Origin of the sequence: Subtercola frigoramans (assembly GCF_016907385.1) — a bacterium.
GTDB lineage: Bacteria > Actinomycetota > Actinomycetes > Actinomycetales > Microbacteriaceae > Subtercola > Subtercola frigoramans.
In genome coordinates this window covers 398,975-455,163 of the sequence record NZ_JAFBBU010000001.1, presented here as the reverse complement: position 1 = coordinate 455,163, position 56,189 = coordinate 398,975, and the positions used below count along the sequence as shown (strand labels likewise).

The 56,189-nt window shown below is 64.1% G+C and carries 54 protein-coding genes (1 of these 54 cut by a window edge); 19 read left to right on the top strand and 35 right to left on the bottom strand.

Going from position 1 to position 56,189, the window contains the following annotated elements:
* Both JOE66_RS02195 and JOE66_RS02190 read left to right on the top strand, forming a co-directional pair.
* Positions 1–774, top strand: partial view of a phosphotransferase gene (locus JOE66_RS02195; protein WP_205106513.1) — the 3' portion only. The gene continues 237 nt to the left of window position 1, outside the view; 774 of the gene's 1,011 nt are visible here — the last part of the coding sequence; its start codon lies beyond the left edge, outside the window; it ends in the stop codon at positions 772–774.
* A 61-nt stretch (positions 775–835) separates the two neighbouring features.
* A complete protein-coding gene (locus JOE66_RS02190) occupies positions 836–1,567 on the top strand; it encodes an HAD family hydrolase (protein ID WP_205106512.1) in 732 nt (243 codons plus the stop codon).
* 75 nt (positions 1,568–1,642) lie between these two features.
* On the opposite strand, the gene JOE66_RS02185 is transcribed toward JOE66_RS02190, so the two are convergent.
* From JOE66_RS02185 to JOE66_RS02175, 3 genes are read right to left on the bottom strand one after another with little or no spacing between them, the layout of a single operon-like run.
* Positions 1,643–2,002: a cupin domain-containing protein gene (locus tag JOE66_RS02185; protein WP_205106511.1), complete on the bottom strand. Its 360-nt coding sequence runs from the start codon at positions 2,000–2,002 to the stop codon at positions 1,643–1,645.
* Positions 1,999–3,432 carry an NAD(P)/FAD-dependent oxidoreductase gene (locus JOE66_RS02180; protein WP_205106510.1) on the bottom strand — a complete coding sequence of 478 codons (1,434 nt, stop codon included), beginning with the start codon at positions 3,430–3,432 and terminating at the stop codon, positions 1,999–2,001. Before JOE66_RS02180 ends, JOE66_RS02185 begins: the two co-directional genes overlap by 4 nt.
* A 46-nt stretch (positions 3,433–3,478) precedes the next feature.
* The gene (locus tag JOE66_RS02175) at positions 3,479–4,960 is read right to left on the bottom strand and encodes a flavin monoamine oxidase family protein (protein WP_205106509.1); all 1,482 of its coding nucleotides are present in this window, start codon (positions 4,958–4,960) and stop codon (positions 3,479–3,481) included.
* Positions 4,961–5,150: 190 nt separating this feature from the next.
* Here JOE66_RS02175 and JOE66_RS02170 point away from each other — a divergent pair, with 190 nt between their 5' ends.
* A complete protein-coding gene (locus JOE66_RS02170) occupies positions 5,151–5,612 on the top strand; it encodes an SRPBCC family protein (protein WP_205106508.1) in 462 nt (153 codons plus the stop codon).
* Positions 5,613–5,657: 45 nt separating this feature from the next.
* Here JOE66_RS02170 and JOE66_RS02165 read toward each other — a convergent pair whose 3' ends face one another.
* Entirely contained in the window at positions 5,658–5,858 is a 201-nt protein-coding gene (locus JOE66_RS02165) for a hypothetical protein (protein WP_205106507.1), read from the bottom strand.
* Between the two features lie 24 nt (positions 5,859–5,882).
* A complete protein-coding gene (locus JOE66_RS02160; RefSeq protein WP_205106506.1) occupies positions 5,883–6,149 on the bottom strand; it encodes a hypothetical protein in 267 nt (88 codons plus the stop codon).
* 155 nt (positions 6,150–6,304) lie between these two features.
* Between JOE66_RS02160 and JOE66_RS02155 the strand changes: the two genes are divergently transcribed.
* The 3 genes from JOE66_RS02155 (at position 6,305) to JOE66_RS02145 (ending at position 8,295) form a co-directional block, all read left to right on the top strand.
* Complete coding sequence (locus JOE66_RS02155; RefSeq protein ID WP_205106505.1) at positions 6,305–7,507, top strand: Acg family FMN-binding oxidoreductase; 1,203 nt, start codon at positions 6,305–6,307, stop codon at positions 7,505–7,507.
* Between the two features lie 74 nt (positions 7,508–7,581).
* Positions 7,582–7,797 (top strand): three-helix bundle dimerization domain-containing protein, encoded by a 216-nt coding sequence (locus JOE66_RS02150; RefSeq protein ID WP_205106504.1) that lies wholly within the window; start codon positions 7,582–7,584, stop codon positions 7,795–7,797.
* A 138-nt stretch (positions 7,798–7,935) separates the two neighbouring features.
* Positions 7,936–8,295 carry a putative quinol monooxygenase gene (locus JOE66_RS02145; RefSeq protein ID WP_205106503.1) on the top strand — a complete coding sequence of 120 codons (360 nt, stop codon included), beginning with the start codon at positions 7,936–7,938 and terminating at the stop codon, positions 8,293–8,295.
* Positions 8,296–8,456: 161 nt separating this feature from the next.
* On the opposite strand, the gene JOE66_RS02140 is transcribed toward JOE66_RS02145, so the two are convergent.
* A complete protein-coding gene (locus JOE66_RS02140; protein WP_205106502.1) occupies positions 8,457–9,038 on the bottom strand; it encodes a TetR/AcrR family transcriptional regulator in 582 nt (193 codons plus the stop codon).
* Positions 9,039–9,123: 85 nt separating this feature from the next.
* On the opposite strand from JOE66_RS02140, the gene JOE66_RS17035 reads away from it, so the two are divergent.
* Positions 9,124–9,441, top strand: coding sequence for a putative antibiotic biosynthesis monooxygenase (locus JOE66_RS17035; protein WP_239518192.1), 318 nt, complete (start codon positions 9,124–9,126; stop codon positions 9,439–9,441).
* A 43-nt stretch (positions 9,442–9,484) separates the two neighbouring features.
* Positions 9,485–10,585: an NAD(P)-dependent alcohol dehydrogenase gene (locus JOE66_RS02130; RefSeq protein ID WP_205106501.1), complete on the top strand. Its 1,101-nt coding sequence runs from the start codon at positions 9,485–9,487 to the stop codon at positions 10,583–10,585.
* A gap of 111 nt (positions 10,586–10,696) precedes the next feature.
* Here the strand turns inward: JOE66_RS02130 and JOE66_RS02125 are convergent, their stop codons facing one another.
* The 7 genes from JOE66_RS02125 to JOE66_RS02095 all read right to left on the bottom strand — a co-directional run bounded on the left by JOE66_RS02125 (position 10,697) and on the right by JOE66_RS02095 (position 17,465).
* A complete protein-coding gene (locus JOE66_RS02125) occupies positions 10,697–11,734 on the bottom strand; it encodes an LLM class flavin-dependent oxidoreductase (protein WP_205106500.1) in 1,038 nt (345 codons plus the stop codon).
* Positions 11,731–12,387 carry an alpha/beta hydrolase gene (locus JOE66_RS02120; protein WP_205106499.1) on the bottom strand — a complete coding sequence of 219 codons (657 nt, stop codon included), beginning with the start codon at positions 12,385–12,387 and terminating at the stop codon, positions 11,731–11,733. The genes JOE66_RS02125 and JOE66_RS02120 overlap by 4 nt, the downstream gene beginning before the upstream one ends.
* Complete coding sequence (locus tag JOE66_RS02115; protein ID WP_205106498.1) at positions 12,384–13,292, bottom strand: VOC family protein; 909 nt, start codon at positions 13,290–13,292, stop codon at positions 12,384–12,386. Before JOE66_RS02115 ends, JOE66_RS02120 begins: the two co-directional genes overlap by 4 nt.
* 70 nt (positions 13,293–13,362) lie before the next feature.
* The gene (locus JOE66_RS02110; protein WP_205106497.1) at positions 13,363–13,938 is read right to left on the bottom strand and encodes an NADPH-dependent F420 reductase; all 576 of its coding nucleotides are present in this window, start codon (positions 13,936–13,938) and stop codon (positions 13,363–13,365) included.
* 210 nt (positions 13,939–14,148) lie between these two features.
* Positions 14,149–15,177, bottom strand: a complete 1,029-nt coding sequence (locus tag JOE66_RS02105) for an LLM class flavin-dependent oxidoreductase (RefSeq protein ID WP_205106496.1) — start codon at positions 15,175–15,177, stop codon at positions 14,149–14,151.
* 236 nt (positions 15,178–15,413) lie between these two features.
* Positions 15,414–16,475: an ABC transporter substrate-binding protein gene (locus tag JOE66_RS02100; protein ID WP_205106495.1), complete on the bottom strand. Its 1,062-nt coding sequence runs from the start codon at positions 16,473–16,475 to the stop codon at positions 15,414–15,416.
* A 75-nt stretch (positions 16,476–16,550) separates the two neighbouring features.
* Positions 16,551–17,465: an Lrp/AsnC family transcriptional regulator gene (locus JOE66_RS02095; RefSeq protein WP_205106494.1), complete on the bottom strand. Its 915-nt coding sequence runs from the start codon at positions 17,463–17,465 to the stop codon at positions 16,551–16,553.
* A gap of 125 nt (positions 17,466–17,590) precedes the next feature.
* Between JOE66_RS02095 and JOE66_RS02090 the strand changes: the two genes are divergently transcribed.
* The 3 genes from JOE66_RS02090 to JOE66_RS02080 are packed head-to-tail and all read left to right on the top strand — an operon-like array spanning position 17,591 to position 20,618.
* Entirely contained in the window at positions 17,591–18,451 is an 861-nt protein-coding gene (locus JOE66_RS02090) for an ABC transporter permease (RefSeq protein ID WP_205106493.1), read from the top strand.
* Complete coding sequence (locus JOE66_RS02085) at positions 18,448–19,230, top strand: ABC transporter ATP-binding protein (RefSeq protein ID WP_205106492.1); 783 nt, start codon at positions 18,448–18,450, stop codon at positions 19,228–19,230. The genes JOE66_RS02090 and JOE66_RS02085 overlap by 4 nt, the downstream gene beginning before the upstream one ends.
* Entirely contained in the window at positions 19,227–20,618 is a 1,392-nt protein-coding gene (locus JOE66_RS02080; protein ID WP_205106491.1) for an NtaA/DmoA family FMN-dependent monooxygenase, read from the top strand. Before JOE66_RS02085 ends, JOE66_RS02080 begins: the two co-directional genes overlap by 4 nt.
* 73 nt (positions 20,619–20,691) lie before the next feature.
* Here the strand turns inward: JOE66_RS02080 and JOE66_RS02075 are convergent, their stop codons facing one another.
* Both JOE66_RS02075 and JOE66_RS02070 read right to left on the bottom strand, forming a co-directional pair.
* Positions 20,692–21,150 carry a nucleoside deaminase gene (locus JOE66_RS02075; RefSeq protein ID WP_205106490.1) on the bottom strand — a complete coding sequence of 153 codons (459 nt, stop codon included), beginning with the start codon at positions 21,148–21,150 and terminating at the stop codon, positions 20,692–20,694.
* Entirely contained in the window at positions 21,147–22,502 is a 1,356-nt protein-coding gene (locus JOE66_RS02070; RefSeq protein WP_205106489.1) for an NtaA/DmoA family FMN-dependent monooxygenase, read from the bottom strand. The genes JOE66_RS02075 and JOE66_RS02070 overlap by 4 nt, the downstream gene beginning before the upstream one ends.
* A gap of 202 nt (positions 22,503–22,704) precedes the next feature.
* Between JOE66_RS02070 and JOE66_RS02065 the strand changes: the two genes are divergently transcribed.
* Entirely contained in the window at positions 22,705–23,622 is a 918-nt protein-coding gene (locus JOE66_RS02065; RefSeq protein WP_205106488.1) for an Lrp/AsnC family transcriptional regulator, read from the top strand.
* Positions 23,623–23,631: 9 nt separating this feature from the next.
* On the opposite strand, the gene JOE66_RS02060 is transcribed toward JOE66_RS02065, so the two are convergent.
* Positions 23,632–24,279: a helix-turn-helix transcriptional regulator gene (locus JOE66_RS02060; RefSeq protein ID WP_205106487.1), complete on the bottom strand. Its 648-nt coding sequence runs from the start codon at positions 24,277–24,279 to the stop codon at positions 23,632–23,634.
* Positions 24,280–24,444: 165 nt separating this feature from the next.
* Here JOE66_RS02060 and JOE66_RS02055 point away from each other — a divergent pair, with 165 nt between their 5' ends.
* A complete protein-coding gene (locus tag JOE66_RS02055) occupies positions 24,445–25,608 on the top strand; it encodes an ABC transporter substrate-binding protein (RefSeq protein WP_205106486.1) in 1,164 nt (387 codons plus the stop codon).
* Positions 25,609–25,656: 48 nt separating this feature from the next.
* On the top strand, positions 25,657–27,030 hold the full coding sequence (locus JOE66_RS02050; protein ID WP_205106485.1) for an NtaA/DmoA family FMN-dependent monooxygenase: 1,374 nt from the start codon (positions 25,657–25,659) through the stop codon (positions 27,028–27,030).
* 4 nt (positions 27,031–27,034) lie between these two features.
* Here JOE66_RS02050 and JOE66_RS02045 read toward each other — a convergent pair whose 3' ends face one another.
* The 4 genes from JOE66_RS02045 to JOE66_RS02030 form a co-directional block, all read right to left on the bottom strand.
* On the bottom strand, positions 27,035–27,637 hold the full coding sequence (locus JOE66_RS02045; protein ID WP_205106484.1) for a cysteine hydrolase family protein: 603 nt from the start codon (positions 27,635–27,637) through the stop codon (positions 27,035–27,037).
* A 62-nt stretch (positions 27,638–27,699) separates the two neighbouring features.
* Positions 27,700–28,623, bottom strand: a complete 924-nt coding sequence (locus JOE66_RS02040) for an ABC transporter substrate-binding protein (protein WP_205106483.1) — start codon at positions 28,621–28,623, stop codon at positions 27,700–27,702.
* A gap of 23 nt (positions 28,624–28,646) precedes the next feature.
* Entirely contained in the window at positions 28,647–29,630 is a 984-nt protein-coding gene (locus tag JOE66_RS02035) for a zinc-binding alcohol dehydrogenase family protein (RefSeq protein WP_205106482.1), read from the bottom strand.
* Positions 29,627–30,124, bottom strand: coding sequence for a MarR family winged helix-turn-helix transcriptional regulator (locus tag JOE66_RS02030; protein WP_205106481.1), 498 nt, complete (start codon positions 30,122–30,124; stop codon positions 29,627–29,629). Before JOE66_RS02030 ends, JOE66_RS02035 begins: the two co-directional genes overlap by 4 nt.
* Positions 30,125–30,367: 243 nt before the next feature.
* On the opposite strand from JOE66_RS02030, the gene JOE66_RS02025 reads away from it, so the two are divergent.
* The gene (locus JOE66_RS02025) at positions 30,368–30,865 is read left to right on the top strand and encodes a DUF6069 family protein (protein WP_205106480.1); all 498 of its coding nucleotides are present in this window, start codon (positions 30,368–30,370) and stop codon (positions 30,863–30,865) included.
* Between the two features lie 239 nt (positions 30,866–31,104).
* The gene (locus JOE66_RS02020; RefSeq protein ID WP_205106479.1) at positions 31,105–32,472 is read left to right on the top strand and encodes an FAD-binding oxidoreductase; all 1,368 of its coding nucleotides are present in this window, start codon (positions 31,105–31,107) and stop codon (positions 32,470–32,472) included.
* Here the strand turns inward: JOE66_RS02020 and JOE66_RS02015 are convergent.
* Both JOE66_RS02015 and JOE66_RS02010 read right to left on the bottom strand, forming a co-directional pair.
* Positions 32,465–33,169: a helix-turn-helix domain-containing protein gene (locus JOE66_RS02015; protein ID WP_205106478.1), complete on the bottom strand. Its 705-nt coding sequence runs from the start codon at positions 33,167–33,169 to the stop codon at positions 32,465–32,467. The genes JOE66_RS02020 and JOE66_RS02015 overlap by 8 nt on opposite strands.
* A gap of 1 nt (position 33,170) precedes the next feature.
* Positions 33,171–34,682 (bottom strand): APC family permease, encoded by a 1,512-nt coding sequence (locus JOE66_RS02010; RefSeq protein WP_205106477.1) that lies wholly within the window; start codon positions 34,680–34,682, stop codon positions 33,171–33,173.
* 189 nt (positions 34,683–34,871) lie between these two features.
* Here JOE66_RS02010 and JOE66_RS02005 point away from each other — a divergent pair, with 189 nt between their 5' ends.
* Complete coding sequence (locus JOE66_RS02005) at positions 34,872–36,347, top strand: APC family permease (RefSeq protein WP_205106476.1); 1,476 nt, start codon at positions 34,872–34,874, stop codon at positions 36,345–36,347.
* 237 nt (positions 36,348–36,584) lie between these two features.
* Positions 36,585–38,582, top strand: a complete 1,998-nt coding sequence (locus JOE66_RS02000) for a primary-amine oxidase (RefSeq protein WP_205106475.1) — start codon at positions 36,585–36,587, stop codon at positions 38,580–38,582.
* 71 nt (positions 38,583–38,653) lie between these two features.
* On the opposite strand, the gene fgd is transcribed toward JOE66_RS02000, so the two are convergent.
* Positions 38,654–39,673, bottom strand: a complete 1,020-nt coding sequence (gene fgd, locus JOE66_RS01995) for a glucose-6-phosphate dehydrogenase (coenzyme-F420) (RefSeq protein WP_205106474.1) — start codon at positions 39,671–39,673, stop codon at positions 38,654–38,656.
* A 153-nt stretch (positions 39,674–39,826) separates the two neighbouring features.
* Between fgd and JOE66_RS01990 the strand changes: the two genes are divergently transcribed.
* Positions 39,827–40,888 carry an LLM class F420-dependent oxidoreductase gene (locus tag JOE66_RS01990; protein WP_205106473.1) on the top strand — a complete coding sequence of 354 codons (1,062 nt, stop codon included), beginning with the start codon at positions 39,827–39,829 and terminating at the stop codon, positions 40,886–40,888.
* 23 nt (positions 40,889–40,911) lie between these two features.
* Here the strand turns inward: JOE66_RS01990 and JOE66_RS01985 are convergent, their stop codons facing one another.
* The 12 genes from JOE66_RS01985 to JOE66_RS01930 form a co-directional block, all read right to left on the bottom strand.
* Positions 40,912–41,532: an SRPBCC family protein gene (locus JOE66_RS01985; protein ID WP_239518191.1), complete on the bottom strand. Its 621-nt coding sequence runs from the start codon at positions 41,530–41,532 to the stop codon at positions 40,912–40,914.
* A gap of 115 nt (positions 41,533–41,647) precedes the next feature.
* Positions 41,648–42,385: an ABC transporter ATP-binding protein gene (locus JOE66_RS01980; RefSeq protein ID WP_205106472.1), complete on the bottom strand. Its 738-nt coding sequence runs from the start codon at positions 42,383–42,385 to the stop codon at positions 41,648–41,650.
* Positions 42,382–45,081, bottom strand: coding sequence for a branched-chain amino acid ABC transporter permease/ATP-binding protein (locus JOE66_RS01975; RefSeq protein WP_205106471.1), 2,700 nt, complete (start codon positions 45,079–45,081; stop codon positions 42,382–42,384). Before JOE66_RS01975 ends, JOE66_RS01980 begins: the two co-directional genes overlap by 4 nt.
* A 25-nt stretch (positions 45,082–45,106) precedes the next feature.
* The gene (locus tag JOE66_RS01970) at positions 45,107–46,360 is read right to left on the bottom strand and encodes an ABC transporter substrate-binding protein (RefSeq protein ID WP_205106470.1); all 1,254 of its coding nucleotides are present in this window, start codon (positions 46,358–46,360) and stop codon (positions 45,107–45,109) included.
* Positions 46,344–47,561 carry a zinc-binding dehydrogenase gene (locus JOE66_RS01965; RefSeq protein WP_205106469.1) on the bottom strand — a complete coding sequence of 406 codons (1,218 nt, stop codon included), beginning with the start codon at positions 47,559–47,561 and terminating at the stop codon, positions 46,344–46,346. Before JOE66_RS01965 ends, JOE66_RS01970 begins: the two co-directional genes overlap by 17 nt.
* A 41-nt stretch (positions 47,562–47,602) precedes the next feature.
* Positions 47,603–48,346: a GntR family transcriptional regulator gene (locus JOE66_RS01960; protein WP_205106468.1), complete on the bottom strand. Its 744-nt coding sequence runs from the start codon at positions 48,344–48,346 to the stop codon at positions 47,603–47,605.
* Positions 48,347–48,509: 163 nt separating this feature from the next.
* A complete protein-coding gene (locus JOE66_RS01955; protein ID WP_205106467.1) occupies positions 48,510–49,454 on the bottom strand; it encodes an alpha/beta hydrolase in 945 nt (314 codons plus the stop codon).
* A gap of 17 nt (positions 49,455–49,471) precedes the next feature.
* Positions 49,472–50,338, bottom strand: a complete 867-nt coding sequence (locus JOE66_RS01950; protein WP_205106466.1) for an ATP-binding cassette domain-containing protein — start codon at positions 50,336–50,338, stop codon at positions 49,472–49,474.
* Complete coding sequence (locus JOE66_RS01945; RefSeq protein WP_205106465.1) at positions 50,335–52,071, bottom strand: dipeptide/oligopeptide/nickel ABC transporter permease/ATP-binding protein; 1,737 nt, start codon at positions 52,069–52,071, stop codon at positions 50,335–50,337. The genes JOE66_RS01950 and JOE66_RS01945 overlap by 4 nt, the downstream gene beginning before the upstream one ends.
* Positions 52,068–53,009 carry an ABC transporter permease gene (locus tag JOE66_RS01940; protein WP_205106464.1) on the bottom strand — a complete coding sequence of 314 codons (942 nt, stop codon included), beginning with the start codon at positions 53,007–53,009 and terminating at the stop codon, positions 52,068–52,070. Before JOE66_RS01940 ends, JOE66_RS01945 begins: the two co-directional genes overlap by 4 nt.
* An 83-nt stretch (positions 53,010–53,092) precedes the next feature.
* Positions 53,093–54,637: an ABC transporter substrate-binding protein gene (locus tag JOE66_RS01935; protein WP_205106463.1), complete on the bottom strand. Its 1,545-nt coding sequence runs from the start codon at positions 54,635–54,637 to the stop codon at positions 53,093–53,095.
* 139 nt (positions 54,638–54,776) lie between these two features.
* A complete protein-coding gene (locus tag JOE66_RS01930; RefSeq protein ID WP_205106462.1) occupies positions 54,777–55,949 on the bottom strand; it encodes a serine hydrolase domain-containing protein in 1,173 nt (390 codons plus the stop codon).
* Positions 55,950–56,189: the final 240 nt, after the last annotated feature.

The window sequence follows — 56,189 nt, the reverse complement described above, 5'->3', positions numbered from 1 at the left end:
AGCGATGAGTTCGAGAGCCTGCACCGGCTTCGCGGCTACGACCTGGTCGGCTCGCCGCACCACGTGATCCGGCCGCTCGGTGTCGACCCCGAGACGAACGGCGTTCTGGCGGTCGAGTACTACGAGGGTGAACAGTTCAGCACGGCCATCCGTCGCTGCACCGAGTACGGAGACGACGCCCATCTCTACTGGCGGCTGAAGGCCCTCGCGTTCTTTCTCGCGACGCAGCACAACAAGACAGCGAACGGGCAGGAGGTCGACTTCGGTTCCGACAGCAGATACCTCGACGGGCTCGTCGGGCGACTTCGAAAGCGCAACAAGATCGGGCAGTGGGACGCCGACGAACTGCTGTGGCTGCGCGACCTGTGGGCCGAGCGCCCTCGCATGTGGCAGGACCAGCAGGTCTGGCTGCATGGCGATGCGACGCCGGCGAACTTTCTCTTCGGTCATGGCCTCGACGTTGCGGCGATCGACCTCGAACGCATGGGGCGCGGCGACCGCATGTTCGACGTCGGTCGGGTTGCGGGTGAGCTGCAGCACGCCTTCATGTCGGCCACAGGAGATGCGAGGCGAGCCGAGCCCTTCATCGGTCACTTCCTCTGGGAGTACTCCAGCCATTTCCCCGACCGCGGCGCGGCCTTTGCGTCGATCACCTCCCGGGCTCCCTTCTACATGGGGCTGAACCTGCTCCGCATATCCCGCAACGACTATGTCGGGGCTGACTACCGGCGGCGGTTGATACGTCAGGCGAAACGGCTGCTGCGCGCAAGCTAAGGCTTTCGCTGCACGCTAGATTGGGTCGACACGCTCAGGGATGATGGGATGCAGGCTGGCGATGGACATCAGGGCTGTAGCGTTCGACGTCAACGGAACGCTGGTGAACATCCGCACCGACGAGCACCTCGACGAAGCGTTCCGCACCATCGGCCACCTGCTCACCTACCAGGGGATCGACCTGCGGAGGCATGAGGTCCGCGACCTCTACTTCACGATCCTGAAGCGGCAGCAGCGCGGCAGCGCCGAGAAGTATCCCGAATTCGACTCCGTCGGTGTGTGGCGCACACTCGTGGAGGAGACGGCGACCGACTACACCCGGAGCCTGCCTCCGGAGAAGCTGGCGCAGCTGCCCGGGCTACTCGCGGAGACGTACCGGGGCGCGACCCGGCAGAGGCTCAAGCTGTACCCGCACGTGCGCAAGGTGCTGCAGGGCATCCATGGCCGCCTGCCGATGGCCATCGTCACCGACGGGCAGTCGAGCTATGCGCGCGGCGAGCTGCACAAGGTCGGAATCGCGAGCTATTTCAGCCCGATCGTGGTGTCGGGTGACCACGGGTACCGCAAGCCTGACCCGCGATTGTTCCAGCTCGCGCTCGACGGCATGGGGGTCGCGGCCGAGCACACGCTCTACGTGGGCAACGACATGCACCGGGACGTCTACGGGGCGCAGAAGGCCGGCATGAAGACCGTGATGTTCACCTCGGACCAGGGCACGAAGAGCTATCGCCACTGTGTGCCCGACCACACGGTCCACGACCATCGCGAGCTGCTGAGGCTGCTCGGCCTCTAGCAGCGCGCCCTCGGGTGCGGGCAAACGGCCCGAAACTCGTCGCCGCGGGGACGTTTGGCCGCACCCGACAAACGGTCAGAGCGTCGTCACGACATAGAACTTGCGCAGCGGCTGGTGCACGGTCCAGACTGTGCGGTCGCCGGCACGCAACGTCACGAACGAGCCCGCCGTGATCTCGACAGATGGATGATCGTTGATGACGAGGCTCGCACGCCCGGCGAGGATGAGGCACACCTCGTCGACCTCCACATCGCGGGCGGCACCTTCGCTCATCTCCCAGATTCCCGCCTCGACCGGGCCGTCAGACTCGAAGAGCGGCAGAGTGCGCGTCGAGGGATGGCCCGCGACCACGTCACCATCGTCGATCGGTTCCCAGGGGGCGTCCGCAGTGCTCGTCTCCCGCACGCGGTTGACGTCTTCGTTGCTTGCAGTCATGAGTCGAATCCCAGCCCGAGGGCATCGAGCGAACGCAGCAGCATATTGCGGCGGCCCTCGCGGTGATCGGCGCGGTCGAGCGACCAGCGCGTGAGGTTGATGCCGATCGAGGCGGCAGGCTCAGGCGGGAAGGGCAGCGGGCGCTCCCGCACCATGCGCAGCTCGGTGCGCTCGGTCTGCTCTCCAAGGAGTAGGTCGAGCATCACGTCGGCCGCGAACCGGCTCGCGCCGACGCCGAGCCCGGTGAACCCCGAGGCGTAGGCGACGCGGCCCGCGCGGGCCTTTCCAAAGAAGGCGCAGAAGCGGGTCGAGGTGTCGATCGGGCCCGCCCACGCGTTGGTGAACCGGATGCCCGCCAGCTGTGGGAACGTGGTCAACAGGTGGCTCGCGAGCGTCGAGAAGCTCGCAGGGCGCTCTTCGTACGAGGGGCGCACTGTGCCGCCGCCGTAGTAGACCGCGTCGTACCCACCGAACAGGATGCGGTTGTCGCGGCTCAGCCGGTAGTAGTGGAACTGGTTGGCCAGATCGGCGATGCCCTGACGGTTCGACCAGCCGATCGACGCCAGCTGCGCGTCGCTCAGGGGTTCGGTCATCAGCACATAGTCGTAGACCGGAACGGTCATGCCGCGGTTGCGCTTCAGCAGCGAAGGGAAGACATTCGTCGCGAGGATGGCGTGGTCGGCTCGCACCACTCCCCCGCCCGCCGTGCGCATGAGTACACCGCTCCCGTGGTTCTCCAGGCCGGTGACCCTCGACTTCTCGAAGATCCGGCCGCCGAGTTCGGTGACAACGCGGGCGAGTTCGGCCGCGAGCTTCGCGGGGTGAACGAGAGCCGTCGACCGCTTGTCCCACGCCCCGGCGAGGTACGTCGGCGAGGCAACCTGGGACTGCACAGCAGCGGAGTCGAGAAAGGCGTCGCCCGGGACCAGGTCACGGATCCACTCGGGCTGGTGCGGCTCGACCGCCACAGTGAGCGTGCCCGTGCGCTCGAAGTCGCACTTCATGCCGTACCGTTCGACCGTGCGCTCGATGTCGTCGAGGTTCTTTTCGCCGATGCGCCGCAGGGCATCCATCTCTTCGGGCCAGCGATTCTCGCCGTTCTCGTCACCGTGCGTGATGCTGGCTTCGCAGAACCCGCCGTTGCGGCCAGACGCCGCCCACGCCACACGGCCTGCTTCGAGAACGACGACCCGGGCATCCGGTTCACGTTCGAGCGCACGCAGCGCCGACCACAGGCCGGTGTAGCCGCCGCCGACGATCACGAGATCGGCGTCGATCGTGCCGCTGAGAGTCTCGTAGCGGTCGCGCGATGCGGCGATGTCGTCGAGCCAGAAAGCACTGCGCCGAACCCCGGCCAGGGCGTGTTCGATGGCGAGCTCGCTCGGGCGCTGCCGCTCGAAGACGGTGTCGTGTGCCTTCGGCGGGGTCATCGCGGCACGACGATTCGAGAGCGGGCCTGGTCGCCGCCGCCGTCGGTCATTCGGCTCGCGCTCCAGAATTCGACTCAGAAATCGACCCAGGCCCCGACGCAGCTTCCGGCACAGCATCCAGCGCAGCATCCAATTCAGAGCCCGCCAGGCTGGCAATCGTCTCAGCGGCAAGGCGCCGCCCCACGCGAATCGCGCCGTCGACGTGCTGGTAGCCCTCAGCGGCGAGGTCACTCGAGCCGAACCGCAGCGGCCCGACCGGCACGAGCTGTAGTGCGCCGTAGCGGGTAAGCCCGCCGAGATCGAAGCTCGCAGCGTACGCCCCCTGCGTCCACTCCTCGGCCGCCCAGTCACTCTCGAAGTAGACCACGGGATCGAGAGCCTTCGGGCCGTAGTACGCAGCGAGTGACTCCAGAATGCGCTGCCTGCGTTCTGCGGCCGGCAGCGAGAACACTGAATCGGCCTTCTCATCGGAGACGAACCCCACCAGCGTGCCCTGCGTCTCGCCGTTATTGGTGTTGTCGTACGCCTCGTGCACCACCTGGTACGGGCTGAAGGCCGTCGCCGAGAGCCCGTCTTCGCGCCAGAACGGCGTCTCGTAGGTGGCATGCACCTTGATCACGAGGCCGAGCGACTGGTGCTGCTGCATCTGTTGGCGAAGGCGCGGCAGGTTCGGTGCATACTCGATGCGGTTGTAGAGGTTCGGCGGCACCGCGACGATCACTCGTCGCGCAGTGACCGTCAGCTCGTCGGTGGTCACCTCGACCAGCTCACCCGGCACCGCGTCAGCCTCGAGCGCTGCAGCCGACCACTGAATACGCCGCACCGGATGCCCGAGCCGCACATCGTTCGCATCGAGCTGTTCCGCGAGCCTCAGCGGAACCTGCTGAAGCCCCCCGACCACGCGCCTGTCGAGAATGAAGTCGGCGTCGACCAGGTGGCTGAAGCTGCCCGCGCTGGCCGCCATGAGCAGCGCCTGCAGCAGCGAGAAGGTGTGCGCGGGCTTCGTGAGCATGGCATCGGCAATGAAGAGAGAGATGTTCTCGCGCGCCTCGGCGTCGTCGCTCTGCTGGCCGAGCCAGGTCGCGAACGAGATCTGGTCGAATTCGGATGCCCGGGGGTGCGCCCACGGAGCCGCGGGGTCGGTCTCGGCCACGAGCTCATCGAGCACCCCGACCATCCGTGTCATTTCGGCTTGAGTGTAGGCATCAGCCGGAAAGATGTCGCCGGTGAAACGCTTGGCCACGCCGTCTGCGCCGATGTAGACGCTCTCACCGTCGCGGTACCGCGCGTAGGTCTCGAGCCCGAGTTCGTCGAGCGTCTCGAGCAGTACGGTCTGGTCGGGCGAGACCCACTGCCCGCCGATCTCGTAGAGCTGGCCGTCGATATGGTCGGTCCAGAGCCGCCCACCGACGCGGTCGCGTGCCTCGAGCACGATGACGGAGAACCCTGCGCGCTGCAGTTCCACCGCCGCCGTCAGTCCCGTCGCTCCCGCTCCGATGACGACGACGTCTCGCTCCAGCGACTCCATGACAACTCTTTCCGTAGCAATTCGACCGTTATGAGGAGAAGATCGTCCCCCACAACACAGTATGGCGCCCCTTTTCGTCGGTTGAGTGTAATTTTGCACTCGCGGGTGCGGGCAAACGGCCCAAAAATCGGGATCTCGGGGACGTATGTCCGCACCCAGCAAAAGTGTGAATGCTGCGATAATGCTCGGCATGACTGAATACGGCATTGTCGAGCGATCCATCGTCATCGACGCTCCCGCTGACCGGATCCTGCCGCACCTCACCAGCTTCCACAGCTGGGTGGCTTGGTCTCCATGGGAAGGCACCGACCCGGAGCTGAAGCGAACGTACGCCGGCACTGACGGCACTGTGGGCGCCTCCTACGAGTGGGACGGCAATCGCAAAGCCGGCGCGGGCACGATGACCGCAACATCCATCGCCCCCGACTCGTTCGACGTGGCGCTCTCCTTCACGCGGCCATTCAGATCACAGAGCCTCGTGCACTTCGCACTCGACCCCACGGGCGCGTCGACGAAAGTCGTCTGGACGCTGAAGAGCCCGAAGACCGCAATGTCGCGCATCTTCGGACTGGTCATGAACATGGACAAGTTGATCGGCAACGACCTCGACAAGGGCCTCGCTCAACTGAAGCGCGTCGTCGAATCGGCCTGAAGCGGTTGAAGCAGGCTCGTGCCGTTCCGCTGAAGCCCGGCTGCGTCAGGCCGTGGCGTACAGGCCGCCGAGCGCGTGTTCGACCGAGTCGAACCTGCCGACCTGGCGGCCGTGGTCGTCGAACAGGTCGAAGTCAGGCCCATTACGGATGATCGAGCCGGCCGATTCGTCGGTGATGCGGTGTTTGATCATCCATCGCCCCTGGCCTGCGTGAACGAGGTAGAAGAACTCTGAAAATGCCAGCATCGCGCTCCCTGCTGCAGACAATAACTAGGTGACGACCCGGCGCAGGGCGTCGCGCCAGTCAGGCGCGTGCACGTTGCGGCCTGCGTCGACAGGGGCGGCGACCCACTCTGCGCCGCGGGAGTGGAGGAAGTGGGTGACCCGGGGGCGAGCCTTCTCCACTCGGAAGAGGTACCACGAATCTTCGCGATAGTTGCGGAGAGCATATTCGCCGTGGTTGGTCCAGAATGCCACCTGCTCGTCGACTCGAGCGGGCAGATCGACATCGGAGAGCGTCGGGTTTCCGTTCAGCACAGCCAAAACGCTATTCAGCGAACGAAAACGGCAGGTAACGAACACATGCACAGACGGTGACGCTCGCAGCAGTCGGGACCTTCGGCTCTGTCACGTGTACCCCATTCGGGGTGTACTGGGTGTAGCGCAACACCCGACGCACCAGGAAAGTTCTCATGAAGAACGCCCACAGAGCACGCAGGATCACGCTCATCACTGTCGGATCGATCGTGGGTGTCGCGCTGCTGAGCCTGGGTGCGGTTCTCACTGTCGGCGGCATCTTCGTACCCGCGAACTATCTGCAACCGTGGTCGACGAGTTACGCCGACCAGTTCAGCGACCCGCGCATGAAGGTGGTCTCCCAGGCCGTTCTCGCACCGAGTGGCCACAATATGCAGCCGTGGACGATCACCCTCGACCAGGGCGACCCGAACGTGTTGTACCTGTACACCGATCCGACGCGCCTCACACCGGCCGTCGACCCGCTTTCGCGTCAGACCTTGGTGTCGGAGGGCACGTTCCTGGAATACCTGCGAGTCTCAGCTGCGAATCTCGGGTATTCGGCGACGTTCGGCCTCTTTCCCCAGGGGGAGTACGACGAAGCCGACCTCGCCGCCTCGATGAGCGCGAAACCCGTGGCGAAGATCACCTTGGCGAAGGACTCCACAGTGAGCACGACCGAGTACGCGTCACTCTTCCTGTCTGACACGAATCGCTCGCCCTATGAGGACACCGCTCTCACGACCGCACAGATCGACACCCTCACTGGACTAGCCGACAACTCCGGCGCTTCACTCCAGATCTTCACCGACCAGAAGGACGTGACCACGTTCGACGACTTCGGAGTGCAGGGCACGCTCATCGAAACTCAGTACGAAGCGGCAACGAAGGAGAGTGACGCGCTGTTCTATTCGACGGAGGGCGCCAAGAACACTGCGCGCTCGGGGTTCGCTGTTGAGGGCCAAGGCACGACCGGATTCATGAAGTACCTTCTGCAGGGGCTGATCACGATCATCCCCTCGATCAACGACGACGCGGCCGGGGCGAAGAACGCGATTGCGATGACGGCGGCAGGTGTTGCGCACACGCCGGCGTTCGGCATGATCAGCACCCCAACGAACACGCGCGCCGAGCAGGTGCAGGCGGGCATCCTGTACGCCGAATTCTCGCTTCGTGCACGCACCCTCCGGCTCGTGATGCAGCCCCTCAGCCAGGTGCTGCAGGAGTACCCGACGATGGCAGAACCGTACGCCGCGATTCATGCGGAGTACGCGCCGGGGGGCCAGACGATCCAGATGCTCGTGCGAATCGGAACTCCGACAACTCAATACCCGAACACAATGAGGCGCGACGCGAATGCGCTCGTGCACACACCGTGAACGCGGCCGTGAACGACCGATTCGCCTTGAGTCGCACCGTCGGTCGCACGCACACCAACAGAGAGGAAGACACAGTGATCAGCCCGCCGGAGAGGGAATCGGTCGTCACGACTGTGGCCCAGCGCATCAGGAGGTATTTCCCTGCAGCGCAGCCTTCGCACATCACCGCAGTCGTCGGCAGAGAATTCGACGCATTGAACGGCAGCAGGATCCGCGGCTACATACCGAACCTCGTGCAGCACAACGCGCGGCGCAGCCTTCGTGCTGAAGCGGAGCCTCTCCACGTCTGATTCTTGCGGGGAGACACGAGGTCGTTGTGTTCAATTTCTCGACAGAATCGGCGTGAGCTGCGCCGGTGGCGTAGACCGGTCAAGTCGGGTATCCAGCGTCGGACACCCGATTCTGTTACGACGAGAGGACATATGCGAATGCGCAACGAAATCTATTGGCTTGTCACCTGCGAGGTCAAGCCCGGCAAGTTCGAGGAATTCACGAAGGTCGTGGAGCCTCTCGTGGCCGCGACGAAAGCCGAAGAGGGCTCGCTGGCCTACGACTACAGCGTCAACGACGACCAGACCCTGGTTCACATCTTCGAGAGTTACCGTGACTCGACAGCCGTTGTCGACCACGTGACCAAGACGTTCTCGCAGTTCGCCGATGCGTTCGGCGCGTGCGTCGACCTCACCGTGTTCGTGACTTTCGGCGCACCGGATGCCGCCGCGAAGGAGATTCTCGACGGGTTCGGCTCAACATACTTCACTCCGTTCGAAGGCTTCACACGTAAGTAGCTACACCGGCTCATTCACGGCAACTGCCAGGCGCTCCCCCGGGAGCCCTGGCAGTTGTGTTTCGCCACGGCATCACGACCGCACGATGGTGGCAGGATGAGCGGCCAGCGCCCGGGCCGCCGGGCCAGGGGCCTCTCACCGTTGCGGCGGCCCTGCTCACTTCAGGCGGTGACAGCAAACTGCCGCGCCCATCCCATAGCGATCGTTGTGATCGTCTCACGCCGGCGCGCGTGCGCCTGGTCGTCCCCGACGACGATGAGGCTCACATTGGGGGTGGCGAACCAGGCATGGCACAGGGTGACGATGGTGAGGAGCAACTCGTCTGCCGCCGCGGCGTCGATGTCCCCGATGGCGAGCTCCAGCTCGGTGGCCTTACTGCGGGCCCGAGAGGTGCGGGTGGCCACATCGATCGGATGCACCAACTCCAGGCCCTCCCAGAAGACGAGACGCGGCAGGGCCGGGTGAAGCTTGCAGGCGTCGAAGTAACGGCCGGCAAAATCTCCCGCCGCTTCGCATCCAGAGCCGCAGACCGGCACGCCGTCGAGAATGGTCACAAGCTGGTCGGCGAGAACAGCCTCGAAGAGCTGGCGTTTGTTGCCGAAATAGGAGTACAGGCGCTCACGGTTGATGCCGGCGCGCGCAGAGATCCGATCCACCCTGGCCCCCGCGAACCCGTTCTCGCTGAACTCCAGAACAGCGGCGGCAAGAAGCGCAGCGCGTGTCGCCTCCGTGTCCCATGCCATGCGCCCATCCTAGGTTCGATTGCTGCACTGGTGCCTGCCCTACTGAACAGTGTAGACTCAATTCCAACAAGACGTTTGGAGATTTGTGGAACGGGATGGCAAGGCACTCGCGGCCGATGAACTCGAGACCAACCATCGGCATGCGCCAGGGGTGGCCTCTGTGCACGTTCGAGCGATCGTCACGTGGTGCGCGATCTTCCCGCTCGTCGCGATCGGCATGACGGTGATGGGCCTGTTCGCCAATGGTTGGCCTCCCGTTCTGCGCGCGCTGGTACTGACGGCTGTGGTGGTTCCGGTCACGGTCTACTTCATCGTGCCCCGTCTCCTCCTCGCCCACAGCAGGATCACCGCTGGCCGCGCGCGCAACAGATCGGCCGTGCTCAGCGGTCGCGAGAGCGTCTAAGACTTCACCGGCACAACACTCACCAGAACAAAGGAAGACCACCATGGAAATCACCGCCGCCGTCGTGCGCGCCCCGGGCGCCGACTTCACCGTCGAGAAAGTGGAGCTCGATGAGCTCCGTCACAACGAAGTACGCGTCAGGCTCGTCGCGACCGGCATCTGCCACACCGACTCGCTCGTGCGCGACGCAATCTACCCGACACCCCTGCCCGCCGTGCTCGGCCACGAGGGCGCCGGCATTGTCGAGGGCATCGGCGACTCCGTGACATCCGTCGCGCCCGGCGACCACGTCGTGCTGGCCGCCGCCTATTGCGGGCACTGCCGCCGCTGCCGCGCGGGACAGATGGCCTACTGCGAGAACCTGTTCGCTGCCGACTTCGGTGGTGCACGGCTCGATGGGAGCACCTCGATCAGCAAGGACGGAGAGGCGATCTCGTCGCACTTCTTCGGCCAGTCGTCGTTCGCCACCTACGCGAACGTCGTCGAGGAGTCGGTCGTCAAGATCCGGTCGGATGTTCCGCTCGAGCACCTCGGACCGCTGGGCTGCGGCCTCAACACGGGGGCCGGCACCGTGCTCAACGAGCTGAAGCCGGAGATCGGCTCGTCGCTGGCCGTCTTCGGCACCGGCGCCGTCGGGAACGCCGCGATCATGGCCGCGAAGGTGGCCGAGTGCGCGATCATCGTCGCCGTCGACATCCACCAGTCACGGCTCGACCTGGCGCTCGAGCTCGGCGCCACGCACACGATCAACTCGATCACCGAAGACCTGCCTACGCGTCTGAAGGAGATCGTCGGCGATGCCGGCCTCGACTACGTGGTCGACACGACCGCCCGGCCCGAACTGCTCCGCCAGGCTGCCGACGCGCTCGGCGTGCGCGGTACCGTCGCGCTCGTCGGCGCAGCCCGCCCGGGAACCGAGGTCGCCTTCGAGATCGGTGCCTCGCTGGTGAAGGGCTGGACGTTCAAGACCGTCGTGCAGGGCAGTTCGGTACCGCAGGTCTTCATCCCGCAGCTCATCCAGCTCTGGCTCGACGGCCGATTCCCGTTCGAGAAGCTCGTGAAGGACTACAGCCTCGACCAGATCAACGAGGGTTTTGCCGACTCCAAGAGTGGCGTCACCGTGAAGCCGGTCATCATCTTCTGATGAACGACAGAAAGAAGGGGAGGCCGGATGATCGGGCCTCCCCTTCTTTCGTTGTGAGACCTACTTCAGCGCTGTGATCGTTCAGCGCTAACGTCGTAAGGCCCTGCGCCCCTAGGTTGAGCCGAGCGCGCTGCGCACCGCTGGCAGCACATCGGTGGCGAGGATCTCGATCGAGCGCAGGGTCTCGCTCTGCGAGAGACCGCCGAGCCCGACCTGCGCCAAGAACCGGGTGTGACCGAGAACCTCATGCTCCCAGAGGATCTTGTCGATGATCTCGGCAGGGCTGCCGGCGAAGAGCGCGCCCCGGGGGCTCGACCAGACGTCGAAAGCGTTGCGGTCGAGAACTCCCGTTCGCGGCATGTTCTGCCCGATGTACGAGGAGTAGTGGGGAAAGAACGTGTCGCGGGCGCCCTGCGACGTCGCTTCGACATAGAAGTGCGACGTCACGCCGATGCGCCCAGCTTCGCGCCCGGCCTCCGCTGCCGAGCGTCGATAGAGCTCAGCGAACGGGGCAAAGCGCTGCGGGTCACCGAGGATGGCGAAGTAGACGGGCAGGCCGAGAGACCCGGCCCGCACGGCGGAGGCAGGCGTTCCTCCCACGGCGAGCCAGATCGGCAGGGCATCCTGAACCGGGCGCGGCCAGACCCCGGCGTCAGCAAGAGGAGCGCGGGTCGTGCCACTCCAGGTGACGGGGTTCTCGGCGCGGATCTTCAGAAGGAGCTCGAGCCTGTCATCGAAGTACTCGTCGTAGTGATCGAGCGGCTGGCCGAAGAGGGGGAACGACTCGAGGTAGGCACCACGGCCTGCCGTGAGTTCGGCGCGCCCGCCGCTCAGCAGGTCGAGGGTTGCGAACTCCTCGAAGATGCGCACGGGGTCGGCGCTGGAGAGCACGGTGACGGTGCTGGTCAGGCGGATGCGCTCGGTCTGTGCGGCGACCGCCGACAGCACCATCTGGGGTGACGAGATTGCAAAGTCTTCGCGGTGGTGTTCGCCGAGCCCGAAGACGTCGAGCCCGGCCTGGTCGGCCACGCGGGCCCACTCGAGAATGTCGGCGAGCCGGCTCTCGGCACTCAGCGCGCTGCCACCAGCGGTTCGGGTCAGCTCACCGAAGGTGAAGATGCCGATCTCGAATGGCTGAGCGCTGGTCACAGAGCGGCAGACGCAGCAGAGGCACCGACGACCGAGGTGATGAAGCTTCGCACGTCGGCAAGCTCCTGGGCGTGGATTCCGTGCGCGAGGCCGGGGTAGACCCGTTCGCTCAGCGAGGTGTGGCGAGGGAGGAAATCGCTGGTGCGGGCGATTGCGGCCGCACCGATGACGCGGTCCTCGGCGCCGCGGCCCCAGAACAGCGGTGGCAGTGTTTCGGCCAGCACGGCATCGCCGGGCTGCGCCGTGCGTTGCACGAAACCGCCGAGGACGACCGGCGCGACGACGCGCTCCGGCCGCGTGCGCAGCAGCTGGCTGACCATGAGGCCGCCCTGCGAGAAGCCCACCGGAACGACGGTCGCCTCCGTGCCGAGATTGTCGTCGATCCACAGCCAGATGGCGTCGGTCGCCTCGGCGAGAGGAAGGGGTTCAGGGTCACCGGGGGTCTGGATCGCGAACCAGGCCGCACCGCCGTTGCCGAGCTCGAGCGGAGCACGCAGCGACGCCCAGGGCAGGCTGAGCCCCAGCGCAGGCCCGAGCCCGGCCAGGTCGTGCTCATTCGACCCGTAGCCATGCAGCAACAGCATAACGGGGCTGCCGGGAGCAGCGTCGGGCCATTCGGGCGAACGCACGTCGGTCAGGGTGGTGGTGGTCATCGGGAGAGCAGCTCCTCGGTCGAGAGGTCGGGAAGGGAGAGGGTGACGCGGGTGCCCCACGGGTCGTCGACGGCGACCGAGCGCCCGTCTCCCGCGAAGGCGATGGAGCGGGCCCGGAGCCGGCCAGCGACGGCTTCGAGGTCGTCGGCGGTGGGCACGGTGATCGAGACGTCGCCGAGGCCGAGGCTCGCAGCGCGTGGCCCGGCCCCGCCGCTGTTCCACACGTTCATGGCGATGTGGTGGTGGTAGCCGCCAGCCGAAGCGAACAGGGCGCCGCGGTAGCCGGTCTGTGTAGCCTCGAAGCCCAGCGCATCCACGTAGAAGGAGCGGGCGGTGTCGAGGTCGCCGACTTGCAGGTGCACATGGCCGACGAGACCGGCGAGCGCGGGCGCCTGGTCGAGAGTGGCCTGGTCGAGGTGGCGCTGGAGGTAGGCGTTCGGATCGAGGAACTCGGTGGCGATGCGGATCTCCGCACCATCGTGAATCCAGAGCGAGCGATCCCGGTCGGTGTACAGCTCGACGCCGTTACCCTCGGGGTCGGTGAAGTAGAACGCTTCACTGACGCTGTGGTCGCTCGAGCCGACGAACTGGCTCCGCGGATCCTGTGCCGCACGGTACACCGTCGCGGCAAGGCTCGCCGGGGTCTCGAAGAGGAATGCCGTGTGGAACAGCCCCGCCTGTCGCCGGTCGACGGCCGGCAGGTCGGGGGTGTGGATCAGGCGCACGAGCGGCGTGGTTCCCCGGCCGAGCACCCGGTGCGCTTCGCGGCGCTTGCCCTGCTCTGCCAACGGTTCCATGGCGAAGGCGGCGGAATAATAGTCCGACATGCTCTCGAGGTCACCGACCCGCAGGGTCACTGCACCCATCGACGTGTCGGCATCCAGAATTTCACCAGACGTGGCCATGATGATCCGTTTCTCTCAGTAAGTGGTCGGGGTGCAGGGCACCAGCCCTGCACCCCGCGGTGAATCAGTCTCAGCGGATGACGGCGAAGCCGGCGTTCCAGCCGATCTTCTCGCTCGCGGCGAGCGTGAGCTGCAGGAAGCCGAGGGCCTCGAGCTCACGAGCGCGCGTGAGCGCACCGGCGTCGATGGCGCCGACGCCACCGGCGACGATCGCGGCGACCAGGGCGTTCTTGGCGGCCGCGTCATCGCCCGCGACGAGCACGGTGGTCTGTACTGCGCCGAGCTGCTTGGTGGCGAGGGTGGCAGCGAAGGTCGTGTTGAACGCCTTCAGAACGTGGCTCTCGGGCAGCTTCGCCTGGAGCTCGGCCGCAGCCGAACCGTCAGCTGCGACGACCAGGGAGTCGAAGGTCGAGAAGTCGAGCGGGTTGGTGATGTCGACGACGGTCTTGCCGGCGAGCTGGGCGCCATAGGCCTCGACGATACCGGCGAGAGCGGGGTACGGTACCGCCAGAATGACGATGTCGCCGGCGATCGAAGCGTTGGTGTCTTCTTTCGTCACGTAGCTGACACTGCTGCCGCCCGCGGCGAGAACTCCGCCGATCGCGTCGCCCATTGAACCTTTACCGATGATCGTGAACGTGGTCATGACCTGTCCTTTCGTGTTGCGAAGTTTGCTTGTAGACACAACCATACTCCTATTTAGTTGTTGCTACAACCTTGTAGGGAAATTTCTCACAGGACAGATCTCAGGCAGACGATTTCGGGCGATGCGCGAGCACCACAGCCAGACGCACGGATGCCCGGCTGGGCGTTCGGGTTCGCTCAGCCGGGCATCCGCTCATTCATCGAACGTCTGTCACACAGCCACCGGCGCTGCCGTGAGCTGGCGCGTGACCTCCGGAATGACCCGGTCGGCGATGTACTGGATGCGGGCAGAGCCGGATTCGACGGTCTCGCCCGGGAACTGCGCCCAGAAGTGGAAGTCGCGGATCTGCGGGAACCGCTGCGAGAGCGAGACGAGCTCGTCGACGGCCTTCGCGCCGTCCCACAGCTGGTAGACGCCGAAGTCGAGCAGGTCATCCGGTGCATCGAAGTGGTCGGGCACACCAGAGCCTTCGAACGAACCCCATTCGATGTACTTGTTCACCTGGTAGAGCACGTTCTCACCGATACGGCTCCACTCCTTCTCGGGGTCATCGGCGACAACCACCCACTGGCTGGCGTAGACCGCCCCTTCGTCGAGGGACTTGCCATTGGCGATGAGCGCGTCGAGGTAGACAGGGATGCTCTCGTTCGAGAGGGTGATCACGCCGTCGCCGAGGCGTGCGGCACGCTCGATGCCCTTGGGAGCAACGGCGCCGATCGGCATGCGCGGAGTCTTCTCTGCCACCGGGGTGACCTTGACTGCCGGCATCGACAGTCTCGTGCCTTCATAGCCGGCATCGCTGCCGCTCCACGCCGTGCGAATGATGGCGATCGCGTCTTCGAGGAGGCTCGGGCGCTGCTTGCGCACTCGACCGAACGAGGTGAATTCGCGCTCGTTGTACCCCAGGCCCACGCCAAGATCGAAGCGCCCGTCGGTGATGAGAGAGAGGGCATTGGCATCTTCGGCCAGCCGGATCGGGTTGTGCAGCGCCGCCACGACGATGTTCGTCGCCACCCGCAACGTGGTGGTGCGAGCACCGATGGCGGCAGCCATGATGAGGGGCGACGACGCGTAGTCGTCGGGCGCGAAGTGATGCTCGCTCAGCCAGGCCGAACCGAAGCCCAGCTGTTCGGACCAGACCGCCTGGTCGATCGTGTCACGGTAGAGCGCACCGATCGGTTGCGCCCAGTGCTCGGGGTTACGGAAGTCGTACCAGAGACCGAATGTGGGAATAGACATCGTTGTCCTCTAACTCAGTGGCGAAGGCGCACCGCAGCCCGCGTGGGTGACGCGATACGCCGGGAATTCTGAGGCTACGACGGCAGAGCGACACTGAACGCGAGTGTTCAATTTTGGAACAGTGGACTCTGACGGCACGGACGATTGGACGCTCCTCGATGACGTGCGCGCTGGAACAGAACGACGGCTCCCTGGATCAGATCAGTTCCGGGGAGCCGTCGGCCGTCGCGATTGTGCTACTTGGTCAGATCGTCGATGGTGAACAGGGGCGAGGTGTCGAAGGTGCTGAGCGTCTGGCCGTTCGCGTCGACCAGCAGGCCATGCTTGATCAGCCAGTCAGCATTCTGCTGCCAGATGTCGGCCGACTGGAACCCCACCACGCCGGTCGGGCCGGGAATCAGGCTGGCGTTCTGAATTTTGCTGACGTAGTCGACCAGATCAGCACTGAGGTCGTTCGGGAACTGCTTGAGCACGGCCGCATTTGCCGCTGCGGGGTCTGACAAGGCGGCTTCGTAGCCCCTCTGCATGACCTGGGTGAACTTCCTGACGATGTCGGGGTGGGCATCCGCGTATTTCGTCGAACTCAGCAGCAACCCACTGTAGGTGTCGGGCAGACCGAAGTCTGTCGTGCTCCAGGTGCGGACCTTGTGCCCGGTCTGCTCGATGGCGAACGCGTCGCCGGGGAACGAGAGCGTCGAGTCCACGCGCCCCTGGCTGAGGGCCGAGTAGATGTCGGTACTGAGGGTCACCGGCTCGACGCCCTTCGATCCGCCATCTGCCGTGATCATGTCGTCGGCGACAGCGACTTCAGACGGAGAGCCGAATGTGCCGAAGGTGGTACCGGCGAGATCGGCAGGCCGGTTGTAGCTCGAGTCGGCCAGCACCGTCAGCGAATACGGCACGTGCTGGTACGTCGTGAAGAACGACTTCACGTCGGCGCCCGCGGCCTGGGCTATGAGTACAGAGCGAATGTCGCTACCGAACCCCAGGTCTGCGACGCCGGTGGACACCAGCGTCTCGGCCGGTGAACTGCCGAAGGGCACGATGTCGACCGTGATTCCCTGCTCGGCGAACCACCCCTGGTCGATGGCGTACGAGAGCCCGTTCAGCGATGGGTCTGGAATGTAGCTCAGCGCGAAGCTGACGGTGGTCATGCCCGGGGTCGACGACCCGGAATCGCTGGAACCGCTGCTGGTACAGCCTGCGGTGACGGCGACAGTCGTGGCAACGGCGGCGGCGATGAGGCCTCGGGACAGGCGCCGGGAACGGGGCGAACGCAATGATGAACGAAGTGACATGGGTCCATCTAAGTCGCAAGTTATGTTGCGAAAGGCACGATCATGTTTCAATCTTGTGAAATTAAGGCGCCTCGCTCAGAAGTGCGGCACCGTGGCTCGCACATCCACGTGGGGGTCGACGATGACCCGGCCCACCCCGGGCAGGCCCCGGATGATCGCCGCCTGTGTCTCGAGTCGTTCCCTGTTCGCAGACGAGACCTCGATGAGCAGGTCGGCGTCACCAGCGCACTCGGCCACGAAGGTCACGTCAGGCAGTACAGCGAGCACCTCGACCAGCGGGGCCGTCTTGCCGATCGTGCGCACGGCGAGGTGGGCAGTGCACATGCGGCCGAGCATCGAGGGCCAGGGCCGCGCGACGACCGACAGGGTTCCGGTGCGAACGAGGCGCTGGAACCGCTGGCGGACTGCCGGCACTGAAAGGCCCGTCAGGCTCGAGAGTTCAGTGAAGGGAGTGCGGCCGTCACGCTGCAGGGTCACGATCATCAGGCGATCGATGTCGTCGATCTGCACGGGAGACCCCCCGAGAAAGGTGAACGGCCTCGCGGGCTCCCCCTGGGCCGACCCCCGCAGGGGTCGCGTGACCCCCTTGAGCAGCAGGTTCGTCGCGACTCGACTCACTGCCGGTATCGCCCGCACGTGATCGTCGAGCAGGAGCATCAGGTCGCGCGTACTCGCCATACTCACCTGCGCGTAGACCCGCCCCGATTCACAGCGGGCGATCCACGCGACGCCGTCCAATCCGCTCAGGATGTCGGGCAACGCCCCTGGGTCGTCAGAGGAGATGTCGAGCATGGCGACGATGGGTCGCCCGATGAGCACCGGGTCGATGAAGGCGGTGACCCGCATGCCTTCTGTACCCAGCAGCGAAGCGAGTCGACTGCGCACCCTCCACGCCGGCGCATCAACTCGCCTCACGACCTCGCTACCGGATGCCCGACCATCGTCGATCAGGATCTCCAGGATCGTGGCGTCGATTTCGTCGTCTGTCATCGTCGCCTCACCAGCGACATTGTGTCACGATCCGGCAGTCGGGTCTCCGAGCCGAGCGACCAACGTTTACATGCCCGAAACATGGAACGCCCGCCGCCGTCACATTTTCCGTGTTTTATGAAGCCATGACGCTTACAGCACCATATGACGCCGCCTCTGCGACTCCGCCTGCTGTCGACCGACCGCAGCGCGATCGACCACCCGGCGCATCGTTCGGCTCCGGGCCGGTCATGCGCGTGGTGTTGCCCGTCGCAGCGGTCATCGTGCTCCTGGCGATCTGGCAGGTCGCAACAGGGTCGACGAATCTCGACCCCACGGTATTGCCGTCGCCGATCCGCATCGCTACGAGCGGCTGGGCGGCGCGGGAGGCGATCGGCACAGCCACCCTCGCCACGCTGCAGATCACCATCTTCGGCCTGCTCTTCGCCGTTGCGGCGGCGATGCTCGTGGCTTCGGTTCTTGCCTTCGTTGCGCCGCTGAGGCAGACCGTGCTTCCCCTTCTCATCGCAGCCCAGTCGGTGCCCATCATCGTCTTGGCCCCGCTCGTGGTGATCTGGTTCGGTTTCGAAGCAGCACCGAAGGTCGGACTCGTCGCAATCGTCAGCATGCTTCCGCTCACCATCGCAACGCTCCAGGGGTTGCTCTCTGCCGATCCAGACGCGGATGCCCTGATGCGATCCATGGGTGCGTCGCCGTGGAAGGTGTTCCTGCGACTTCGAATACCCACCGCACTGCCGGCAGCGATCACCGGCCTCCGCATCACGACGAGCTTCATCGTCGTGGCGGCAATCTTCAGCGAATATGTCGGCGCGAGAGCCGGGCTGGGAATCTTCATGCAGACCCAGAAGAACCTCTATCGCACCGACCTGGTGTTCGCCGCTGTGTTTGTGAGCATCGTCATCGGGCTCGCTCTGTTCGCACTCACCTATCTCCTGGAGTGGGCGCTCCTGCCCTGGGAACGACGCAGAAAGGCGGCGCAGCGATGATCGAACCCCTGCTGGTGGTCGACGGCATTTCGAAGAGCTTCAGCACACGTCGCGGAACCATCTCCGTCATCGACGAGATCAGCCTGCAGGTCGGCACGGGAGAATTTGTCTCGGTGATCGGCCCGAGCGGCTCTGGTAAGTCCACGCTGTTCAACATCCTGGCTGAGCAGCTGCGCCCGACAAGCGGGTCCGTGAGGTTCCTCGGCTCCCGCCAGCCCAAGACGCCGTTCTCGGCATACATGCCGCAGAAGGATCTGTTGATGCCCTGGCTGACCGTCGAAGACAACGCGGCACTGGGCCTCGTTCTCGGTGGAACGCGTAAACGCGAGGCACGCGATCGGGTTCGCCAACTTCTCTCGACGTTCCGGCTCGAAGGTCGCGAGAAGGCTTATCCATTCGAGTTGTCAGGCGGCATGCGACAGCGTGTTGCACTGATGAGAACGGTCGTGCAGCAGCGCCCCCTGCTGCTCCTCGACGAGCCCTTCGGCGCCCTCGACTACCTGACTCGCACCGAACTGCAGTTCTGGCTGTCAGAGCTCAGCGTCGAACAGGGCCTGACCGTGGTGCTCATCACGCACGACGTGCCTGAAGCGCTCTTTCTCTCCGACCGCGTCTACGTGCTCTCCGATCGGCCGGCCAGGGTGCAGATGGTGCTCGAACAGCCAGCGCCCCGGCCCCGCGACCTGTCGTACCTCGAAACCGAGGCATTCACTCACGATGAGCGACTCCTCCTTGCTGAGCTCACCCACGGCGGCCTCCGCCAGAAGGCAACACAATGAGCATCATTCTCGGTGCATTTCAGATCATGAACCCCAATGGCACCGTCGGCGTGAGCTGGCGGCATCCCGACAACACGTCGCTCGGGTATCTCACGACGCGATACTGGACCACCATGGCTCGCCAACTCGAGGAGGGTGGGTTCGATTTCCTGTTCTTCGCCGACTCCTACGGGTACCCCACCGATGCCTCGGGTGAGATCCTCGACCAAGCACTGATCGACGCCACTAACCTTCCGATGGCCGACCCGATCACTCTGGTCTCTGCGGTCGCAGCGGCAACGACCTCGCTCGGGATCGTGGTCACCTCCTCGACACAGGTCGAGCGGCCGCCCGCCATCGCCCGCCGCTACGGCACCCTCGATCACCTGACCGATGGTCGAATCGGCTGGAACGTGGTGACCGGGGCAGCCCAGGCCTCGTCGGCCGCTCTCTTCGGCGAAGAGATGATGGCACACGACGACCGCTACGCACAGGCCGAAGACCACCTCACCATCTGCCTGAAGCTCTGGGAGGGTTCGTGGGCCGACGATGCCGTGATCGCTGACATGCAGGGCGGAATCTACGCCGACCCTTCGCGAGTGACGCAGATCGAACACGATGGCGTCTTTCTCAGCGCGCGGGGTGTGTTCGGCGTGCCACCGGGCCCCCAGCGCAGCCCACTGATCCTCCAGGCAGGCACCTCGGGGCCGGGCCGGGAATTCGCGGCCCGGTTCGCCGAGCTCGTCTTCATCGGCGGCGGCGACACCGAACTCATCGCCGCGCAGATCGCCGACATCCGCGCCCGGGCGGAATCGCACGGCAGGGGCGGCGCCATCCGGTTTGTCGTCGGCGCCCACTTCGTCGTCGGCGCCACAGCAGACGAGGCCGCGGCCAAACGCGCCACGATGCTCGAGTTCGCGACGCTGGAACAGGCCTCAACGAGCTACACCTGGCTGACGGGAATCGACCTGCTGTCGTTTCCGGCCGACGAGCCGTTGCCCGATCTCCACACCGAGATGGGCCAGACGGCGCTGGACCGCTATCTGCATCCGGGCACCAGCGCACGCAAGACACCTCGCGAGATCCTCGAGGAATTCCGTGACAACGGCATCAATGGCACCGTCTTCGTCGGCGATGGCGACGGCATTGCAGACGAGATGGCGGTCTTTCTCGAGCACGTCGGCGCCGACGGGTTCCTGGTGCAACCCCACATCACGCCCGGCACCTACACCGACTTCATCGCCTACGTCGTGCCCGAGCTACGCCGACGCGGATTGCTACCCGATCTGCCCGCCGCCGCCTCGACACTCCGGTCGCGCCTGTTTCCCGAAACCGGCGACCATCTTCCCTTCGGCCATCCCGGGCGGGCGTACCGCCGGCCCGCCCGCGAGGCCGTCTCACCAAGCTGAGTCCCGAGCCCGGACGCCCGAGCCAACCGCAGCCCAGGCCGGAGCCCAGAAGCCGCAGCTCAGGTTCCGAAGCTCAGACGCTGATGTCTTCGTGCCAGAGCTCCGGCTTCGCGGCGATGAATGCCGTCATCATGTCGATGCACCGAGCATCATCGAGCACCGTCACCGTCACTCCGCGCGAGCGCAGGAGCTCCTCACCGCCCAGGAAGGTGGTGTTCTCACCGATGACCACATGCGGGATCTTGTAGAGCAGAATGGCGCCGGTGCACATGTCGCACGGCGACAAGGTGGTGACCATCGTCGCCCTCGCGTAGACACTCGCCGGGTGACGCCCCGCGCTCATCAGGCAATCCGTCTCGCCGTGGTGGATCGGGCTGTCGAGCTGCACCCTGCGGTTGTGGCCGGAGCCCAGCAACTCACCATCGACGAACAGGGCTGCACCGATCGGGATGCCGCCCTCGCCTGCGCCGGTGACAGCTTCGGCGAGAGCGACATCGAGCATCTCGCGCGGTGTGGGGCGCTCGAGCGTCATTGTGACACCCGGAACTCGGCGCCGCGATGACGATCGTTGATGTGGCCATCGCTGCCACCGAAGAGTCGCTGGCGCAACGTGGTCGGCTCGGTCTGCTCGTCGATGAACCCTCGCTCGATCAACAACGGAACGACCTTCTCCCCGAACACGCGATACTCCTCCGGGCCTCCGAAGTTGGGTTCGATGAGGAATCCGTCGAGGTCGGTCTGCTCGACCATGTCGATCATCTGCTGGGCCACGCTCTCCGGCGTGCCGGTGATCTTCAGGCCGCCCAGCGAACTGCGCAGGCCGTCGATGATCTCCCCCACCGTGGGCCCGTCTTCGTAGCGGTCGAGGGTACTGTGGCCGAACTCCGAGCGTTGCGACAGCGGCTTGCTCGCATCGAGTGCCAGCAGGTTGATACCGGTCCAGCCCAGGAAGTGCATCGCGAGAGCCTCGGTGCTCGGCGCCGCGGCAAGATCGGCACGGATGCTCGCTGCCTCTTCTTCGGTGTCGGCGACGACGATCGAGACGCCGTTGAGGATCTTGATGTCATCGGGGCGGCGACCGAAGCGGGCGGCACGTTCACGAACATCCCGGATCGTCGTCTGCGCCGCCTCGACCGTTGCCTCCTGCATATAGACACACTCTGCGGTTCGGGCAGCGAACTCCCGGCCACGACTGGATGCTCCGGCCTGGAAGAGTGTCGGCGTGCGCTGGGGCCCCGGCACGACGGTGAAGATGCCCTCGACGTCGAAGAACCGGCCGTGGTGGGCGATGGAGTGGACCTTCTCAGGGTCTGCAAAGGTGTGCCCGGCCTGGTCGAAGACGACGGCATCGTCTTCCCACGAGCCCTCCCACAGTTTGGTGACCGCATCGACGAACTCGTCGGCTCGGTCGTAGCGCGTGTCATGTTCCGTCACCTCGCCCAGCCCGAGAAGCTTCACCAGGGCTGTCTGGTTGTCGGAGTTGACGATGTTCCAGCCGATTCTGCCCTCAGTGAGGTGATCGAGGGTACCGAATCTGCGGGCGAGCATGAAGGGGCGCTCCGCCGTCGTCGACGATGTCACGACGAAGTTGAGCTTGTCGACTGTGGCGGCGAGCCCGCTCACGATGGTGACCGGGTCGTGGGCGGGAGTCTGCACAGCCTCGCGGATGGCCGCAGCTGGAATACCGTTCTCGTCGCTGGGAAAACCGATGACATCGGCGAAGAACAGGAAGTCGAAGTGTGCGGCCTCGAGCACGCGGGCCATCTCCTGCCAGTACGCGAGCGTGGCGAAGCTCTTGGTGTCGTTTCGACGGTCAGTCCAGGCACTGCTGTAGAAGTTCACCGACATCAGTTGACTTGCGCCGAGCGTGATCTTTTTGGTCATTCGGTTCTCTCTCTTCACCGCTGTCGAATGCATCATTCGCACTGATCAATGCTTCGCGCTTTATTAACACGATCTGTCTTTCAATACATAAAACCCGAGCAAGGTGTCTAATGTCAGCCATTTGTGTTTCAAACATGTAAATTCGACGGCCGGCCCCGTCAGCCGCACCGTGCACCGCGGCCTGAGATAGGCTGCAAGCACCATGCTGGACCCCATCGACCAGGCGATCGTGAGCCATCTCGAGTCAGATCCTCGAGTGACCAGCCGCAGGATCGCCGACTCCACGGGCATCGCGGAGTCGACGGTGCGAGGCAGGCTTCAGCGCCTGATTGGCAGCGGACTGGTGTCGTCGACGATCTTCGTGCACCCCGAACTCACGGGTGCATCCTTCCTCTACCAGGTCAAGCTCACCTTGGAACCCGGCACCTCCGCGACGGATGTCTCAGAGCTCCCCGAATTCAGCTCCTCCCCCTGGACGGCCCTCGTTCCCACCGACGGCCGGCTTGTGGCCCAGTACTCCGCCGCCACCCTCGCGGAGATGCTCTCGGGGGTCGATCGCATCCGGCGGCTGCCGGGCGTGCTCCACGCGGAGACAGTGGTCGTGACCCGCATCTACGTCGGCACCAACTGGAGCACGGGGCCTGGCGAGCACCACTGGCCCTCCACGCCGATTCGGGCCGTCGACCCCCTCGACGAACAACTCATCGATGCACTGCGACCCGACGGCAGGATGAGCTACACGGAGCTCTCGACCCGCATCGGGCTCACGGTTCCGGCCACGAGGCGGCGGGTTCTGCGCCTCGTCGAAGACGGAGTTATCAGGTTCGTGACCCGCGTGAACGACCCGTCGATCGCGCACGTCGAGGCATCCATCGATCTTGCGGTCACCGCGGCGTCCCGCGCCGCGATCATCGACCAGCTGTGCGCCAGAACGTCAGTTCGCTACGTGGTCGAGCAGACCGGTCCTTACGACCTGGCGTGCTATCTGGTGGCCGACTCTGTCGCCGCCTTGGCGATAGTCGCTGCCGACATCACCGCCGACGATCAGATCATCGCCTCACGCACCGACCCGTTCGTCGTGCTCCGCGACGAGACGAGCTGGGTGGGCGGCGTCGGCTGAGGCAGCCGCTCACTCCGAGAGGCTGCGGGCGGCGCCTGATTCAGCAGCGTCGATGCTGTCGCCGAGGTCGACGCTGGTCATCATCACCCGGAACGGCACGCCGTCGGCCGACCACCAATTGTGCGGGGTCCCTGCAGCGAGCCGGATGCTGTCGCCGACCACCAACTGGAACGACTCCGCGCCCGCCGCCACCTCGACCCGCCCCTCGAGCACGTAGAGGTACTCGTCGACGCCCGCGTGGGTGAGCCGGCTCTCGTTGGGTGACCCGAGCGACTGGATCTCCATCATGCGCACCCTTCCGGGCACCGAGATCAGCACATGCCCTGAATCATCGCCGTAGGCATGGCGCAGGCCACCGGTCTGCAGGATGCTCGCCGGCACCCCGGCTGGCGCAGACCGGAGCGATGCGGCCTCGAGCGCTTCGTACAGATCGACTGGGGTGGCATCGAGAGCTTTGGCGAGATTCACGAACGACGGCATACTCGGTCGGGCGCGCCCCCGTTCGACGAGCGAGATGAACGGATGGGAGAGCCCTGACAGCGCCGCGAGATCTTTGAGGGTGAGCCCCATGTTCTTTCGGCGAGCGCGAATGAGTTCGCCCATGGCTACGGCGTCGTGATCGAGAGGCGTCGTGTTGCGCCCTGATGACGTGGCCACTGTCACTCCTCGGATCGGTTACGGGATCGAAACATTCGAGAAATGCACCCGCAACGCCTGCCGCATAACGTGACCAATGTTTACCGCGTAAAAACTTTGCACTGATTCCACCGCCAGCGCCCTTCGGCCCGGCGACGCCTCCATTCTCTCAAAAGTCAGGGTCTCATGAAGAACAGAAAGCAGTTTGCCGCGCTCGTCGGTGCAGTCAGTGCAGTGGGCCTCGGATTGGCCGGATGCTCGACCACAGCATCGACCGCGCCCACACAGTCGGCAGCGGCCGGCGCAGCCGACCTCTCGGCAGCGTGCCCCGCAACCGTGGTGATCCAGACGAACTGGAACCCCGAGGCAGAACACGGCGCCCTCTATGAACTCCTCGGTCCGAACCCGACGGTCGACGCATCGAAGAAATCTGTCAGCGGGCCGCTCTACAGCGATGGCCTGGCAACCGGCGTCAACGTGGAGATCCGCGCCGGTGGCCCGGCCGTGGGCTACCAGACCGCGACCGCCCAGATGTACGCAGACCCCAGCATCATGCTCGGGTACGTCGACACCGCCGAGGCGATCCAGAACTCGGCGACCCTGCCCACCACGGCGGTCTTCGCCCAGTTCGATGTCGACCCGAGCGTGGTGCTGTGGGATCCGGCCACCTACCCTGACGTCAAGACGATCTCCGACCTCGCAAAGGCCGGGGCCGGACTCATCGCCTCAGACAACTCCATCGGCATCGACTGGCTCTCGACATCGGGGCTGTACCCGGCCAGCCAAGTGACGAAGAACTACGACGGAACTGCCGGCAACTTCGTCGCAGCGGGAGGAAAGTCCGGCCAGACGGGTTACGCCACGTCAGAGCCGTACACCTATGCCCACGACATCAGTGCGTGGAACAAGCCGGTCGACTTCCAGCTCTTCGCCGACGCCGGATGGCCGGCCTACGCCAATTCGCTGGCAGTCAAGTCGGGCGACCTCAGCGCCGACTCCGCGTGCCTCACGAAACTCGTGCCGGTGCTGCAGAAGGCAGACGTCGACTACTACACCGATCCCTCAGCCACGAACGCGCTGATCGTCGATCTGGTGAGGCAGTACAACACGGGGTGGGTGTACACGGCCGACGTTGCCGCCTACGCGGCGAAGGAGGTGCCCACGCTGGGGATCGCCGGCAATGGCACAAACGCGTACCTGGGGGACTTCGACGACGCCCGCGTCGCGAAGATGATCTCGATCGTGAGTCCGATCCTTTCGGCCCAGGGCGTCACTGCCAAGAGCGACCTGAAACCGGCCGATCTGTACACGAACCAGTTCATCGACCAGTCCATCGGCTTTTCCGGCTGATCGCCTTCACTCCCGACGCCGCACTCACTCAGCACAAGGATCTCAGTTATGACGAAACCTCTCACCCTCGCGATCTTCCAGTCGATGATGCCGGGCGGCACCGCCTACGGCAGCTGGCGGCACCCCGAGAACACCGCACCCGACTACCTCGATGTCGACCACTGGGTGAGCCTGGGTAAGAAGCTGGATGCGGCGGGCTTCGACTTCCTCTTCTTCGCCGACGCCTACGGTTCACCCGACACCGATGACCGGTTCTTCGACATCCGAATCAAGGATGCCGGTATCGGGGCCGCCGACCCGCTGGTCGTCGTGTCGGCCATCGCTGCGGCCACGAGCAAACTGGGCATCGTGGTGACGGCCTCGACGACCACCGAGAAACCACAGTCGCTGACCCGCAGGTACGCCACCCTCGACCACCTGACCAAGGGCCGGATCGGCTGGAACATCGTCACCGGCTCGGGGCAGGCGGCCTCTGCCCGCCTCTTCGGCGAAGCGATGATCCCGCACGACGAGCGATACCTGATCGCCGAAGACCACATTCAGCTATCGCTCAAGCTCTGGGAGCAGTCGTGGGACGACGGCGCGATTCTCCTCGACAGGGCAGCCGGGGTCTACGCCGACCCGTCGAAGATCCACGACATCCATCACGACGGGCCCTATTTCAAGGCAGACGGTTTTCTCACCGTGCCGCCGTCGCCGCAGCGCACTCCCCTCCTGCTGCAGGCAGGAACTTCGGGGCCTGGGCGGGACTTCGCCGCGAAATATGCCGAGGCAGTCTTTCTCGCGGGCGGCGACGCGAAACACGTCGCCGCGAACATCGCCGATATCCGTGAGCGAGCCGAGAGGTACGGTCGCCCCGCAGACTCGATCAAGTTCCTCGTCGGGGTGGGCTTCATCACTGCACCCACCACCGAGGAGGCCCAGGCCAAACGTGGGGAGATGCTGAGCTTCTCGACCGTCGAGTCAGCGGCCGCGTTCTACGCCACCCTGACCGGCATCGATCTGCTCGCGCTGGATCGCACGAAACCACTGGGCGACGTGAAGACCGAGCAGGGCCAGAGCGGCGTTGAGCGATTCTCCGGCGCAGACGGTGTTCCCCCCGCCACGGTCGGCGAAATCCTCGAGGACTACCGCCGCAACGGGGTCAACGGCAGCATCTTCGTCGGGGATCCGTCGACGGTCGCCGACCAGATCGAGGAGTTCATCGAGCTCACCGGGGCAGACGGCTTCGCCATCCAGCCCTACCTGGTGCCCGGCACCTACGACGATTTCATCGAGTTGCTCATTCCCGAGTTGCGGTCACGCGGGCTCATGAGGGAGCAGCCAGAGGGCTCCACCCTGCGCGAACACCTCTTCGGGGAAGGTCGCAAGCGCCTCCCCCGGGAGCACGCGGGCGCCCAGTTGCAAACACCGGTGAGCTGAGCGATCAGCTCCGAAGCTCGGCCGCGACGGTGACAGTGTCGGCGATCGTGGCGATGTTCGTGAGCGCGTATTCGAGGGCAGCGCGCTGCCAGTCCGCGCTCAGGCTCGAGGTGCCATCGGAGACGATGGTGACCTCGTAGCCGTGATCAGCGGCATCGCGCACGGTGTGCTCGACGGCCATGTTCGTCCAGGCACCGACGACGATGAGCCTGCTCACACCGAGGTTGCGCAGCAGGTGATCGATCTCCGTGCCGTTGAACACGCTCATGCGCGTGCGGTCGAGCAGGATCTCGTCGCCCTGCGGCTGCAGCTCGTCGACGATCGCCGCGCCCCAGGTGCCGATCTTGAAGGTGTCGGGTGCGAGCATCCGGAACACCGGGGCATTCTGGCCGCCGACGCCGGGCAGCGGGTAGACGACGATGCGGCTGTGGAACACCGGAACGCCGGACTCGCGCGCGGCACCCAGAAGGGTGCCGATGTTGGCGATGACGTTCTGGCTGGTCGCGTTCTCTGCTGCGCCGAAGGATGCGTAGGCCCCATCAGCGTGGACGGTGTCGTTCTGCATGTCGACGACGAGAACGGCGGTGGTGGGAGTGGATTCTGTCATTTCGTTCTTCTCAGTTCTGTTCTGCGTGGATCGGAGGAGGGCTTCGGTCAGGAGGGTTTCGGTCAGGAGGGATGCGCGGCGAGCCAGGCCGCGGCGATCGTGTCTGAGGCCTGCTGCCCATCGACGCTCTTCACGTTCATCGCGACGAGGTCTTCGGGGGTCAGGGCGGCGCTGATGCGATTGACGGTGTCGACGGCCGCAGCGGGAAGCGTCTTGCTGGCGACCGGCACCACGTGCGAGGCGACGAAGAGCCCTTCAGGGTCGTCGAGCACGACGAGGTCGCCGCTGCTGATGGTGGGGCTTGCGGTATAGACGATCGCAAGCTGGATCGCGCCACTCTTCAGGGCACTCACCGTCAGAGGTCCGCCCCCGTCGTCGATGGCAGAGAAGCCGACGGTCACTCCGTAGTGCTGCAGCAGGCCCTTCGGGCCGTTCGGGCGATCCGCCCCTTCGGCGTTGCCGCCCAGGGTGAGGGGAACGGGTACGGTGAGCAGGTCGGCGATGCTCTTCACGCCATACTTCTCAGAGAAATCCCGCGTCACGACGTAGGAATCCTGGTCGGTCGCAGCCGACTGGTCGAGCACCTGGAGACCGGCGGGGGCGGCCGCGGCGAGCGCGGTGTAGACCTCGTCGGCCTTGGTCAGGGTCGTCGACGACTGCCAGTACTGCAGCAGAGGCCCGGTGTACTCGGGGAAGAGATCGAGGTTTCCCGACTCCAGTTCGGGCAGGTAGGCCTCCCGCTGGCCGATGTTGAACTGGCGTTTGACCGCGAATCCGTCGGCCTCGAGCCCTTCTGCATAGATCTCGGCCAGGATCTCATTGGAGTAGTACGCCTGGGATCCGATCACGATGGGTTCGGCAGCGGTACCTGAAGCACCCGACGAAGTCTGGGCGCCGAGCGGGTCAGCACTCGTTGCCGAGCATCCGACGAGTGCGAATGCCGAGACACCGAGCGCGAGCGCTGCGAAGGTTCTGAGGTGGGTCATTGTCGTCCTGTCGTGTGAGGTGGTCAGTCGATGATGCCGACGGCTTTGCCGCCCACGGTGTTCGCCTCGAGGTCGCGGTGCGCCTGCACCATCTCGTCGAGCTGGTAGACGCGCCCGATCGGCACAACGGCCGAACCGTCGGCGACGGCGTCGAGAAAGTCCTGCAGCACAGCGGCCGGCAGGCCCTCCGCCTCGCCCGAATATGCGGTGAGGCGCACCCCGTTGGGCAGCCAGTCCATCGGGTAGAACTCCGGGATCGACCAGTTGTCCGAGAGCATGCCTGTGAAGCAGACGGTGCCGCCCGGCCGGGTTGCCCGAAGAGTGTCTCGCATGACGTTGACGCCGACCAGTTCGACCGCGCCATCCACTCCCTCGCCCAGCAGCCGGCGAACATCCTCTGCGATGAGTCCAGTGTCGACGAGTGGATGATCGACCCCGACTTTGTGCAGACGGTCGAACCGGGCTTCACTCCGCGTAGTGGAGATCACGGTCATCCCCCTGCGCTTGGCAAGCACCGCGATGGTGAGGCCGACAGACGACGTTCCGCCGCGGATCAGGAGGCTCTGGCCATCAATCGCCTGCAACCCGACCGTGAGTGAACCGTAGGCGGTCTGCAGCATCTCGGGGATTGCACCGAGCGTCGCCCACGGAAGATCGCTCTCGAAGGGGATCACCTGGGTCGCCGGCACCGACACGAACTCGGCGTATCCCCCGTCGAACGTACGACCCATACCGCCCATCATGGTCATGACCGTGGTTCCCGGCTCGAATTCTCCGCCGGGTGCCTCTTCGACGATGCCCGTGGCCTCGATGCCCGGAATCCTCGGAAAATCGCCGGTCGAGGCGACACCGCTTCGAAAATGCAATTCTGAGCGATTGAGCCCGAATGCCCTGACGCGAATGAGAACCTGGCCGACGCGGGGCGTGGGCCGGGGAACGTCGCCGAGGTGGAGGACTTCAGGGCCACCGGGCTGGTCGATGACCACGGCCCGCATCGTGTCACTCACGACTTCGCACCCCGCCGAAGTGACGACGACAACGCGGACAACGTTGCGGACAGCGCGCCTGCCTGCCCCTCATCCATTCCCGAACCCAGCACCGCGGCGAGGTGGCGCGACGCTGATGACGACGCTGATTCGTAGGCCGCCGCACCCCGAGGAGTCAAGGTGATCACCATGGACCGGCGGTCGACGGGATGCGGCGAGCGCTCGACCAGGCCGTCGTGCGCGAGCCGGTCGATCACCTTGCTGGCGGCCCCGACCGTGATCTGCAGGTCGTCGGATATGTCTTGCACTCTTGCTGAACCAGCTCGCAGCGCGACCGCGCGCAGGGACTGGAGCTGTGCAACAGAAATCCCGACATCTGCCCGTTGCAGACGGTCCAGCCGTTCCCAGAGTTCGATCTCCAGGCGCACCAGTTCGATGAACAGCGTGGTGTACGCGGAGGAGCCGGGGGCAATGGCCTGCTGTTTCGTGCCCTGCTGGTCAGAAGTGACATCCATACCTGGAACAAGTCACTGCCCCGGAACTATATTCCCAAGAATTGAAGTGAGAAAAGCGCCCGCCGGTGGTGCAGGATCCGGCCCGGAGGGGACTGTGCCCGAGCATCCGAGCTACTCGGGCGTCATCCTCAGGGATGATCACAAGATCACTCGCTCGTGCGACGACGTTGTGCGGGCAAAAACCTAGAGTGGCGGTGAGCTTCTCACAGAACTCGTCAGTGCAGGCAGACAGGAACGTTTCGAATGACCCAGGATTCGCAGAGCACGCCCGTGAAGAGTTCGGGAAACCGGCTGTTCGATGCGCTCGGTCTCGACTTTCCGCTCGGTGAGAACCAGCCAGGCCTCGTGCGGTTCATCGTTGCGACGGTTGTCGCCGTGGTCGCCTCGCTTGCCGCGTGCGCCGCGCTCGCCCAGCTGGGCGTCATACTCTTTCCTTCCACGAAGGGCTACGAGCACTACGGTTTCGGCGACTACGGAAAGCTCACCATCATCGGAGTGACCCTGGCGTCGCTGGCCTGGCCGGTAGTGACCCTGCTCAGCACCCAGGCCAGGCGCCTGTATTTCTGGCTCGCCGTGATCGTGACGCTAGTGGGGTTCGCCCCCGACGCCTGGATTCTCTACAAGGGGCAACCGGCTGGAGGAGTCTTCATCCTGGTACTCATGCACATCGCCTTGGCGCTGATCACCCTTCCGGCATTGGTGTTCATCGCGCCCCAGCGCGCAACGCGGCGTCGCGGGTGACGCACGTCAGCACGGGAAGTCTCCTCCGTCTTCTTGTAACAATTTCTTGACGGGCAGCGCGATTATGTTGTATTACTGAGCCTGTGCCCCCGCATCGGCGCAGAACCAAGCCAGACATCGATCGGGAAGGCGCTACAGCACACATCGGGAGCCGTCGAGAGTCGAACTCAACGATCACACAGGAGTGATTCGCTCAATTCGATCGGTCGCCACCCGGTTCCACCGAGAGGAGACAGAACATGATCAAACTCGTGGCCGAAACCGGCATCACCGGCAGGGTGGTCCGGCGGGGAAGTGAAGGCTATGAGAACCTCCGGCGCGGATTGTGCTGGCACGACCGGGTGCCAGAGCGCTACCCCGAAGTTATCGTCGTCGCCACCACAGACGACGACGTTGTCGGTGCCGTCCGGCTCGCGCGCGCCGAGGGCCTCACCGTGTCGGTTCGTTCCGGAGGCCACAGCTGGTCGGGCTCGCACCTGCGTAACGGAACGCTGTTGATCGACATGGCCAACATGCGCCAAGTCGAGATCGACGTCGATCAGCAGATCGCGGCCGTGCAGCCGGGCATCCAGGGCGTGGAATTCGCGTCGATGCTCGCGGAACACGATCTCTTCTTTCCCACCGGTCACTCCACGGGAGTGGGCATCGGCGGCTATCTGCTTCAGGGCGGATTCGGATGGTCGGGCCGGGACTATGGGCCGGCCTGCATGTCGGTGACGGCGATCGATGCGGTCACCGCCGACGGCGAGCTGGTGCACGCCGACGAGACCCAGAACGCCGAGCTCCTGTGGGCCGCCAGAGGCGCCGGGCCGGGATTCTTCGCGGTCGTGACGAAGTTCTACCTCACCGTGTTCCCTCGACGGCCCATCACCATGATGAGCCAGTACGTCTTCCCGATCTCTGCAGCGCACGACGTGTTCGATTTCGTGCACACGGTCGGCCGGCAGACTCCCACCGAGTTGCTGGTGCTGATCACCCGCACCCCCATGACGAATGATGAGCCAGCCGTGGTGCTGGTGTCTGTCGCTCACACTCTGACTGAACCCGAGGCGCTCGAACAACTCTCACTGTTCGAGACGTGCCCCGCGCGGGACCAGGCCATCATCGCCCAGCTGAACGTTCCGATTGACCACGTGACACTCACGAAGACGGCCGACGGCGGGCGTTTCGACGACTCCCGACGGTGGCTTGCCGACAATATCGGCACTCGTGCAGGCTTCTCGGATCTGTGGCCGACCATCGAAGATCTCATCGCGAGCTGGCCAGAGGGATGGAAGACGCATCTGATGGTCTTCAACTGGGACCACGACGGACAGCCGGAACGGCCGTCGATGGCTTTCTCGATCGAAGGCGATTTCTTCTACGGGCTCTACGCGGAATGGGGTGATCCGGAGGAGGACGACAAGCTCACTCGATGGGTGACCGACCACATGCGGGCTGTGGAACCCTTTGCCACGGGAACCGCCTTGTCGGATGAGAATCTCCTCAATCGACCTTCCCCTTTCATGTCTGCTGAGAATCTGCGGCACCTGGACGACCTCAGGGCCACTTGGGACCCGGATGGCCGATTCGTCTCCTGGCTGACACCCGGCGATGCCCTCAGCTGAGCAGGGGCGCGAGCTCCTGGGCGGCGCGGCACAACTCATCGGTGATCACTGCGCGGTGAGAAGCGACGTAATCGTGGCCGGCCGTCACCATCACGACGTTCACCAACACTGACTGGGCATCACGCACCCCCACCGCGATAGAGGATGCGCCTCGGTCAGAGGAGGCCTCGAGGGTAGCGCAGAGCGGGAGTCCATCCAGGTCACGGATGCAGTCCGAAAGGGTCGGGTCTGCATCCGTCTCTGCGATCACCAGAAGACCGGCGGCCGACGCGGAGAGGACGTTGATGACATGGCCACGATCGGGCAGTGGAAATCGGGGATCCTCATCCAGCACCCGTATTCGAGTGCCGTAGACGCTGAAGAGGTGCACTGCAACACCGAGTGAGGCCCGAAGGCCGGCAATCGTCGACGATACGGCCCGCGTCACGCCGACCGCGGGTTGGGATTCGGCCAGGGCACCGATACGGGCGCCCAGCGCGAAGCCGCTCAGGTCACCAAGTCGTACGACATATTCTTCCCGCACCAGGAGATTGAGGATGCGATAGGTGGTGGCCGGCGAAAGACCGAGTCTGCCGGCAATGTCGCGGGCCGTGACACCTGATCCTGCCGTGGCTATCTCTTCGAGCACGGCCAGGGCGTGCGCGATGGCGCGGGGTTGGTTGTTGTTCAGATCGCGAAGAGGTGGTTCGCGGCTCATCTCAATGCTCGGCACATGTCTTGAACCGAGCCTCGATTCCCTCCGGTATCAGATCGTATTCAGCGGTCTGATCGTAGACACCCACGCGCACGATGCCTTGCCGCTGGACCTTGATCGCGAATGCCGACCACACAGCAGCGATAAGGGCGACGGGCACAAGGATGGCCAGGGTTCCGTTGGCGATGTTCCAGACCACGAAGCATACGACGACGAGCACAAGCCCGAAGCCGACCGAATACGCCGCGATGCTTGCGGCCAGCAGCGGTTCTCCGATTCGCCGGCGGAAGCGTGGGAGCAGGAGGCACGCAGTCGCGTAGGCGAGCCCACAGCCGACGGCCGAGGTCGAGAGCGCGACCCCCGTGACGAGTTCGGCACTGCCCGTGACTGATGTCGCAAGCAGTGCAGCGAACAGAACCAGCCCGGCGACCCAGGCTGCGGCACGCATAGGAAGCCGATTTCGCCGATCGACTCGACCGAGGGTGGAGGGGAGCAGGCCGTCCCGCCCGAGCGTGAAGACGAGCCGAATCACGCCGTTCAGCGAAGCAATGAAAGCGGCGATATACGACAGGAGGATGCCGAGGTCGAGGGCAACCACCAGAACAGTGGAGGTGCCCGGGGTGGTGGGATCGACATCACCGACGGCTGTGAAGGCCCCGCTGGCCTGGAACCCAGCGTATTGGCCAAAGAAACTGAGCACGAAGATCACCGCGGCGACGACGACCGACAGAACGAATGACCGCGGTACGTCGCGGAATGGCCTCCGGGCCTCCGCACCGAGGGTGGCAGAGGTCTCGAATCCCACGAACAATCCCACTGCCACGGCCGCCCCGGCGCCGACAGTCGCAGGATCAGCGTGTGTCGGCACGACAGGAGGCACCACTCCCCAGTTGGTGGCGATCAGTGCCGACATGATCACGACGATGAGCATCACGGCGATGAGCTCGACGACCAGCGTGATGCGCGTGGAGAAACGCACCCCGATGGCAAAGAACGCAAGCCCGACCAAGCCGACAAAAACGAGAAGCGGAGGGAGCATGACCGCGTCGGGAACGGCGGGGATCGCGAAGCGAAGCAGCACACGCGCAGATGAAGCCGCTCCCACGAGCACTCCGATCGTGATGCCAAGACTACCGACCAGCAGAGCGGCGCCAGCCGCCGTGGCGGAACGCACGCCGCCGGCCCACGCTGCATAGCTGTACACCGATCCACTCGTGACCATCCGGCGCGCATACTGCGTTACGGTCGCGACGACGAGAGCGATGAGCACGAAGCCGAGCAGGAGCGAGATCGTGCTCGCCTCGCCGGCCACGGCGAACAGGGCTACCGGGATTGTGGCACCCGCCGCGGAGGGTGCCACAGCGGAGATGGATTGGCCGAAGAGATCGAGCGGGCCGATCGAGCGTCGCCGCAGCTCCGACAGCGGTGATCGCCCGGGAACCCGTGTGCGGGAGCGGCCTCGCCCCGGAGGCACCAGAGTAATCGACCTCTTTATCGACTCCTCGAGATCACGCATGTCGTGACCCTAGGTGCCTGGAGTTTCACACACGTGTCGGCTGCACGTCATCCCTGTAACTCCGTTTGAGACACGTCTCCCGCGCGTCTCGAGCGAGGTCGCCGAGATGTCATCCCCCCGAAACGGCGATGACATGACGACGGGACAGGGTCGATACATTGCTACACCCGGCGAAACGATCGGAGCATCATGACTACATCATCGCAGGCGACAGCCTCGGAGGCTGACGTGGAGGCACACCCGGGGAGGCTCAATACCGCCACCATTGTCTTCATGGTCGCAGCGGCGGCCTCGCCCTTGTCGATTCTCGCGGGTGTCGTACCCCTCGGCTTCCTGTTCGGCAACGGCATCGGCCTTCCTGTGATGTTCGCAGTCGCCGGTGCCGTCTTCATTCTCTTCTCCGTCGGCCTCGTGGCCATGGCCGCGCGTGTCACACAGTCGGGCGGCTTCTTCGCACTCATCTCCCAGGGCGCAGGCCGGGTAGCGGGGGTCGCCGCGTCATACGTTGCTCTCGTGGCCTACTGGTCGCTCATCGTCGGTATCTCGGCCTATTTGGGCTACGTGATCGAGGTCACGGTCGCGGGCAACTTCGGTGTCGACATTCCGTGGTGGGCGTTCGCGGTGCTCGCGCTTTTGGGGGCAGGCGCGCTGGGGTTCCAGCGCATCGACACAAGCTCGAAGGTGTTGTCGGTCCTGCTCATCGCCGAGCTTCTCGTGGTGATCGCGCTGACGATCGCGGTGGTCGTCAGCGGGGGTGGGGAAGGCCTGTCGCTCCAGCCCTTCGCGCCATCCGAGATCTTCTCGGGCTCGCCCGCAATCGGTCTGGTCTTCGCTGCGCAGGCCTTCATCGGCTTCGAAGCAACGGTGATCTACCGCCGTGAAGCCCGCAACCCGAGCCGCACCATCCCGCGAGCTACCTACCTGGCGGTGATCCTCGTCGGGCTCTTCTATGTGATTTCTTCGTGGATGCTCGTCATGGCGTGGGGGCCCACGAAGGCCCTGGATGTCGCCGCCGCCGACCCCGGATCGATGCTCCTGACCACGGCCGACCGTTATCTCGGCTCCTTCGGCCAGGTCGCGGTCGAGGTGCTCCTCATCACGAGCCTCTTCGCGGCCGTGCTCTCCTTCCACAATGTGTTGAACCGGTACCAGCTCTCGATGGCACAGGCCGGGGTGCTTCCGTCCCAGCTGGCCACGGTACACGGACGGACGGGTTCACCCCGGCATGCCGCAGCCGTGCAGACTGTGATCAGCGTGGGCCTGATCATCGTGTTCGCGCTCCTCGGCCTCGATCCCGTCGTGCAGGTGTTTGCGTGGCTTCCCAGCATCGCCGCCTTGTCGGTGCTGAGCCTCATGGCTGTCGTCTCGGTCAGCGTGGTGCTGTACTTCCGACGCCAGCCCGGAGATGTCAGCCTCTGGAAACGCGTCGTGGCACCGGTGCTCAGCCTCATTGCCCTGGTGGGGATGATCGTGTTCGTGCTCATCTACTTCCCGCTGCTGACGGGCGAGTTCGATGCCAGCGGCAATCCGTTCTACGGGCCGATCAGCCTCGTGCTGGTGGGAATCATCGTGCTGGCAGCAGCGGGCGGAATCGCACGAGCCCTTGTCATGCGGGCTCGCCGGCCCGAGCAGTACACCGCTCTCGCGTCGACCCTCCACGAGTGACGACGTCGCGGGCACCCGGAATGCATTCCCACGGCCAAGACGGGCTGGGGCTTACCTTTCTGGTCGTCGGCCTGATCGTCGCTTCTGCCGTACCCGGGATGCCTGCATGGCGTGGCCGTCGCCCCGACGGGAACTCCATAGCGGCGCGCGCCTGCATGTTGTGCTCACTCACCACCATGATGGCGGCGACTCTCCACTGATCGCTGTCATCCCAACTCCAGGAAAGCAGGAAAGACAATGACCGACATCACCGATGCGAGCCACGTTGTAACGACGCATCCACTTGACCCGCTGTCAGCAGCGGAGATCTCCGCTGCGTCGGCTCTGGTACGCAGTTCGCAGGGATTCCCTCAAGCCGCGCGCTTCGTGAGCATCGAACGCCAGGAGCCTTCGAAAGAAGAACTCGAGGCCTTTGCGACTGGTGCAGAAATCGAGCGTCGCGCCTTCCTGGTCATTCGCGATGTCGTGGGAGCGCGCACACTCGAGGGGGTCGTTTCGCTGAGCTCATCATCGGTACTCTCCGTCTCGCACATCCCTGATGTGCAGCCGGGACTGCTGTTCGAGGACTTCCTCGCCGTCGAAGAGCTGGTGCGTAATGACGCGCGTTGGCAGGACGCGATGCGAAAGCGTGGGGTGACGAAGTTCGACCACGTGATGATCGAGCCGTGGCCATGCGCGTACCTCGGTGAGGAGGATTCCCCGACCAGGCGGCTGAACCGCCCCCTCAGCTACGTGCGGTACTCCGAAGATGAGAACGCGTACGCGCACCCGGTGGACAACCTCACGGTCTTGGTCGACCTGGATTCACGGGAGGTGCTCGAGGTCGTCGACCTTGGCGTTGTTCCGGTTCCGGGCCGACCCGCAGAATTCTGGACCCCGGAAGAAATCGCGAATCCGGACAACATCCCCACGTTCCCTGGCGCCCGCACCGATCTGAAAGCCTTGGAGATCACCCAACCCGACGGGCCGAGCTTCACCGTGAACGGCAACGAGGTGTCGTGGCAGAAGTGGAACTTCCGCGTCGGTTTCACACCTCGCGAAGGCCTTGTACTGCACCAGCTCGGCTACGACGACAAGGGGCGGCGTCGATCGATTGCCCACCGCATCTCCCTCTCAGAGATGGTGGTGCCCTATGCAGACACGGCGCCCAACCAGATCCGCAAAGCCGTCTTCGACGGCGGCGAAGACGGCCTGGGCAAGAACGCGAACAGCCTGGTTCTCGGTTGCGACTGCGTCGGTGAGATCTTCTACTTCGACGTGGCACTCACCGACTCGGCGGGCACGGGCGAGTCGGTGAAGAATGCGATCTGCCTGCACGAGGAAGATGCCGGCGTGATGTGGAAACACACCGATCTACGCACCGGCCGGAGCATCGTCCGCAGATCCAGACGCCTTGTCATCTCGCAGTTCATGACGTTGGCCAACTACGACTACGGGTTCTACTGGTACCTCTACCAGGACGGCACCATCGAGTGCGAGGTCAAACTGACCGGCATCATGTCGATGGGCGCCTTCGCCGAGGGCGAGATCCCGAGGCACGGAGCGCGGATCGCTCCGGGACTGTATGCCCCTCATCACCAGCACTTCTTCAACGCGCGCCTGGACATGGCCGTCGATGGCCCCCGGAACACCGTGGTGGAGGTCGACAGCAGATCCCTGCCCGTGGGCCCGGAAAACCCCTATGGCAATGCCTGGGAGACGGTGTCGACGAAACTGACGAAGGAGTCCGAGGCGGGCCGCGACCTCGACTTCGCCTCGGCCAGGTCATGGAAGATCGTGAACACCGACAGCGTCAATGTTGCCGGTGACCCCGTGTCGTACAAGGTGATGCCGGGAGAGAACGCTCATCACCTCCTGCACGACGATGCACCAGTGCTGCAGCGTGCCGGGTTCCTCAAGCATCAGCTGTGGGTCACGAAGTTCGACGCCTCCGAGCGCTTCGCGGCCGGAGACTACCCCTATCAGAGCCCAGGCGGCGAAGGGCTGCCGAAGTACGTCGCGCAGGATCGATCGCTCGAGAACGAGGATGTCGTGCTCTGGTACACCTTCGGAGTGCACCACATCACCCGCACAGAGGACTGGCCCGTGATGCCAGTCCACCGCACGGGCTTCTCCTTGAAACCGAGCGGATTCTTCGACGGCAACCCCGCTCTCGACCTCCCCGAGTCCACCTCCGACCATTGCGCTCACCACCCCGAGACTGTTCACGACGGGCACATTCACCCGGGCCACTGACTCGCGAGCTGTGCGGGGGTGTTGGCGGGCCTACCGTCGCTCAGGTCAATGCCCGGGAGAAGACGATGCGATCAGAGGGCACGCAAGCGAGGGGCGAGGTCGCGCTCGAACAGCTCGAGGAAGCGGCGCTGATCCTGGCCGGGGCCGTGGAAGACGAGGTGGTTCAGGCCTGCGTCGAGGTACGGCTTGATCGCTGCGACCACGGTGTCGGGGTCGTTGCCGACGATCCAGCGGGATGCGATCTGCTCGATCGGCAGGGCATCGGCCGTCCGCTCCATCTCGATCGGGTCGGTGATGTCGTGCTTCTGCTCCTTGCTGAGCGACAACGGCGACCAGAACCTGGTGTTCTCGAGCGCTGTTTCAGCAGAGGTGTCGTACGAGAGCTTGATCTCGATCATCCGGTCGATGGCCTGTGGGTTGCGTTCGGCTGCAGCGGCACCCTCGGCCACAGCGGGAAGCAGCTTCTCCGTGTAGAGATCCATGCCCTTGCCGGAGGTGCAGATGAAACCATCCCCCGCACGCCCGGCGTAGCGGGCAACAACCGGGCCGCCGGCCGCGATGTAGACGGGAATCGGATGCTCGGGGCGGTCGTAGATCGAGGCCCCGTGAGTGGAATAGTACTCGCCGGCGAAGTCGACCCGCTCGCCGGTCCAGAGTTGCCGCATCAGGTCGACTGCTTCGCGCAGCCGAGCGAATCGCTCCTTGAATTCGGGCCAGTCCTGGGCACCGGCGCCGCGGAACCCCGTCGCAACCTCGTTGAGGGCTTCGCCGGTGCCCACGCCGAGCATGATGCGCCCCGGATACAGGCACCCCATGGTCGCGAATGCCTGGGCGAGCACCGCCGGGTTGTAGCGGAACGTCGGCGTCATGACCGAGGTACCGATCTGCACCGTCGAGGTACGCTCGCCCACCGCTGCCATCCAGGAGAGCGAGAACGGTGCGTGGCCTCCCTCGTGCCGCCACGGCTGGAAGTGGTCGGACACGACCACCGATTCCATTCCGTGGCCTTCGGCGGCAACGGCGATCTCGACCAGCTCCCGTGGAGCAAACTGTTCGGCTGAGGCCTTGTAACCGAGTTTCAGGGGGAGCATGTTTCTCATTTCTCGCGTCGAGCCTGCGCGGTGCCATGCGGAGCGCGCAAACCAAGCGTATGACTTCGAAGCGCCCCCGCCATGCCTCGATCGTGAATTCGAATGCGATGATGGGTTCGCATAGGCTCGGGGCCGATGTCAGAGGAGACGTCAATGGAAACTACAGCCGCACCCCCGAGACTCGGCGTTGTCTTCGGTTATTCGGGCGAATTTGCAGAAACTGCCCACGAGGCAGTCGAGTACGAACGGATCGGCGTCGACCTTCTCACTGTCGCCGAGGCGTACTCGTTCGACGCGGTGAGTCAGCTCGGGTACCTCGCCGCGAAGACCACGTCGATCACTCTCGCCTCGGGAATCCTTCCGATCTATTCACGAACCCCCGCACTGTTGGCAATGACAGCTGCTGGCCTCGACTTCGTCTCCGGCGGCCGATTCGAACTCGGACTCGGTTCTTCGGGACCCCAGGTGATCGAAGGCTTCCACGGTGTGCCGTTCAGTGCTCCCCTCGGTCGGATTCGCGAGAACGTTGAAATCTGTCGCACAGTGTGGCGTCGCGAGCCGCTCGACCACCAGGGGACCTACTACCAGGCGCCTCTGGGGTCAGACAGGGGCCGCGGCCTCGGCAAGCCCCTCAAACTCGTCAATCACCCAGTGCGCTCATCGATCCCGATCACGATCGCCGCCCTGACCCCGAAGGCCGTCACGCAGGCGGCAGAGATCGCCGACGGTTGGGTGCCGATCTTCTTCCACCCCGAGAAATCGGCTGCCGCCTGGGGTGGGGCCCTCGCTCAGGGAGCGACACTTCGCTCCCCCGAGCTCAAGCCACTGGACATCATCGCCAAGATGCCCTTCTACATCGGTGACGACGTCGACGAAGCATTGGAGACGTACCGCCAGACGGTCGCCCTCTACGTCGGGGGCATGGGCGCACGCGGTGCGAACTTCTACAACGATCTCGCCACCGGGTACGGCTTCGGCCCAGAGGCGGCCATGGTGCAGGAGCTGTATCTGACGGGCCGGAAAGCCGAAGCGATCAGCGCACTGCCAGAGGACCTGGTGACGGGCACCTCTCTCATCGGCACTGAATCGCAGGTCCGTGAGCGGGTAGCCGCACTACGCGACTCCGGCGTGACCACCGTCTCCGTTTCGACTCTCGCACAGACCACCACGGCTCGTATCGAACAGCTCGAGGCTCTTCGCGCGATGCTGCACTGATCCTCTGCTGGGATCGGCCGGCGTCAGTGTCCCATCCGCGTGAGCGTGCGTCGCAAACCGTTCTGCGGAGGCGTCGCGGCTGAGACGGCGCTGAAGAACAACACGGCCACCAGACCGTAGAGAAGAGCGCGACGCAGAATGCCCCTCGATGCGCGCTTCGGCGGGGTCCGATCATCCTCTGTCGGCGTGTGGGAGGAGGGCAGTTCACCGCCGGCTTGCGCTTCAGCCATGAAGGCAAGCCGGCGCAGCGTCTCGATGTTGCGGATGAACAGCAGGGCATTCATCAGGATGCCCGGCACCAGTGTGCCCGGCCCCTTCACCGCGTTCTCGACGATCGTCACGCGACACCCAGCCGAATGCGGCTCGACCTCGATCACGACCCGAGCCTCCCCGACGGGCCAGCCTTTCGGCTGCATCACGACTCGACGCGGCGGATCCCACTGCAAAGACGTGGTCGCGTCGTTGATCAGTGCTGGCCACACCCCGAACGAATGTCGCAGCCGGGAGCCTGTGTGCGGCCACGACGCATCGACGTCTCGCATGCGGGACGCGCCGACAACCCAGGTGGGAAAATACCAGCCGTTCGCAATGACGGCGAACACATCATCGGGCGAACACTTCAGAATGCGGTGATTGGTTGACATGTCTTCCCCTCTCCGTCGTTGCACGTTCTCCTGAGTCTGGTCTACGCGAAGACGGGATAGAGAAAAAGGGGCTTGACGACCACGCGGGCCAGGCAGAATCCTGGCGTCTTCCGATTCAGCTGACGCCCAGATAGGCGCTTTCAACACGGTTGAAGTCCGAGAGCAGATGCTCGGCAGTCCCCGTCAGTACTACCTGCCCCTGGGCGAGAACATACGCCCGATCGGCCACATTCAACGCGGTCTGCGCATGCTGCTCGACCAAGAGGATCGCAACGCCTTCATCACGCGCGCGGCGAAGGCTCTCGAGAAGCCGCTGGACGAACATCGGCGCGAGCCCCAGAGAGAGTTCGTCGATCAGCAGAACATCCGGGTTGCTGGCGAGGGCTCTCGCCACCGCGAGCATCTGCTGTTGCCCGCCCGAGAGAAGACCAGCGGTGCGTCCGAGGTGAGGCTCGATCTCTGGGAAATACGACAAGGCGTCCTCGATACTCCCCCGGCCCAGCCTCAGGTTCTGTGCGGCAGTGAGCCCGAGCAGCACTCCGCGTTCTTCTACGACATAGGCCAGGCCCGAATGCACGCGGCGCGCCGTCGAGTCAGTACGAACCTCCCCATTCAGAATCACCCGTCCGGCTCTCGGTGCTATCAATCCGGCGATGGTTGCAAGTGTCGTGCTCTTGCCTGCACCATTTCGGCCCAACAGCGCGACGATCTCGCCAGCGGCCACATGGAGCGAGATGTCGCGAAGAACTTCGACGTGACCGTAGCCGGCAGAGACATTCTCCAGAGCGAGGCGCGTGCCAGCCGACCCGCCAGGTGTCACTATGGGCTGCACCTCTCGGTTCGTGATCTTCATACCGTTGCCTCCTGGCCGAGAAATGCTCGTCGGACTTCGTCATTCTCGCGCACGACTTCTGGCACACCGTGCGCGATGACCTTGCCGTACTCCAGAACAGTGATGTGGTCGCAGATGCGCATTACGAGATCGACGTCATGCTCGACGAGAAGCACAGCGATCTTCCACGAGTCGGCCATCTCCCTGATGAGCTCCCCCAGTTCGACGCGCTCTGTCGCCGAAAGACCGGCGGCCGGCTCATCGAGCAATAGAACAGACGGTCGTGCTGCAATCGATCGAGCGATCGCTACCAGCCGACGACGGCCATAGGGCAGCGCTCCGGGCAATACGTCCAGGTCATCGGTCAGACCAAACCTCTCGACCGCATCCAAGGCCGCGCTGCTCATCGTCGCCCGCCCGGGATGCACGAGATCGGTCGCATAGGCCCGCCACGCCCGGGCATCAGATCCGACGATCAGATTCTCGCGCACGGTGAGTTCCTCGAACAGTTCCAGACCCTGCAGCGTGCGGCCGAGTCCCTTTCGCGCCCGTTCTGCCGGTGAGAGTCGATCGATCGCGGCGGCTCCCAGCGAGATTCTGCCGGTGTAACCCCGGGTGATGCCAGTTACAGCATCGATGAGGGTGGTCTTGCCGGCGCCGTTCGGGCCGATGAGGCCTTCCACCCGTCCAGGCTCGATCGTCATCGAGACGTCGTGCAGTGCACGGATGCCTCCGAATTCAACGCTGAGCCCTGCGAGCGTCAGCGTCTCTCCAGGCCTGGCCGACGATTCGTGCGCGGCGATCGCAGGCGGCAATACGGTGTTCCGGCCGCTGGGACGACGCGTTCTCGGTGATGGGCTGATCGGTCGCAGTCGGCGCGTCAGCACAGCGAGGAGCCGTGCGTTCGCCGGAATTGCGCCGTCGGGCACCGTCACCAGGTTCACAAGCAGGGCGAGCCCCAGAATCAGAGGCAGAAACTGTTGCAGACCAGACAGGCTCATCAGGTAATAGACGAATCCTCCCGTCACGGCGAAGCCGCCGAGCACTCCCGCGGCAAGATAGCCGACACCACCCAGGACGACCGCGCCCAACAGCGTCATCGACGCGTCGACGGTGAATCCGCTGAAAACCACGGTCGGCTGGCGGAACGCCAGTAGGGCGCCCGCGGTTCCGGCGAGGGCACCCGCGACGGCAAGCCCGTAGAGGCGCGCACCTCGAGTCGAGATGCCGAGGCTCAGTGCAGCGCGCTCTCCCGACCGGGTGGCCAGCATTCGCCGCCCAGATGCCCCACGCCGAATGTTCGCGACGACGAGGCTGCACACCACGAGTACAGCAGCACAGACAAGTGCGAATCGTTCGGGATACTGCACGGCATCGACGCTGATTCCGAAGAGACTCGGAGACGGCACGGAGATTCCGCTGATTCCGCCTGTGAGAGACGGGTTCTCCAGAACAAGAGCCTGCAACGCGAGCGCCAGGCCGACGGAGATGATGGCGACAACGTCACCCCGCACCCGGAGCGACAGGATTCCGACAATCGTTCCCGAAATCAGCCCCGAGAGAGCGCCGATGAGCAGTGCCACAACGAACGGAACACCAAAGTCGGCAGCGGCTTTCGCGGCGACGAGCGCCCCGATTCCGGCCAGCGCATACTGTGCGAGCGAGAGCTCCCCTGCATAGCCGGTCGCAACCACGAAAGACAAGCCGATGAGAGCGATGATGAGCGACGTGCTGAAGGCGTCGAGCGCGCTGTGGCCGAGCAGCAGTGACAACCCACCCACCAGCACCACGCACACAAGAACCAAGAGTGGCTTGACCTTTCCAGTACCGACGGCCGGCAATTGTTCGCGTCTGCCCCCTCTCCCACGGATGACATCTCCGCGGATCAAGATCGCCGCCACGATGACGATGAAAGGGATCGCGGTGGACCATCCAACGTCACCGTGGATGCGCACGGCCTCGGCCTGAGCCACCCCGAGCACGAGGCCGCCGCCCATCGCCCAGCCGAACGACCGGAATCCACCGATCAGCGCGGCGGCCAGTGCACAGTAGACGATCTGGCCCATCCCGGTGACACTGATTCCGTTCATCGGGGCGATGAGTACGCCGGCGAGGCCGGCCAGAGTGGCTCCCATGACCCAGTTCACCAGTGAGACGCGGCGCGATGACCAGCCGAGCACTTCGACGGCCACGGGGTTCTCGGCCGTGCCGAGGGTGGCGAGTCCCAGCCTGGTGCGACGAACGTACCAGGTCAGCGCGATCGTCACCAGGATCCCGATCGCCAACACAATGGCCCGGTCGGTGCCGATCAGGAGGGTTCCGGAAAGCCTGAGCGGAGTCGTCGGAAGCAATCCACCGACGAACTGGGTCGCATCGCCGTAGTACAGCGCCGCCACAGACTGAATGACCGTGAGCACGGCGATCGTTGCAACAAGACGCGTGATCGTTGACGCGTGTCGGAGCGGTCGCATGACCGTCAGTTCAATCACTGCGCCCAGCGCTCCGGCTATCAGCAACGCCGCCAGCGCAGCGACACCCAGGGGCGCACCGGCCCTGGTCGCCTCAGAATAGGCATAAGCCGCGACCAGGGCGATGGCGCCCTGCGAGAAATTGAGCACACGGCTGCTCAGAAAGATGAGCACAAGACCCTGCGCAGTCAAGCCGTAGATCGCCCCGATTCCGATACCGAGAAGAGCGAATTTCAGAAAGTCGTCCACAATACGCTCCTTTCGGGAACTGCGATCAGCCTGCGAACGTGGTGATGAGGTCCTGGATGGACACGAACGGGTCTGCTCCCGAATCCTGCAGCACCAGGTGCCCGTCTGCCACCTTCTGGTAGACGATCGTCGGGTTGAACATTCTCGGATACGTCGTGCTCGTTGATTTCGTCGTGTAGGTGGGAATCACGCCACCCATATCCAGATTCTCCACCCCATTCATGGCGGTGGTGACGCTCGCTGCGTCGACGCTCGGAAGACCAGCGATCACTCGTTCGAACGTCCACATCGCCAACCATTCGTGAAGGCCCGTGGTCGACGTCGCCAGCGAAGGGTCATACGCCTGCAGTTCGGCCTTGTACTGCGTTGTGCCGGCAGTGTCGGCCGAAGGAGGCACCAGCCCATCGACCGCCATGACGCCCTCAGCTGCCGAACCGGCGCTCGAAATCACGCTGTCACTGAGGTTGAACGGAAACGTCGAGATGTTGGAGTCAGGTGCGATGGTGCGCATTGCAGTGATGAACGCGGCCTCGTCAGACGCGAATCCGGCCACACTCGCCCCTCCTTCGGTCGCTGTCGCGATCGTCGGGCTCAGGTCAGCTGACTTCGCAGGGATCTGCACGAGGCCGCCGGAGGTCGCACCGCCCGACGCGCTTCCTGCTGCGACGGCGTCACCGACCGAGGTCGAGATGCCCCCCAGGCCACCCGGCACAACCGTGCTGACCTTCTTTGCCCCGGCTGAGGCAAGTTGGAGCCCCATGCCGAGCGTCTGGCCGACAAAGCCTGAGGTGTCAGGAAAGGAAACAGGGCTGGTCAGAGCGACATCGGTGAACGGGTACACCCCGACCGCCGGTATTCCGGCTGCTTCCAGGATGGGAAGAATCGTGACCTCGTTGGTTGTCTGAAGTCCGACAACGGCGACCACACCCTTCTGAACGGCATCGAGAGCGCACTGCCGGGCAGTGTCGGTGCTCAACTCGTCGCTGCAGACGATGACGTCGATGGGCCTCCCGCCGATTCCGCCCCTGGCGTTCAGAGCTGCGGCAGCGGCCTGCGCGCCGGCCGGGAATTCCGGGTTCGCGGTTCCGAGTTGGGGTTGAGTCCAGTTTCCGATGGTCATCACCGTGATCGGTTCGCCTGTGAGACCGGCGAGCGGAGTCTGTGCGGCACCTGTCGGTGACGCTGAGGGGCTGGCCGCGCTGCACCCGCCGAGCGACACTGCGAGCAGTGCGACTCCTGCGACGGTGAAGATCGTCTTGCGATTATTCCTGGTTTTCATGAGCGGAGTCTCCGGGTTCTGTGGCAAGTTCTGGTTGTGGAACTTCGGTTGAGGTGCTGGAGGTGCTTGACGAGCTGGTTGTGCGCGGATCGTCGCCGACGGTGACGATCACTTTTCCGAACGCGGCGGGGTCGCTGCGCCGTCGGTGGGCCTGTTCCATCTGGTGAAGTGTGAAGACGGAATCGACCGGAATTCGGTATCGGCCGGACTGCACTCCGGCCACCCATTGGCGCATGAGGTCGGGCGTTCGTGCCGTTCCGTCCACTCCACCGACGGTCAGGCGAACTGTCGGCGGGATCAGATCCATCGGATGCGGGAACAGGGGGATCGAGCGATCCTCGCGCTCCCTCGATCGGATCGACTTCGTTTGGTCACGAAGAAGCCCCGTGATGCAGACGATCCCGAATTCCTGCACGCATCGGAGGGTCTCCCGGAGTGAATCCACACCCAGAAGGTCCACGGCGAGATCGACCCCGAGAGGAAACAGGCGTCTGACCTGCGCTGTGAAATCGTCGTCGTCGATGACCACATCATGAACGCCGTGGGCCAGGAGCTTCTCGACCTTGGAGGGGTCGCGAGTCGTCGAGATGACGTGGGCACCCTGATCCAGCGCGAGAGTGGCGGCAGCCAGGCCGACGCCAGACGTGCCGCCGCGAATGAGCAGTCGCTTCCCTGCCAGGTCGCCGAGACTGCGAAGCGCACCCGATGCCGCTGTGAACGAGCCCGGTATGGCGGCCAGGGCTTCGACGCCGAGTTCGGTTTCGACACTGAAGACGTCAGGCTGGTCTACGACGATGAATTCAGCCCATGCTCCCGGCCGGGTGTAGCCGTACCCGCCATAGGCGCCGACAACCAGCCGACCGACCATACTGGGGGCACCCGGTGCCTCGACGACCGTGCCGACGAAGTCATTTCCCAGGATGAGCGGAAGTGTCGCGGTCGACACACCCTCCCGGCTGGCGATCTCAGACGAGATGACCGACGTGGCCTGAACACGAACCAGGACTTGATCAGAGCCTGGCGTCGGAACGGGCATCCGCTCTGGTTGAAGGGATGTTTTACCGGAGCCCTCTCGAACCACCACCGCGAGCATGGTCTCGGGCCGGTCGTACTGCACGGGTCGAGCAGCGTCGGGATCGGCAGTCAGGGTTTTCGCAAGTGGCCTTTCGGGCAAACGGGCAGGGGTGAGTTCAGCCAGCACGAGGGGCTGCGTGCGGGCGTGCGAGGGAGATCAGTAGTTATTCAGTCGGATCGGGTGCGCGGTTCGACCCGGGAGAGGCTCTGGCGCAGCGTGAGGCGATCGCCTCGGATTCTGGTGAATGCGTACTCAACTGGTTCGCCGTCGGTGTTGTGCACCAGGCGCTCGAGAACGAGCAGAGGATGACCGGGGTCGACTCCGAGCAGCGAGGCGTTGAACGGGTCTGCGACCGACGCCTCGATCGCGTGATCGGTGACCCCGAGTTCGATGCCCGCTTTGGCGTAGAGCGAGAACCATTCGTCATGCGGGTCGAATTGAAGCACGGTAGGCAGGAAGTCGACTTTGACGTACACCGTGGTCGTATCGAGTGGCGTGTCGGCGAGGTCAGTGACGAGTTCGACGATTCCGCAGCTGCCACCGTCTTCGATTCGCAGCTTGCGCGCGACGCTCGGCGGGGCGATCTCCTGGCCCACCGAGAGCACCTTGTGCGCGATCTCCTGAGCCGGGCCGTGCAGGAAGTCGAAGTCATGAGTGACTCTGAGAGAGGTGACCAGGGTGCCGCTGCCCTGCATTCGCCTCACCAGCCCCTCCTGCCTGAGCATCTCGAGTGCTCCCCTGATGACCTGCCTGCTCGCTGAGAACGACTCCATCAGTTCCAGTTCGCCAGGCAGTACCCCGGACGGGATTTCACCGTGCATGATCGCTGAGCGGAGAAGGTCGTGCACGCGACCGGCCGCGGCCAGCCTGCGCTCGGTGCGGGGGTGGAAGGTCGGCATGGTCGTCGTCACACCCTTATTAGAGATAGCCGAAATTGCGGTCGGGTTACAGCTTCGTGTCCCCAAAGTTACGCCACTTAGAACCCACCTGCCCGGCTGTGTTCCGCGAGAATCCGGGGCTGAGTGACGCCCACGCGGTGGATCCGCGGGCAAGATTCTTTCCTGATCGAGCTGGTCACCGAAACGAGCGCGGGTGATTGTCTGTCTGAGCGATCCAGCCAGCAATGTGATCGATGGTGCGTACCGCCTCGGTCAAACCCGGCACGTCGAGGTACCCATGTCGGGTTCCTGGTTCGAAATCCACGACCACGTGTATACCAACGGAATTCAGCTTCGATCCGAATGCTTCGCCTGAACACCTCAAGTCATCCGCTTCGGCGTTCACGATCAGAGTAGGTGGTAGCCGGGTCACATTCCCGTCGGCTGGGAATGCGCTGGGGTCGCTCAGCCCCGAGATGCTCCTTGTGTAATTCAGGTTGATTACTCTGATCATGTCCGGGGGGAACCGCTCGTGCTCGGGCAACTCTGCAGCAGCAAGCGCAGCGCTCGGTGTCAGCTCTGGCAACACAGCATGAAGCGCGGGATATACGAGTATCAGCGACGCCGGTGACGTGTCGGCGCTGTCACCCAGTCGGATCGCGACAGCGGCACTCAGGTTACCTCCCGCGCTCGCGCCGCCAAGATGAAGCCTGCCAGGGGTCACGGTGGGCAGGAAGCCACCAGAGGAGGCTGCGAGCCACCCCGCAAGTACTTCATCGGACAGAGTCGGGTGATGAACCTCGCCGAGTGCCTTCTGGTAGTCCAGGGCCAGGACGTCGACTCCGCGTGAAGCGAGTTCGAGAGAGACCCAGTGCGATTCGGGCATGTCGAGGTTGCCCCGCAGGAAGCCGCCGCCGTGCACCCAGACAAGCCCCGACCCACTCGGGTTGGGGCTCAGGTATGAACGCGCCAGGACAGTACCGTGGGGGCCTTCGATCTGATGGTCTGCAACAACGACGTCTGAAAGTTCGGGGAACCGCTCCGCAATAGATGCCGGATCGACGTCGGGGCGGGGATCGACCATCTCACTGAACATGCGGGCCCTGGCCATGGCCGCGTCGATCTCGTCTCGTTCGCTCACGGAATGGTCTCTCTGGGTCATCTTGCTTGGTCATCCGGGAGATGGATTGGAGAATCAGCCGCCAGCTGCAGCCGAGCCGCTCGACGTTTTCGTTGGAGCCTCGGATCGGGCACTGGGGCGGCGGCAAGCAGCCTCTGCGTGTACGGATGCACGGGCCTCAGGCAGATCTGTTCGCTTGTTCCGCTCTCGACTACCGTTCCCTCCCTGAGCACGATTGCACGATCGGCGAACTCTTTCACCACGGCGAGGTCGTGAGTGATGAACAGGTACGAGACCCCGAGGGTCTCCTGAAGTTCGGTGAGAAGGTCGAGCGCTGCAGCCTGGGTGGTGACATCGAGTGCGCTGGTCGGCTCGTCGCAGACGATGAGCCGGGGGGTGCGTGCCACAGCGCGCGCGATCGCGATCCGCTGCCGTTGCCCTCCACTGAAGTTCGCTGGATAACGGGTGACGCTGTCGCCAGGCATGCCGACACGCTCCAAGAGCCGTCGAATGGTCGCCAACGCATCGCTCTTGCTCACGGAACCATCCGCGAAGAGCGGCTCTGCGAGAATCTGTCCGACCCTCATCGACGGGTTGAGCGAACCGTAGGGGTTCTGGAAGACGGCCTGGAGATCGACAGCCAGTGCCCGACGTTCCTTCCTTCCGATTGTCGAGATGTCCCGCCCGTCGAGCCAGATGTGTCCTGCCGCCAACGGGGCCAATCCAAGGATCGCCTTCCCGATGGTGGTCTTGCCTGAGCCTGATTCACCGACCAAGGCGAGTGTCTCATGAACGCCGATCGTAAAGTCGACATCGTGGACTACTCGTGTTGGTGGTCTGCGCAAACGGTTGGACGGGTACTCCACAGCAAGCGATTCAACCGTGAGCAATGAATTTCCGGTCATGCTGCACCGTCCTCGAGCGTCGGTGTGCTGGCGATCAGCGCACGGGTATATGGGTGGTCGGAGTCGTAGAAGATGTGATCGATCGACCCAGAGTCCACGATCCTTCCCTGAGACATGACGATCGCCGAGTCACATATCTCGGCCACCACGCCGAGATCGTGTGTGACCAGGAGCACCGTCATTCCTCGTGAGTCTCGAAGCTCGCGGAGGAGGTCCAGAATGCCTGCCTGAACGGTCACATCGAGTGCGGTGGTCGGCTCGTCGGCCAGCAGGAGGGTCGGTGATCCTGCGAGGGCCATGGCGATCGCCACTCGCTGCACCATTCCCCCGGAGAGCTCGTGCGGATACTTCTGCATGAGACGCTCCGGCTCTGGCAGCTTCACGCTTTCAAGGAGGGCGACGACTGTGGCGCGTACCTCGCGTCTCGGTACATCGCCGATGCGGCTGACGACCTCCGACAGCTGCGAGCCGATGGTGAACAGCGGATCCAGTGCGACCATCGGCTCTTGCGAAACCAGGCCGATTTCCTTTCCTCGGATTCTTTCGTACTGCTTTTCACTCATCGTCGCGAGGTCCTGTCCGTCGAGCCAAGCGTGACCGTTGGTGACGGTGCCGTTCTGCGGAAGCAGGCCAAGTAGCGATAGCGCCGTCACGGTCTTTCCGCTTCCTGATTCACCGACAATTCCGAAGATCTGCCCGCGCTCGACCTCGAAGGAAATCCGATCCACGATCTTCTTCTCGCCGGACGGGGTCGAGAACGCGACGGAGTAATCGCGAACTTCCACCACGATTCCTTCTGGGCTCACGGGTTGACCCCCGTCTGCTGCGTGCAGGAGGATCTTGCTCGCCCCGGAGGAGCGACCTTTGAGGTCTGCGTTCAGATCGCGGATTCCGTCGCCCAACAGTCCGAAAGCGAGGGTCATGACGGCGATCACCGCTCCTGTGACGAAGAGGAAGAATCCACTTTGGCTCATCGTCTGCGCCGCTTCGCCGACCATACCGCCCCAACTCGGTGCCGGCGGCGGTGTGGCGAGCCCTAGGAATCCGAGGCCCGTCTGGACGGCGAGGGCGATTCCAGCGAAGAGAGCGACCTGCACGACCATGAGGCCGATCAGTGAAGGCAATACGTGTCGGAACATGATTCGCACCGGTCCGATGCCTGAAACCGTTGCGGCTGACACGAAGAGTTCCTCGCGCAGCGCCAAGCACATACTGCGAGTGACCCTGGCAAGGTTCGCGGAACTGAGAAGGCCCAGAACAAACATGGCAGCGACGATGCTCTGACTGAAGATCGCCAGCACTGCAAGAATCACCACGATGGCTGGCAGTGACATCAGCACATCGAGAACGCTGCCGATGACCCGGTCCGTCCAGCCGCCGAGGTAGCCAGCCAGGATGCCGAGGATGAGGCCGAATACGGCGAAGACGACGCTCGCGACCAAAACGCCCAGCAGCGCTGGCTGGCCGCCGTAGAGCAGTCGGCTGTAGATGTCGCGGCCGAGTTCGTCTGTTCCCAGGAGGTGCGCTGCCGACGGGCCCGCCAGGATGTTGTCGAGGTCTTGCGCGAGTGGGTCGTACGGCGCGATGAGCGGGGCGAGAATCACGGCGACGGTGATCAGCAAGATGACGATCAACGCGATGAGAGGGACGGGTCGACGGAGTACCTGGCTGACGTGGAGGCGTCCCGTCGCGATGGCCTCCGTCGAGGTTTCCGGCACTACGACTGCGGTCATCGGATTCTCACTTTCGGATTGAGGAGACCGTAGACGACGTCGACGATCAGGTTCGTAACGATGACGATGAGGGTGAAGGTGATCGCTAGACCTTGGACAACCGGGACATCGTGTTTGTTGGTTGCGGTGACGATAAGGGTGCCGAGCCCGGGTAATGCGAAGACGTTCTCGATGAGGATCGAGCCAGAAACGAAACTGATCAGCGTGAGGCCGATGACGGTGACGACCGCGATGCCGGAGTTTCTCAGCGAGTGTTTCCAGATCAGCGACCGGCGGCCCACGCCCGACGCGCGAAGGGTCCTGATGTGGTCGAGCTGCAGAGTTGTGAGCATTCCGTCACGAGTGACTTTGGCGACGAGTGCAATCCCACCGAGGCTGAGAGCGATAACCGGGAGGACCAGGCTCAGCGCCCAGTCCGAGGGTGAGTCGGCTAGGTCGGAATAACCGGTGGCAGGAAAGGCCCCCATGCCGATTGCGAAGATGGCCACGAGCACTAGCGCGACCCAGAAATTAGGGAGAGCGTTTCCGACCAGAGACGAGACGTCCACAAGCCGCCGCACGACCGGCCCGCGGGTTGCGCTGAAGACACCGAAGAGTACGCCGATGATCGTTGCCACGAGCGTGGCAGCCACGATCAGTGAGAGGGTAACGGGCAGTCTTTGGCCGATGGTGTCCACGACGGGCTCGCCGGTGAAGATCGATGTGCCGAACTGACCTCGCAGAGCGTCGGAGAGATACAACCAGTACTGGGTCAGGATCGGCTCATTCAGGTGAAGCGACTCGCGGAGTGCTTGATATTGCTCAGGAGTGGCGTTGAGCCCGAGAAGAGTTCGAGCGGGGTCTCCGGGAACGAAGGCTTGCAAGACGAAAGTGATGATCGAGGCGACGAAGAGAAGCGGGATCGACAACAGAAGTCTTCGAAGGATGATGAATGTCATGAGTCTCTCTGATCATCAGGCGCCGCGGGCCGGCGCGGTGTTTGCCCGTTCCGGCCCGCGTTCGCGTTCGATTGTCTGGATCGCTACTTCGTCCACGTCACGATGGATGAGGGTGCCGCGAACCCGGGAGGGAAGACGACCCCTTTCAGATTGGTTCCGTGGTAGAGCGTCGCGTCATACTGGACGATCGGTACAGCGATCGCGTTGTCGACGATAACCTTCTGGAATGCCTGGGCTGCCTTGCCGCTGTTGTCGGGGGAAGCCGTCGCGAGGGTGTTGAATGCCTCTGCAACACCTGGGTCGGCGACCTGGAAGACGTTCATGATGGCAGTGGGCAGCCAGGCGAATTCGGCGTCCAGGTACTGCGGCTGGCCGCCTGTGCCATTGAGCACCGAAGCCGGGAACTTCTTGGACACAAGATCGCCAACCCACTCGCCGAAGTTTGTGTTTCCCTTCAATTCGAGCGTCACGCCGATTTTCGCCCACTGTGCTGCGACGGCCTGGATCATCTTCGTGGAACCGGGGTCAAAGGACTGATAGTTCACCGCCATGCTGAAGCCGTTGCCGTACCCAGCCTCCTGAAGCAGCTGCTTCGCTTTCTCTGGGTCGTACGGATAGGTTCCCTCGAGAGCGGGGTCGTAGCCGTCGAACCCGGTGACGGCGGCTTGGTCTGTGGCCACTGCGGAGTCGCCATAGGCCACTTTGGCGATGGCGGAGCGGTCGACCGCATAATTCAGCGCCTGCCGCACCCGAAGATCTGCCAGTGCCGGGGCGACGACGCCGTTGCGATCAAGCAGGTAGACGCCGTTCCAGACGATCGGTGCGGCCTCGATGGCGATCGAGGCATTGCCTTTGATCGAGCTCTCGACCGACGGGTCGCCCACCATCGTGTCGATCTGGCCCGACTTGAGTGCCTGCACGAGCGATTGGATCTGAGGAATGACTTTGATCTCGATCTTGTCGAAATGAATGGCTGTCTGGTCCCAGAAGTTCTTGTTGGGTGTGTACACGTAGTGGTCCTCTGCGACCGACTGCGCAGCGTCGTACACGTAGGGTCCGGCACCGTGCGTTGTGGAAGCGAGACCCGTGGGGTCGTCGATGCCGGCGGCACTGATGATGTCCCCACCGAGAACGGTGTTGGAGAACAGGAACGGCATGAGTGGGTTGGGTTCCGACGAGACGACGTTCACAGTGAGGTTGTCTGTTGCCGTCAGCTTGAGGTTGCGGAAGTACGCTGTCGTCGGGCCACTACCGGTGACGAAGTATGCAACGGAGTTGACAACCGATTGCGCGTTCAGGTCTGTTCCGTCTGCGAACTTGAGTCCGGAGCGCAGCGTGAGGGTGAAAGTCTTGTTGTCGTCACCGACATACCCCCATTTCTCTGCCAAACCCGGGATGAGATCGCCCTTCTCTGAGGTGTTGATCAATGAGGCGTATGCCGGGTCGGTGAAGAACTCACCGAATCCCGCGGCACCTTTGGAGGGGTCGAGGCTCACCGGCCCGGTGGCCAACCCCACGGTCAGAGTCTTGGATTCCTTCGAGGGTGAATTGCCTGATCCGGTGCAGCCGGTGACGACCAGTGCGAGGGCGATTATCGCTGCGCCCGCGATGGCTGATTTTTTGAACATTTGGGCTCCTGAAAAGCTGGCGTGCCTGAAGGGCACGCGGTGATTTGTCATTCGATGTGATTACCGGAGAGGCTCCGGCGTTGTGTCTCCGGTCACGGCATTGTGAGCCGTCATCGTTGACGTGTAGGGATGAAAGCTGCTATCGCAGCCTGCGAATGCATGCTCGGACCAGCCGAGAAAGCTCGACCCCTTTCGGGTCCGCCCCTCCCGGAAGCTGCATGGGCATCGGTACATATCCGAATGCCAGCTCATGGATGGGGTCTGCGAAGGCGATGACGCCGCCGGCACCGTCGTGACCGAAGGCGCGGTAACTGCCGAACTCCAACCGCGGGTTCGGCTTCATATATACGATCGCGAACGACGTGGGCAGCACAAGCACGCGGTCCGCGCCGACGGACTGTTCTCTGCTCATCTGCTCGATCGTGTCCTCCGAAAGGAGTGGTTTCGCGTTTGGGCCGCCAAGGACCGCCCCATAGACGCCGGCGAGGCCCCGAGCTGACCCGATGCCGTTAATCGACGAGAATCCCGAGGCTCGCATCCGCCTGTTGTTCGGGCCCATTTCGCCAGCAGTCGGAGCCAATTCGCCGTGAAACACGTTGAATGCGAGAGCCTGGATACTGTCTGTTGCCGGGGCCCTTGCGCTGAGCTCAGCTGCCTCGGTGGGACTTGGCGCCGGTGGCAGCACCTCGCGGAACCGCGGCTCTTCGGATTCTGGAAGTCCGAGGTAGAAATCGATCCCGCGAGGGGCACGAATCTCAGACTCGTAGATCTCCTGCAGGGACCGACCTGTGAGGCGCCGCGTGAGTTCTTCCATGAAGATGCCGATCGTGATGCCGTGGTAACCGTGGGTCGCGCCCGGTTGCCACTGCGGCGCAGTCTCGGCGAGCTTCGCGGCAGCGCGGGATGAGTCGATGAGCTCGTCAACGGCGAATCTTTCGTCGATGCCGACCAGGCCTGCGCGATGGGAGAGCACCTGACGGACAGTGATCTGAGCCTTGTCTCGAGCGGCGAACTCTGGCCAGTACGACGCCACAGGCTTATCGAGCTCGAAAAAGCCACGCTGCAGAAGGAGACCGATCACAGCCGCTGCGACGCCCTTAGTGGCCGAAAATACTCCGGTCACCGAGTTCTCAGCGAGGTCGGGACCCCCGACGAGATCGACAACAGTGTGCCCACGCCAGATCGCAGTGACCTGCGCGCTGAACTGAGGATCGCTGAGGAGCATCGCATCGAGTGCGTTTCTGACCGACTCGAATCCTGTCTCGACGAGACCGATGGACAGCCGATCATCGGCGGTGTTTCGCGAACTCATGACCACCTCGCATTCGGCGTCTCCACGTTCGCCAGCTGGCGGGGAATTGCCTGTGAGTGGGGTCTGAGGGCCCGCCGGAGCGTGGCCATGGCCACATGTCGCGGGCCAAATTGTTCATTCGTCATTGAATCTCCAGGGTTGATCGTCAGTCGATCTGGTCGTTTCGCAGAAGTATGACATGAATCATCACGCGCGGCAACCTTAGCGTCTAGAATCAAAACAGGCGTCGACGCCACCGCG

Coding starts and splice junctions, on each gene's coding strand:
- JOE66_RS02190 (WP_205106512.1), top strand. CDS start 836: ATGGACATCAGGGCTGTAGCGTTCGACGTCAACGGAACGCTGGTGAAC.
- JOE66_RS02185 (WP_205106511.1), bottom strand. CDS start 2,002: ATGACTGCAAGCAACGAAGACGTCAACCGCGTGCGGGAGACGAGCACT.
- JOE66_RS02180 (WP_205106510.1), bottom strand. CDS start 3,432: ATGACCCCGCCGAAGGCACACGACACCGTCTTCGAGCGGCAGCGCCCG.
- JOE66_RS02175 (WP_205106509.1), bottom strand. CDS start 4,960: ATGGAGTCGCTGGAGCGAGACGTCGTCGTCATCGGAGCGGGAGCGACG.
- JOE66_RS02170 (WP_205106508.1), top strand. CDS start 5,151: ATGACTGAATACGGCATTGTCGAGCGATCCATCGTCATCGACGCTCCC.
- JOE66_RS02165 (WP_205106507.1), bottom strand. CDS start 5,858: ATGCTGGCATTTTCAGAGTTCTTCTACCTCGTTCACGCAGGCCAGGGG.
- JOE66_RS02155 (WP_205106505.1), top strand. CDS start 6,305: ATGAAGAACGCCCACAGAGCACGCAGGATCACGCTCATCACTGTCGGA.
- JOE66_RS02145 (WP_205106503.1), top strand. CDS start 7,936: ATGCGCAACGAAATCTATTGGCTTGTCACCTGCGAGGTCAAGCCCGGC.
- JOE66_RS02140 (WP_205106502.1), bottom strand. CDS start 9,038: ATGGCATGGGACACGGAGGCGACACGCGCTGCGCTTCTTGCCGCCGCT.
- JOE66_RS02130 (WP_205106501.1), top strand. CDS start 9,485: ATGGAAATCACCGCCGCCGTCGTGCGCGCCCCGGGCGCCGACTTCACC.
- JOE66_RS02120 (WP_205106499.1), bottom strand. CDS start 12,387: ATGACCACCACCACCCTGACCGACGTGCGTTCGCCCGAATGGCCCGAC.
- JOE66_RS02115 (WP_205106498.1), bottom strand. CDS start 13,292: ATGGCCACGTCTGGTGAAATTCTGGATGCCGACACGTCGATGGGTGCA.
- JOE66_RS02110 (WP_205106497.1), bottom strand. CDS start 13,938: ATGACCACGTTCACGATCATCGGTAAAGGTTCAATGGGCGACGCGATC.
- JOE66_RS02105 (WP_205106496.1), bottom strand. CDS start 15,177: ATGTCTATTCCCACATTCGGTCTCTGGTACGACTTCCGTAACCCCGAG.
- JOE66_RS02100 (WP_205106495.1), bottom strand. CDS start 16,475: ATGTCACTTCGTTCATCATTGCGTTCGCCCCGTTCCCGGCGCCTGTCC.
- JOE66_RS02095 (WP_205106494.1), bottom strand. CDS start 17,465: ATGACAGACGACGAAATCGACGCCACGATCCTGGAGATCCTGATCGAC.
- JOE66_RS02090 (WP_205106493.1), top strand. CDS start 17,591: ATGACGCTTACAGCACCATATGACGCCGCCTCTGCGACTCCGCCTGCT.
- JOE66_RS02085 (WP_205106492.1), top strand. CDS start 18,448: ATGATCGAACCCCTGCTGGTGGTCGACGGCATTTCGAAGAGCTTCAGC.
- JOE66_RS02080 (WP_205106491.1), top strand. CDS start 19,227: ATGAGCATCATTCTCGGTGCATTTCAGATCATGAACCCCAATGGCACC.
- JOE66_RS02075 (WP_205106490.1), bottom strand. CDS start 21,150: ATGACGCTCGAGCGCCCCACACCGCGCGAGATGCTCGATGTCGCTCTC.
- JOE66_RS02070 (WP_205106489.1), bottom strand. CDS start 22,502: ATGACCAAAAAGATCACGCTCGGCGCAAGTCAACTGATGTCGGTGAAC.
- JOE66_RS02065 (WP_205106488.1), top strand. CDS start 22,705: ATGCTGGACCCCATCGACCAGGCGATCGTGAGCCATCTCGAGTCAGAT.
- JOE66_RS02055 (WP_205106486.1), top strand. CDS start 24,445: ATGAAGAACAGAAAGCAGTTTGCCGCGCTCGTCGGTGCAGTCAGTGCA.
- JOE66_RS02050 (WP_205106485.1), top strand. CDS start 25,657: ATGACGAAACCTCTCACCCTCGCGATCTTCCAGTCGATGATGCCGGGC.
- JOE66_RS02045 (WP_205106484.1), bottom strand. CDS start 27,637: ATGACAGAATCCACTCCCACCACCGCCGTTCTCGTCGTCGACATGCAG.
- JOE66_RS02040 (WP_205106483.1), bottom strand. CDS start 28,623: ATGACCCACCTCAGAACCTTCGCAGCGCTCGCGCTCGGTGTCTCGGCA.
- JOE66_RS02030 (WP_205106481.1), bottom strand. CDS start 30,124: ATGGATGTCACTTCTGACCAGCAGGGCACGAAACAGCAGGCCATTGCC.
- JOE66_RS02025 (WP_205106480.1), top strand. CDS start 30,368: ATGACCCAGGATTCGCAGAGCACGCCCGTGAAGAGTTCGGGAAACCGG.
- JOE66_RS02020 (WP_205106479.1), top strand. CDS start 31,105: ATGATCAAACTCGTGGCCGAAACCGGCATCACCGGCAGGGTGGTCCGG.
- JOE66_RS02015 (WP_205106478.1), bottom strand. CDS start 33,169: ATGAGCCGCGAACCACCTCTTCGCGATCTGAACAACAACCAACCCCGC.
- JOE66_RS02010 (WP_205106477.1), bottom strand. CDS start 34,682: ATGCGTGATCTCGAGGAGTCGATAAAGAGGTCGATTACTCTGGTGCCT.
- JOE66_RS02005 (WP_205106476.1), top strand. CDS start 34,872: ATGACTACATCATCGCAGGCGACAGCCTCGGAGGCTGACGTGGAGGCA.
- JOE66_RS02000 (WP_205106475.1), top strand. CDS start 36,585: ATGACCGACATCACCGATGCGAGCCACGTTGTAACGACGCATCCACTT.
- fgd (WP_205106474.1), bottom strand. CDS start 39,673: ATGCTCCCCCTGAAACTCGGTTACAAGGCCTCAGCCGAACAGTTTGCT.
- JOE66_RS01990 (WP_205106473.1), top strand. CDS start 39,827: ATGGAAACTACAGCCGCACCCCCGAGACTCGGCGTTGTCTTCGGTTAT.
- JOE66_RS01985 (WP_239518191.1), bottom strand. CDS start 41,532: ATGTCAACCAATCACCGCATTCTGAAGTGTTCGCCCGATGATGTGTTC.
- JOE66_RS01980 (WP_205106472.1), bottom strand. CDS start 42,385: ATGAAGATCACGAACCGAGAGGTGCAGCCCATAGTGACACCTGGCGGG.
- JOE66_RS01970 (WP_205106470.1), bottom strand. CDS start 46,360: ATGAAAACCAGGAATAATCGCAAGACGATCTTCACCGTCGCAGGAGTC.
- JOE66_RS01950 (WP_205106466.1), bottom strand. CDS start 50,338: ATGACCGGAAATTCATTGCTCACGGTTGAATCGCTTGCTGTGGAGTAC.
- JOE66_RS01945 (WP_205106465.1), bottom strand. CDS start 52,071: ATGACCGCAGTCGTAGTGCCGGAAACCTCGACGGAGGCCATCGCGACG.
- JOE66_RS01940 (WP_205106464.1), bottom strand. CDS start 53,009: ATGACATTCATCATCCTTCGAAGACTTCTGTTGTCGATCCCGCTTCTC.
- JOE66_RS01935 (WP_205106463.1), bottom strand. CDS start 54,637: ATGTTCAAAAAATCAGCCATCGCGGGCGCAGCGATAATCGCCCTCGCA.
- JOE66_RS01930 (WP_205106462.1), bottom strand. CDS start 55,949: ATGAGTTCGCGAAACACCGCCGATGATCGGCTGTCCATCGGTCTCGTC.